Annotated in this window: 50 protein-coding genes (1 of these 50 running past the window's edge); 12 read left to right on the top strand and 38 right to left on the bottom strand. The window is 66.5% G+C overall.

All coding sequences use genetic code 11. The features are described 5' to 3' along the window. The 6 genes from selB to fdnG form a co-directional block, all read right to left on the bottom strand. Positions 1-554: the beginning of a selenocysteine-specific translation elongation factor gene (gene selB, locus BBJ41_RS18395; RefSeq protein ID WP_069747799.1), read on the bottom strand. It extends 1,372 nt beyond the left edge of the window; the window shows 554 of its 1,926 coding nt (coding positions 1-554); the start codon lies at positions 552-554; its stop codon lies beyond the left edge, outside the window. Beyond that, positions 551-1,990 carry an L-seryl-tRNA(Sec) selenium transferase gene (selA, locus tag BBJ41_RS18390; RefSeq protein ID WP_069747798.1) on the bottom strand — a complete coding sequence of 480 codons (1,440 nt, stop codon included), beginning with the start codon at positions 1,988-1,990 and terminating at the stop codon, positions 551-553. The genes selB and selA overlap by 4 nt, the downstream gene beginning before the upstream one ends. A 74-nt stretch (positions 1,991-2,064) precedes the next feature. Continuing rightward, entirely contained in the window at positions 2,065-3,000 is a 936-nt protein-coding gene (fdhE, locus tag BBJ41_RS18385; RefSeq protein WP_175972589.1) for a formate dehydrogenase accessory protein FdhE, read from the bottom strand. A 108-nt stretch (positions 3,001-3,108) separates the two neighbouring features. Further along, on the bottom strand, positions 3,109-3,735 hold the full coding sequence (locus BBJ41_RS18380; RefSeq protein WP_069747796.1) for a formate dehydrogenase subunit gamma: 627 nt from the start codon (positions 3,733-3,735) through the stop codon (positions 3,109-3,111). After that, positions 3,732-4,646, bottom strand: a complete 915-nt coding sequence (fdxH, locus tag BBJ41_RS18375) for a formate dehydrogenase subunit beta (RefSeq protein WP_069747795.1) — start codon at positions 4,644-4,646, stop codon at positions 3,732-3,734. Before fdxH ends, BBJ41_RS18380 begins: the two co-directional genes overlap by 4 nt. Before the next feature lie 10 nt (positions 4,647-4,656). After that, a complete protein-coding gene (fdnG, locus tag BBJ41_RS18370; protein WP_156814821.1) occupies positions 4,657-7,728 on the bottom strand; it encodes a formate dehydrogenase-N subunit alpha in 3,072 nt (1,023 codons plus the stop codon). A 142-nt stretch (positions 7,729-7,870) separates the two neighbouring features. On the opposite strand from fdnG, the gene BBJ41_RS18360 reads away from it, so the two are divergent. From BBJ41_RS18360 to BBJ41_RS18350, 3 genes are all read left to right on the top strand, one after another. After that, positions 7,871-8,785, top strand: coding sequence for a YihY/virulence factor BrkB family protein (locus BBJ41_RS18360; protein WP_069750251.1), 915 nt, complete (start codon positions 7,871-7,873; stop codon positions 8,783-8,785). A 437-nt stretch (positions 8,786-9,222) separates the two neighbouring features. Beyond that, a complete protein-coding gene (locus tag BBJ41_RS18355) occupies positions 9,223-10,380 on the top strand; it encodes a porin (protein WP_069747792.1) in 1,158 nt (385 codons plus the stop codon). 388 nt (positions 10,381-10,768) lie between these two features. Beyond that, entirely contained in the window at positions 10,769-11,242 is a 474-nt protein-coding gene (locus BBJ41_RS18350) for a VOC family protein (RefSeq protein ID WP_069747791.1), read from the top strand. Between the two features lie 157 nt (positions 11,243-11,399). Here the strand turns inward: BBJ41_RS18350 and BBJ41_RS18345 are convergent, their stop codons facing one another. Continuing rightward, positions 11,400-12,191: an AadA family aminoglycoside 3''-O-nucleotidyltransferase gene (locus BBJ41_RS18345; protein ID WP_069747790.1), complete on the bottom strand. Its 792-nt coding sequence runs from the start codon at positions 12,189-12,191 to the stop codon at positions 11,400-11,402. A gap of 271 nt (positions 12,192-12,462) precedes the next feature. After that, positions 12,463-12,912 carry an HU family DNA-binding protein gene (locus BBJ41_RS18340; RefSeq protein WP_069747789.1) on the bottom strand — a complete coding sequence of 150 codons (450 nt, stop codon included), beginning with the start codon at positions 12,910-12,912 and terminating at the stop codon, positions 12,463-12,465. Positions 12,913-13,173: 261 nt separating this feature from the next. On the opposite strand from BBJ41_RS18340, the gene BBJ41_RS18335 reads away from it, so the two are divergent. Then, positions 13,174-14,292: an acyltransferase family protein gene (locus BBJ41_RS18335; protein WP_069747788.1), complete on the top strand. Its 1,119-nt coding sequence runs from the start codon at positions 13,174-13,176 to the stop codon at positions 14,290-14,292. A gap of 375 nt (positions 14,293-14,667) precedes the next feature. Here the strand turns inward: BBJ41_RS18335 and galU are convergent, their stop codons facing one another. Together galU and BBJ41_RS40485 are read right to left on the bottom strand one after the other, a co-directional pair. Continuing rightward, on the bottom strand, positions 14,668-15,555 hold the full coding sequence (galU, locus tag BBJ41_RS18330; protein WP_069747787.1) for a UTP--glucose-1-phosphate uridylyltransferase GalU: 888 nt from the start codon (positions 15,553-15,555) through the stop codon (positions 14,668-14,670). 230 nt (positions 15,556-15,785) lie between these two features. Next, positions 15,786-16,037 (bottom strand): hypothetical protein, encoded by a 252-nt coding sequence (locus BBJ41_RS40485; protein WP_156814820.1) that lies wholly within the window; start codon positions 16,035-16,037, stop codon positions 15,786-15,788. A 124-nt stretch (positions 16,038-16,161) separates the two neighbouring features. Here BBJ41_RS40485 and BBJ41_RS18325 point away from each other — a divergent pair, with 124 nt between their 5' ends. Next, entirely contained in the window at positions 16,162-17,337 is a 1,176-nt protein-coding gene (locus BBJ41_RS18325; RefSeq protein ID WP_069747786.1) for an acyltransferase family protein, read from the top strand. Between the two features lie 254 nt (positions 17,338-17,591). Then, entirely contained in the window at positions 17,592-17,792 is a 201-nt protein-coding gene (locus BBJ41_RS41455) for a hypothetical protein (protein ID WP_156814819.1), read from the top strand. 39 nt (positions 17,793-17,831) lie between these two features. Here BBJ41_RS41455 and BBJ41_RS18320 read toward each other — a convergent pair whose 3' ends face one another. The 3 genes from BBJ41_RS18320 to BBJ41_RS18310 are packed head-to-tail and all read right to left on the bottom strand — an operon-like array spanning position 17,832 to position 23,996. Further along, on the bottom strand, positions 17,832-20,297 hold the full coding sequence (locus BBJ41_RS18320) for a glycosyltransferase family 4 protein (RefSeq protein WP_069747785.1): 2,466 nt from the start codon (positions 20,295-20,297) through the stop codon (positions 17,832-17,834). Then, a complete protein-coding gene (locus tag BBJ41_RS18315; RefSeq protein WP_069747784.1) occupies positions 20,294-21,760 on the bottom strand; it encodes a flippase in 1,467 nt (488 codons plus the stop codon). Before BBJ41_RS18315 ends, BBJ41_RS18320 begins: the two co-directional genes overlap by 4 nt. 43 nt (positions 21,761-21,803) lie before the next feature. Beyond that, on the bottom strand, positions 21,804-23,996 hold the full coding sequence (locus BBJ41_RS18310) for an NHL repeat-containing protein (protein ID WP_069747783.1): 2,193 nt from the start codon (positions 23,994-23,996) through the stop codon (positions 21,804-21,806). Between the two features lie 469 nt (positions 23,997-24,465). Between BBJ41_RS18310 and BBJ41_RS18305 the strand changes: the two genes are divergently transcribed. Genes BBJ41_RS18305 through BBJ41_RS18295 form a run of 3 tightly spaced genes read left to right on the top strand, consistent with a single transcriptional unit; the run spans position 24,466 to position 27,561 of the window. Continuing rightward, positions 24,466-25,530, top strand: coding sequence for an acyltransferase family protein (locus BBJ41_RS18305; protein ID WP_069747782.1), 1,065 nt, complete (start codon positions 24,466-24,468; stop codon positions 25,528-25,530). A gap of 35 nt (positions 25,531-25,565) precedes the next feature. After that, the gene (gene gmd, locus BBJ41_RS18300) at positions 25,566-26,612 is read left to right on the top strand and encodes a GDP-mannose 4,6-dehydratase (RefSeq protein WP_069747781.1); all 1,047 of its coding nucleotides are present in this window, start codon (positions 25,566-25,568) and stop codon (positions 26,610-26,612) included. Beyond that, the gene (locus BBJ41_RS18295; protein WP_069747780.1) at positions 26,599-27,561 is read left to right on the top strand and encodes an NAD-dependent epimerase/dehydratase family protein; all 963 of its coding nucleotides are present in this window, start codon (positions 26,599-26,601) and stop codon (positions 27,559-27,561) included. Before gmd ends, BBJ41_RS18295 begins: the two co-directional genes overlap by 14 nt. A gap of 129 nt (positions 27,562-27,690) precedes the next feature. Here BBJ41_RS18295 and BBJ41_RS18290 read toward each other — a convergent pair whose 3' ends face one another. The 12 genes from BBJ41_RS18290 to BBJ41_RS18235 all read right to left on the bottom strand — a co-directional run bounded on the left by BBJ41_RS18290 (position 27,691) and on the right by BBJ41_RS18235 (position 41,015). After that, entirely contained in the window at positions 27,691-28,881 is a 1,191-nt protein-coding gene (locus BBJ41_RS18290) for an O-succinylhomoserine sulfhydrylase (RefSeq protein ID WP_069747779.1), read from the bottom strand. A gap of 246 nt (positions 28,882-29,127) precedes the next feature. Then, a complete protein-coding gene (gene purF, locus BBJ41_RS18285; protein WP_069747778.1) occupies positions 29,128-30,660 on the bottom strand; it encodes an amidophosphoribosyltransferase in 1,533 nt (510 codons plus the stop codon). Positions 30,661-30,711: 51 nt separating this feature from the next. Further along, positions 30,712-31,206 (bottom strand): CvpA family protein, encoded by a 495-nt coding sequence (locus BBJ41_RS18280; RefSeq protein ID WP_069747777.1) that lies wholly within the window; start codon positions 31,204-31,206, stop codon positions 30,712-30,714. 6 nt (positions 31,207-31,212) lie between these two features. Then, positions 31,213-32,034, bottom strand: coding sequence for an SPOR domain-containing protein (locus BBJ41_RS18275; RefSeq protein WP_069747776.1), 822 nt, complete (start codon positions 32,032-32,034; stop codon positions 31,213-31,215). A 29-nt stretch (positions 32,035-32,063) separates the two neighbouring features. Then, on the bottom strand, positions 32,064-33,374 hold the full coding sequence (folC, locus tag BBJ41_RS18270) for a bifunctional tetrahydrofolate synthase/dihydrofolate synthase (RefSeq protein ID WP_069747775.1): 1,311 nt from the start codon (positions 33,372-33,374) through the stop codon (positions 32,064-32,066). A gap of 101 nt (positions 33,375-33,475) precedes the next feature. Further along, positions 33,476-34,348: an acetyl-CoA carboxylase, carboxyltransferase subunit beta gene (accD, locus tag BBJ41_RS18265; RefSeq protein WP_069747774.1), complete on the bottom strand. Its 873-nt coding sequence runs from the start codon at positions 34,346-34,348 to the stop codon at positions 33,476-33,478. Positions 34,349-34,410: 62 nt separating this feature from the next. Continuing rightward, positions 34,411-35,226 (bottom strand): tryptophan synthase subunit alpha, encoded by an 816-nt coding sequence (trpA, locus tag BBJ41_RS18260; protein ID WP_069747773.1) that lies wholly within the window; start codon positions 35,224-35,226, stop codon positions 34,411-34,413. 90 nt (positions 35,227-35,316) lie between these two features. Continuing rightward, complete coding sequence (locus BBJ41_RS18255; RefSeq protein WP_069747772.1) at positions 35,317-36,168, bottom strand: DNA-methyltransferase; 852 nt, start codon at positions 36,166-36,168, stop codon at positions 35,317-35,319. A gap of 9 nt (positions 36,169-36,177) precedes the next feature. Continuing rightward, complete coding sequence (trpB, locus tag BBJ41_RS18250; protein WP_069747771.1) at positions 36,178-37,371, bottom strand: tryptophan synthase subunit beta; 1,194 nt, start codon at positions 37,369-37,371, stop codon at positions 36,178-36,180. 55 nt (positions 37,372-37,426) lie between these two features. Continuing rightward, entirely contained in the window at positions 37,427-38,128 is a 702-nt protein-coding gene (locus BBJ41_RS18245; RefSeq protein ID WP_069747770.1) for a phosphoribosylanthranilate isomerase, read from the bottom strand. Further along, a complete protein-coding gene (gene truA / locus BBJ41_RS18240; RefSeq protein WP_069747769.1) occupies positions 38,125-38,937 on the bottom strand; it encodes a tRNA pseudouridine(38-40) synthase TruA in 813 nt (270 codons plus the stop codon). The genes BBJ41_RS18245 and truA overlap by 4 nt, the downstream gene beginning before the upstream one ends. Beyond that, the gene (locus BBJ41_RS18235) at positions 38,937-41,015 is read right to left on the bottom strand and encodes a FimV/HubP family polar landmark protein (RefSeq protein WP_069747768.1); all 2,079 of its coding nucleotides are present in this window, start codon (positions 41,013-41,015) and stop codon (positions 38,937-38,939) included. Before BBJ41_RS18235 ends, truA begins: the two co-directional genes overlap by 1 nt. A gap of 846 nt (positions 41,016-41,861) precedes the next feature. On the opposite strand from BBJ41_RS18235, the gene flgE reads away from it, so the two are divergent. Beyond that, positions 41,862-43,106: a flagellar hook protein FlgE gene (flgE, locus tag BBJ41_RS18230; protein ID WP_069747767.1), complete on the top strand. Its 1,245-nt coding sequence runs from the start codon at positions 41,862-41,864 to the stop codon at positions 43,104-43,106. Positions 43,107-43,210: 104 nt separating this feature from the next. Here flgE and asd read toward each other — a convergent pair whose 3' ends face one another. From asd to BBJ41_RS18190, 8 genes are all read right to left on the bottom strand, one after another. Then, positions 43,211-44,332 (bottom strand): aspartate-semialdehyde dehydrogenase, encoded by a 1,122-nt coding sequence (gene asd, locus BBJ41_RS18225; protein WP_069747766.1) that lies wholly within the window; start codon positions 44,330-44,332, stop codon positions 43,211-43,213. Between the two features lie 81 nt (positions 44,333-44,413). Beyond that, entirely contained in the window at positions 44,414-44,533 is a 120-nt protein-coding gene (locus BBJ41_RS41590; RefSeq protein ID WP_021158720.1) for a hypothetical protein, read from the bottom strand. A gap of 96 nt (positions 44,534-44,629) precedes the next feature. Further along, positions 44,630-45,697 (bottom strand): 3-isopropylmalate dehydrogenase, encoded by a 1,068-nt coding sequence (leuB, locus tag BBJ41_RS18215; protein ID WP_069747765.1) that lies wholly within the window; start codon positions 45,695-45,697, stop codon positions 44,630-44,632. Positions 45,698-45,773: 76 nt separating this feature from the next. After that, entirely contained in the window at positions 45,774-46,424 is a 651-nt protein-coding gene (gene leuD / locus BBJ41_RS18210) for a 3-isopropylmalate dehydratase small subunit (protein WP_069747764.1), read from the bottom strand. Between the two features lie 68 nt (positions 46,425-46,492). Next, positions 46,493-46,639, bottom strand: a complete 147-nt coding sequence (locus BBJ41_RS18205) for an entericidin A/B family lipoprotein (protein ID WP_021158717.1) — start codon at positions 46,637-46,639, stop codon at positions 46,493-46,495. Positions 46,640-46,642: 3 nt separating this feature from the next. Beyond that, positions 46,643-48,052 (bottom strand): 3-isopropylmalate dehydratase large subunit, encoded by a 1,410-nt coding sequence (gene leuC / locus BBJ41_RS18200; RefSeq protein WP_069747763.1) that lies wholly within the window; start codon positions 48,050-48,052, stop codon positions 46,643-46,645. Positions 48,053-48,283: 231 nt separating this feature from the next. Continuing rightward, positions 48,284-49,042 (bottom strand): Tat pathway signal protein, encoded by a 759-nt coding sequence (locus BBJ41_RS18195; RefSeq protein ID WP_069750250.1) that lies wholly within the window; start codon positions 49,040-49,042, stop codon positions 48,284-48,286. Positions 49,043-49,075: 33 nt separating this feature from the next. After that, positions 49,076-49,897, bottom strand: coding sequence for a hypothetical protein (locus BBJ41_RS18190; RefSeq protein WP_069747762.1), 822 nt, complete (start codon positions 49,895-49,897; stop codon positions 49,076-49,078). 375 nt (positions 49,898-50,272) lie between these two features. On the opposite strand from BBJ41_RS18190, the gene BBJ41_RS18185 reads away from it, so the two are divergent. Both BBJ41_RS18185 and BBJ41_RS18180 read left to right on the top strand, forming a co-directional pair. Further along, entirely contained in the window at positions 50,273-50,605 is a 333-nt protein-coding gene (locus tag BBJ41_RS18185; RefSeq protein WP_069747761.1) for a cupin domain-containing protein, read from the top strand. A gap of 119 nt (positions 50,606-50,724) precedes the next feature. Beyond that, the gene (locus BBJ41_RS18180) at positions 50,725-51,450 is read left to right on the top strand and encodes a glutathione S-transferase (RefSeq protein WP_069747760.1); all 726 of its coding nucleotides are present in this window, start codon (positions 50,725-50,727) and stop codon (positions 51,448-51,450) included. Positions 51,451-51,457: 7 nt separating this feature from the next. Here BBJ41_RS18180 and BBJ41_RS18175 read toward each other — a convergent pair whose 3' ends face one another. From BBJ41_RS18175 to BBJ41_RS18155, 5 genes are all read right to left on the bottom strand, one after another. Further along, positions 51,458-53,161 (bottom strand): flavin monoamine oxidase family protein, encoded by a 1,704-nt coding sequence (locus BBJ41_RS18175; RefSeq protein WP_069747759.1) that lies wholly within the window; start codon positions 53,159-53,161, stop codon positions 51,458-51,460. An 18-nt stretch (positions 53,162-53,179) separates the two neighbouring features. Continuing rightward, positions 53,180-53,662 carry an aromatic-ring-hydroxylating dioxygenase subunit beta gene (locus BBJ41_RS18170; protein ID WP_069747758.1) on the bottom strand — a complete coding sequence of 161 codons (483 nt, stop codon included), beginning with the start codon at positions 53,660-53,662 and terminating at the stop codon, positions 53,180-53,182. After that, on the bottom strand, positions 53,643-54,986 hold the full coding sequence (locus BBJ41_RS18165; protein ID WP_069747757.1) for an aromatic ring-hydroxylating dioxygenase subunit alpha: 1,344 nt from the start codon (positions 54,984-54,986) through the stop codon (positions 53,643-53,645). Before BBJ41_RS18165 ends, BBJ41_RS18170 begins: the two co-directional genes overlap by 20 nt. Positions 54,987-55,143: 157 nt before the next feature. Beyond that, positions 55,144-55,542: a DUF4440 domain-containing protein gene (locus BBJ41_RS18160; RefSeq protein ID WP_069747756.1), complete on the bottom strand. Its 399-nt coding sequence runs from the start codon at positions 55,540-55,542 to the stop codon at positions 55,144-55,146. Between the two features lie 8 nt (positions 55,543-55,550). Further along, positions 55,551-56,933, bottom strand: a complete 1,383-nt coding sequence (locus BBJ41_RS18155; protein WP_069747755.1) for an MFS transporter — start codon at positions 56,931-56,933, stop codon at positions 55,551-55,553. Positions 56,934-57,071: the final 138 nt, after the last annotated feature.

Raw genomic sequence — 57,071 nt, 5'->3', positions numbered from 1 at the left:
CGATCGACCGCAAGCCGGAACAGGCCGTCGTCGCGGCGTGCGCGCCATGCGATCGCCGCGTCGGCCAGATGACGTTTCAACGCAGCGACGCCCGGATCGTCCACGGCCGTCGCACGGGTTTCGAAGACCCGCACGCCGGCCAGCGTCGAGTCGTGCAGCCATGCGGCGATCTCGTCGCGCACCTGGGCGACGCGCGCTGTGTCGACGCGATCGCACTTCGTCAGCGCGACCGCGCCGTGCGTCACCCCGAGCAGTTGCAGGATCGCGAGATGCTCGCGCGTCTGCGGCATCACGCCGTCGTCGGCGGCGATCACGAGCAGCGCGAAGTCGATCCCGCACGCGCCGGCCGCCATCGTATGAATCAGCTTCTCGTGGCCCGGCACGTCGATCAGGCCGAGCACGTCGCCGTTGTCGAGCGGCGTATACGCGTAACCGAGTTCGATCGAAATGCCGCGCGCCTTCTCTTCCTTCAGCCGGTCGGTGTCGACCCCCGTCAGCGCGCGCACCAGCGTCGTCTTGCCGTGGTCGATGTGCCCTGCCGTACCGACGATCATTCAGCGGGCCCTGCGACGTGTGCGCATTGCGCGACGAGGGCCGCTTCGTCCGACGCCTCGAGGCAGCGCAGGTCGAGCCGCAACGCGTTGTCGGCGATGCGCCCGATGACCGGGCGCGGCCATTCGCGCAGCCGCTTCTCGAGCTGCGCGAGCGCGCGGCCGCCGCGCTTGCCGTCCGGCGTGCGAACGACGAGCCCTGCGCTCGGCAACTGGTCCACCGGCAGCGCGCCGCTGCCGATCTGGCTGAACATCGGCTCGACCGTCACGTCGTAGCCGTTGCCGAGCGCAGCCTGCAGCGCCGGACGCACGCGCTCGGCGGCTTCAGCGATCTCGCGCTGCGGGCGCGTCAGCAGGCGCAGCGTCGTGAGCCGGTCGCGCAGGAATTCGGGCGCCTGGTACAGGCGCAGCACCGGCTCGAGCGCCGCGAGCGTCAGCTTGCCGACGCGCAACGCGCGCTTGAGCGGATGCTTCTTGATTTTCGCGATCAGCGCGCGGTCGCCGACGATCAGGCCGGCCTGCGGGCCGCCGAGCAGCTTGTCGCCGCTGAACGTGACAACGTTTGCGCCGGCCGCAACGGTTTCCTGCACGGTGGTCTCGTGCGGCAGCCCCCATTGCGTCAGGTCGGCGAGCGTACCGCTACCGAGATCGACGGCGACCGGCAGCCCGTGCTCGCGCGCGAGCGGCGCGAGTTCGGCGAGCGACGCCTCCTTCGTGAAGCCGCTGATCGCGTAGTTGCTGCAGTGCACCTTCATCAGCAGCCCGGTGCGCGGGCCGATCGCGTCCGCGTAGTCGCGCAGGTGGGTGCGGTTGGTCGTGCCGACCTCGCGCAGCTTGGCGCCGGCACGACTCATGATGTCGGGGATGCGGAAGGCGCCGCCGATCTCGACCAGCTCGCCGCGCGACACGACGACTTCCTTTTTCGTTGCGAGCGCCGACAGGGTCAGCAGCACGGCCGCCGCATTGTTGTTGACGACGGTCGCCGCTTCAGCGCCCGTCAGTTCGCAGAGCAGACCGTCGATGAGATCGTCGCGATCGCCGCGGCGACCGGTTGCAAGGTCGAATTCGAGGTTGACCGGTTGCGTGAGCGCGTCGACCACCGCGCGCACCGCTTCGTCGGGCAACAGCGCACGCCCGAGGTTCGTGTGCAGCACGGTGCCGGTCAGGTTGAACACCGCGCGCACGGCGCTCGTGCTCTGCGCGGCCAGCGTGCGCGCGACGGCTGCGGCGATGTGCGGTTCGTCGAGCGGTTCGGCCGCCGCCGGATCGTGCTGGGCGGCGGTGCGCCAGCGGTCGAGCTCGGCGCGCACGGCGTTCAGCACGCGCGTGCGGCCGTAGTCGGCCAGCAGCGGTTGCAGCGGTGCCGACGACAGCACGCGCTCGACCGACGGCACGCGCGCCAGCACGGCATTCAATTCATTCAAACCCGGTTCGGTCACGTCGTGGTGGCTCCCGTCTCATGCTTCGCAGTCGGCCGAAGCCGGCGCTTGCGCACCGCCCCGGCTCCGTGCCGTCAATCCGCTTCCCGCGAGACGTCCGGCCACAGCAGCGGGTTCGGCGAACTGCGCTGGTATCCGGCCTCGTTCATCAGCAGGTCGAGCGTGAGGCTCGCGAGATCGTCCGCCAGCGGCTCGAACTCGTAGTCCTTCTCCTGATAGCCGATCTTGCGATAGGTCTTGCACTCGTCGCACGATTCGGCCTTGACAGCTTCGCTGCCGCCCTCGATGCCGTGATACGCGATGCCCTTCGTCGAGTCGCAGTGCGAACACTTCGTGCGCACCATGTGCCACTCGGTCGTGCACAGCCCGCACTGCAGGAAACGGTAGCCCTGGAACTGGCCACCGACCCGCACGACGCTCGCGACCGGATGCGTGCCGCACACGGGGCACAGCCCCGGCTGGTCGAGATAAGGGACGTCGGACGGCGCCACGCGGCTCGCGAGATCGGTCCACACGACCTGCAGCGCGGCCATCAGGAACGGCGCGGTGGCCGGGTCGACTTCGGCGAAGCGCAGCGCGAGGATTGCGTCGGCCTGCGCGTCGAGTTCGGCGGGCGCCATCAGGCGCAGCCGGTCGAGCAGCTTCGCGAGCGACGGATTGACGAGCCCGGCGCCTTCGACGCGGTCGAGCAGCTCGTACAGTACGGCGCGCCAGCGCGGGTCGCGCTCGCCGTCGAGCGCCGGCACGAGCGGCATCGAATGCTGCTGCGCGCGCGCGATCGCTTCCTGGGACGGCAGCGGCAGCTCCAGCGTTTGCAGCGCCGCATGCTGCGCATCGGCGACCGTGGCCATCAGCCGCAGGTAACCGCTGATCGGGTTCAGGTCGGCCAGCTTGCGCAGCCGCGCGGCGCGCGCCGAGAACGCGGTAGCGCGCTCCGGCAGGCAGAAGCGCGGAATGGCCGAATGATCGAGTGCCGAGATCTCGGTCGGTTCAAGAATGCGTTGTGTCACAAAAATGTCTTCCAAAAAAACAAGCGCCGACAGGTCGGCGCTTTTCAGGCGGTTCCGACGGCTGACGAGGCAACCCGCCGCGATCGGCGAGCGCCCCGCTCCGGTGCGTTATTTCACGCTTTCACGGAACCACTTCGGGTGATGCTTGCGTGCCCAGCCCAGCGTGACGGTGCCGCGCACCATCGCGCCAATCGAGCCCTTCACCCACAACGCCGCGTAAATGTGCACGATGATGCTCGCGATCAGCACGAAGGCCGCCACGGCATGCACGACGGCCGCCGCGCGGATCACCCCGATCGGGAAGTAGAACGAGAAGTAGCGCCGCCAGATCACGATTCCCGACAGCAGGAGCAACAGCAGGCACGCCACCAGCGTAAAGAATAGCAGCTTCTGCCCGGCGTTATAGCGGCCGACGGGCGGCAGCTTGTCCTCCTGGTTGGTCAGCACGTCGCCGATCTGCTTCAGCCACTGCCGGTCGTCCGCGTCGAGCGCGTTGTGATGCCAGAAGCGCACGACCAGGATCGAGAACGACACGAACATCACGAGGCCGACGAACGGATGCAGGATCCGCGTCCACTGGCCGCCGCCGAACAGCGCGGTCAGCCAGAACATCGACGGATGGAACAGCGCGAGCCCGGACAGCGCGAGCAGCACGAACGTGATCGCGGTGATCCAGTGGTTCGTGCGCTCGTTCGCCGAGTAGCGGACGATCAGGTTGGGGTCGTCGTGCTTCATTTCGCGTCCTCCTTGATGCGTCGCGCTTCGTCGCGCGCGGCCGATTCTTCCTCTTCGCTCACCTCGTTCGGGCCGACCCGGACGTAGTGGAAGAACCCGGCGAGCGCCGTCAGCGCGATGCCGGCGACCGCCAGCGGCTTCGCGATGCCCTTCCACAGCTTCACCATCGGGCTGATCGACGGATTGTCGGGCAGCCCGTGGTACAGCGACGGCTTGTCGGCGTGGTGCAGCACGTACATCACGTGCGTGCCGCCGACGCCCTGCGGGTCGTACAGCCCCGCATGCTCGAAGCCGCGCTCCTTCAGGTCCTCGATCCGCTCGGCCGCGTGCTGCTTCATGTCCTCCTTGGTGCCGAACACGATCGCGCCTGTCGGGCAGGTCTTCACGCAGGCCGGTTCCTGGCCGACCGCGACGCGGTCGGAACAGAGCGTGCACTTGTACGCGCGATGATCCTTCTTCGAGATCCGCGGAACGTTGAACGGGCAGCCGGTCACGCAATAACCGCAACCGATGCAGTTCTCCTCGTGGAAATCGACGATCCCGTTGTTGTACTGCACGATCGCGCCCGGCGACGGACACGCCTTCAGGCAGCCCGGATCCTCGCAGTGCATGCAGCCGTCCTTGCGGATCAGCCATTCGAGGTCGCCGGCCGGGTTCTCGTATTCGGAGAACCGCATCACCGTCCACGAGTGCTCGGTCAGGTCGGCCGGGTTGTCGTACACGCCGACGTTGGTGCCGACCTCGTCGCGCAGGTCGTTCCACTCCATGCACGCCGTCTGGCATGCCTTGCAGCCGATGCACTTCGATACGTCGATCAGCTTCGCGACGCTCCCGGTCACCGGTTCGCGCACCGTGGGCGGTGGCGTCGTGGTGGCCGAGACGCGCTTGATATCCAGCGATTGCAATGCCATCTCTTTCCCCTTACGCCTTTTCGACCTTCACCAGGAACGACTTGAATTCCGGTGTGTACGAGTTGCCGTCACCCACGGACGGAGTCAGGGTATTGGCGAGATAGCCGGGCTTCGTCAGACCCTTGAAGCCCCAGTGCAACGGGACGCCGACCGTCTGGACCTTCTTGCCGTCGACCGTCAGCGGCTTGATCCGCTTCGTGACCAGCGCGACCGCGATGATGTAGCCGCGCTTGGACGACACCTTCACGCGTTCGCCATGCGCGACGCCGACTTCCTTCGCGAGGTCTTCGCCAATCTCGACGAATTGCTCGGGCTGGATGATCGAATTCAGCCGCGCATGCTTGGTCCAGTAGTGGAAATGCTCGGTCAGCCGGTACGTGGTCGCCGCGTGCGGGAACTCCGGTGCCTGACCGAACGACGCGCGGTCGTCCGGGAACACGCGGGCAGCCGGGTTGTTCAGTGCCAGCGGGTTGTTCGGGTGCAGCGGGTTCGTGCCGATCGGCGTCTCGAACGGCTCGTAGTGCTCGGGGAACGGGCCTTCGTTCATCCCTGCACGTGCGAAGAAACGCGCGACGCCCTCCGGATTCATGATGAACGGCCCCATCCCGTTCTCGGGCGGTTCGTCCGCCTTGAAGTCGGGGATGTCGGCGCCCTTCCACGCGCTGCCGTTCCAGCCGATCAGCTTGCGGGTCGGGTCGAACGGCTTGCCGCTCACGTCGCACGACGCGCGGTTGTACAGGATCCGCCGGTTCGCCGGCCACGCCCACGCCCAGTTCAGCGTCTGGCCGATGCCGGTCGGGTCCGAGTTGTCGCGCCGCCCCATCTGGTTGCCGGCCTGTGTCCACGCACCGCAGAAGATCCAGCAGCCGCTCGACGTCGTGCCGTCGTCCTTCAGTTGCGCGAACGCGGCCAGTTGCTCGCCCTTCTTCACGAGCGTCTTGGCCGGATCCTTCGGGTCGGGCAGATCGGCGAGCGCGCGCCCGTTGAACTCCATCGCGAGTTCTTCGGGTGTCGGGCTTTCCGGGTTCGCGTACGGCCACGTCAGGTTCACGATCGGGTCCGGATACTTGCCGCCGTCCGTCTGGTACATCTTGCGCATGCGCAGGAACAGCCCCGACATGATCTCGAGATCGCTCTTCGCCTCGCCCGGCGGCTCCGCGCCCTTCCAGTGCCACTGCAGCACGCGGCTCGAACTCACGAGCGAGCCGTTTTCCTCCGCAAAGCACGTGGTCGGCAGACGGAACACCTCAGTCTGGATCTTCGACGAATCGACGTCGTTGTAGTCGCCGTGATGCTTCCAGAACTCGGACGTCTCGGTCGCGAGCGGATCCATGATCACGAGCCACTTCAGCTTCGCGAGCCCCGCGGCCGTCTTCACCTTCGACGGCGCCGCCGCGAGCGGGTTGAAGCCCTGGCAGATGTAGCCGTTCATCTTGCCGGCACTCATCAGCTCGATCGTCTGCAGCAGGTCGTACTGCTTGTCCAGCTTCGGCAGGTAGTCGTAGCCCCAGTTGTTCTCGGCGGTCGCCGCATCGCCCCACCACGACTTCATGAAGCTGACGTGGAAGGCCTTGTAGTTCTTCCAGTAGCTCAGCTGGTTCGGCCGCAGCGGCGGCTGCACGCGCTTCTTGATGTAGCCGTCGAAATCCTGCTCGGACTGCATCGGCAGCGTCATGTAGCCCGGCAGCAGGTTCGACATCAGCCCGAGGTCGGTCAACCCCTGGATGTTCGAGTGGCCGCGCAGCGCGTTCATCCCGCCGCCGGCGATGCCGATGTTGCCGAGCAGCAACTGCACCATCGCGCCGGTGCGGATGATCTGCGCGCCGATCGAGTGGTGCGTCCAGCCGAGCGCGTACAGCACCGTGCCGGCGCGGCCGGGAACGGCGGTCGTCGCGAGCATCTCGCAGACCTTCAGGAATTTCTCCTTCGGCGTGCCGCAGACCTGCTGGACCATGTCCGGCGTATAGCGCGCGTAGTGCTGCTTCAGCAGGTTGTACACGCAGCGCGGATGCTGCAACGTCGGGTCGACCTTGGCGAAACCGTCGTCGCCGCGCTCGTAGTCCCAGCTCGATTTGTCCGGGTACGCGTGCTTCTCCGCGTCGTAGCCGGAATAGATGCCGTCGTTGAACGCGAAATCCTCGCGCACGATGAACGTGAAGTCCGTGTAGTTCTTCACATACTCATGCTGGATCTTGTCGTTCGTCAGCAGATAGTTGATGACGCCGCCCAGGAAGACGATGTCCGAGCCGGTGCGAATCGGCGCGTAGTAATCGGCCACCGAGGCCGTACGCGTAAAGCGCGGGTCGACGACGATCAGCCGCGCCTTGCGGTGCGCCTTCGCCTCCGTTACCCACTTGAAACCGCACGGATGGGCCTCGGCTGCATTGCCGCCCATCACGAGAATCACGTCCGCGTTCTTGATGTCGACCCAATGGTTCGTCATCGCTCCACGGCCAAACGTCGGGGCAAGACCTGCCACCGTCGGGCCATGTCAGACACGCGCCTGATTGTCGAATGCGAGCATCCCGAGACTGCGGACAGTCTTGTGCGTCAGGTAACCGACCTCGTTGCTGCCCGCCGACGCGGCCAGCATGCCGGTCGTGAGCCAGCGGTTGACCTTCGAGCCGTCTTCCGCCGTCTCGACGAAGTTCGCGTCGCGGTCGGCCTTCATCAGCTTGGCGATGCGGTCGAGCGCGTCGGTCCACGAGATGGGCTCCCACTTGTCCGAGCCGGGCGCGCGGTATTCCGGATGCGTCAGGCGGTTCGGGCTGTGGATGAAGTCGATCAGGCTCGCGCCCTTCGGGCACAGCGTGCCGCGATTGACGGGATGGTCGGGATCGCCCTCGATGTGGATGATGCTCGGCTGCGCGTTCTTCGCGCCGTCTCCGAGGCTGTACATCAGGATGCCGCAACCCACTGAACAGTAAGGACAGGTGTTGCGCGTTTCGACTGTGCGCGCCAGCTTGTACTGTCGGACTTCGGCAAGCGCTTCGGACGGAGAAAAGCCCATCAGGGCAAGACTCGATCCGGCAAGCGACGTGGCCGTCACCTTCAGGAACTGGCGCCGGGACATTTGTAGCATGGCGGTCTCGGCGTTATTGTGGGGGTGGGGAAACTGAAAGGAATTATAGACAGTCCGCGCAACTATGTTCGATTCTTCGGATCAATTCTGAATTGTCCGATTACCGATGGTGACCGCCGCGCGGCATCTCGACCGATACCTCATGAAACGACCGATCACCTCCGAGGCGACCCGCCTCGCCCAACAGCAGGCCAACTGGGCCCTTACCGCATTCAAGCGCTTCTCGTCCGACCGCTGCTCCGCGATGGCCGCGGGCATCGCGTTCTTCTCCGCGTTCTCGCTCGCGCCGATGCTGGTGATGGTGATCGCGGTGGCCGGCTGGTTCTACGGCGACGACGCCGCGCGCGGCCAGGTGTTCGAACAGGCGCACCAGCTGATCGGCAACGACGCCGCCGCCAGCATCCAGACGATCGTGCAGAACGCGCACCGCGCGGGCGAACGCGGCGGCCTCGCGACGCTGATCTCGTTCGCCGCGCTCGCGATCGGCGCGTCGGCCACCTTCGCGTCGCTCAGCGCCGCGCTGAGCGTGATCTGGCCGGCCACCGAAAACCGCTGGTCGAGCATGCTCGGGCTCGTGCGCGTGCGGCTGATCTCGTTCGGGCTCGTGCTCGGCGTCGCGTTCCTGCTGATCGTGTCGCTCGTGCTCGATACCGCGATCACGTTCGTCGGCACCTGGCTGCTCGGCAATTCGCCGTATGTCGTCGTCACGAACCTCGTGCAGTTTTTCGTCGGCATCGCGGTGCTGGCGGCCGCGTTCGCGTCATTGATGAAGTTCCTGCCCGATGCGCGCGTCGCGTGGCGCGACGCCGCGATCGGCGGCGTCGTGTCCGCGATCCTGTTCTCCGGCGGCAAGAAGCTGTTCGCGCTGTACCTCGCGCATGCGGGCACGGCCAGTGCGTTCGGCGCGGCCGGATCGTTCGCGGTCCTGCTGATGTGGCTGTACTTCTCCGCGATCGTGCTGCTGCTCGGCGCGGAATTCGCGGCGGCCCGCGGCAACGCGCATCAGGCCGCCGGCACCGCACCGACCGCATCGGCCCAGGCCAATCGCGGCGACTGATTCGCACGCGCGCGCACGCCGCAATATGGCCGCTCGCGAGGCATCGCATACGCCGGCGCATCCCCCGGCACCCCGCCCGCCGCCTCATCACCATGTGAACCGCCGCGCATTCGCGCGGCGTTGACACGTTCTCTGCATGCCAACGCGATCGGCGCTGCAATCGCAAACGTTTGCAGCCCCTCGTTTTCGTGTCGCAATGGGCAAAAACAGGGGCTCCGCTGCAATGCGCATCAACAATTGAAACAATCGCATCGCAGCAATTGTCAACTATTTCAAAAACAGGAACAGTCGTTAATGTGCTTGATATATATAGACTTTTTAACGCTGTTACCTTTTCGAGACACTTTATTTTTTAAGCTTTCTTGCGTCTATGGCACTGAGCTATTCTCCAATCCGCAACAAATAACGATGAATCACTTGCGTGGAGAATCTCAACGATGAAGAAACTTGCTCTCTCGACCCTCTCGCTCGCCCTGCTGGGCGCCGCTGGTGCTGCACAAGCTCAGTCGAGCGTGACGCTGTACGGCGTGATCGATACGTCGATCACCTATGTTCACGGTAACGACGGTCAAGGCAACAATTCGTGGTCGATGGGTAGCGGCAACCTGCAGGGCAGCCGCTTCGGCCTGAAGGGTTCCGAGGACCTCGGTGGCGGCCTGAAGGCGATCTTCCAGTTGGAAAACGGCTTCAACTCGGCATCGGGCGCGCTGGGCCAGGGTGGCCGCATGTTCGGTCGCCAGGCATTCGTCGGCCTGCAAAGCAACCAGTACGGTACGCTGACGCTGGGTCGTCAGTATGACCCGCTCGTCGACCTGGTTCAGGCTGTCACGGCCGACAACTATTTCGGCAGCGTCTTCGCAACGCCGGGCGACGTCGACAACAACGACAACAGCCTGCGCGTCAGCAACGCAATCAAGTACACGTCGCCGGTCTGGGCAGGCCTCCAGGTCGAAGCCATGTACGCACTCGGCGGCGTCGCCGGCGCAACCGGCAAGGGTCAGACGTGGGCGGCAGCTGCGGCCTACAACAACGGCCCGCTCGGCCTGGCTGCTGGCTACTTCCACGCCAACAACTCGGCTCCGCTGAACGCCGCTGGCCTGCGTCAAGGCTGGGCCGGCACGTCCGACGCGATCTTCGACGGCTCGGGCAGCTTCATCAACAACGCGTACACGTCGGCATCGTCGATCGGCATCGCGCAAGTGGCCGGCCAGTACGCATTCGGCCCGGTGACGTTCGGCCTCGGCTACAGCAACTCGCAGTACAAGGCTGATGCGAACTCGGGCTTCGGCACGAACCAGAAGTACAACACCGGTCGCGCATTCGTGACGTACCAGGCATCGGCACCGCTGCTGCTGGGCCTCGGCTACATCTACACGAAGGGCAGCGGCGACACCGACGCCAAGTACCATCAAGTTTCGCTCGGCGCCGACTACTCGCTGTCGAAGCGCACGGACGTCTACCTGGTTGGTGCATACCAGCACGCAAGCGGCAAGAACGCGGACGGCAGCGATGCACAAGCATCGGTCGGCTCGTACGGCATCGCCGGCAAGAGCTCGCAGGAAATCGTCGCACTCGGCCTGCGCCACAAGTTCTAAAAACGATGTATCCGGCGTGCATGGCGTCTCCGACGCCTTGCCGCCGAACTGGAAAGCCAGCCCCGGTTTCGGCCGCGGCTGGCTTTTTTTTCGTCCGTCGCCAGCGCACCGGCATCGCCCGCACGACCGGCGACCGCAGCCCGGGGGCCAAGCCATGCCGACGGACAGGCAGCGGCGCCTGGAGGCTGCAACGCGCCGCAAACGCCGTTTCCGAACGCCCGGGCCACTCGCCGTCCGTGCGCCGGGCGACTACCATCCGCACTGCCGGCACCGCTCATCCGGCGCGGCGGCCAAACGCGCCGGCGTGTCGATTTCGGCTACCGTCGTCCGTCGTATCGATGGCGGCACACGGTTTGCTCGCCGGTCCATACAGACAAGGAGATTCGCCATGACGATTCAGAAGATCACGCCTTTTCTCTGGTATTCGACGGAAGCCGAAGAAGCAGCGGCCTTCTATACAGGCATCTTTCCGGATTCGCGCGTCGTGCGCGTCACGGCGGTGCCCGGCACCGACGGCACCAGGATGGTCGAGTTCGAGCTGTTCGGGCAGCCGTTCTTCGCGATGAGCCACCCGCGCACCGACTCCTTCAACCATTCGATCTCGCTGCTGGTCAGTTGCGCCGACCAGGCGGAACTCGATCGCTACTGGAGCGCGCTGCTCGACAACGGCGGCACGGCCGACGCCTGCGGCTGGCTGAGAGACCACTACGGCGTGTCGTGGCAGATCGTGCCTGAAGCGCTGATCCCGATGATGGTCGATCGCGACACGGTCAAGGCCGCGCGCGTGGCCGCCGCGATGATGCAGATGATCAAGCTCGACGATGCCGCGCTGAAGGCCGCCTATGCAGGCACGGCGGGTTGACGAAGCGCGTTGCGCCATGGTTGCGTGAAGGCACGCCGCGACGCGCCGACGGCTGTCCGGCTCGACCGCTCGAGTGAGCGGCCGCCGCGACGGCACACGTGATCCGCGGCGGGTCGGCCCGCCGGCCGATCGCGTACGCCGCGGCATCCATCCGCCGCTACACCGACAGCAGCGATTCAACGGTCCGCCGCGCATAGCCGATGAACGCATCGAGAGGCTCACCCGACAGGATCGCCGCCCCCGCTTCGCCACCGAGATAGGCGGCGCGCGCGGCCGCCAAAACCGACCGGTGCGCGTCGGGCAGCCGCTCCAGCACCCATGCCGCGGCGACGTCCTTGGGCGCGATTCCGCCGGTCACCGCGCTGTACCAGATGCGCGCGAGCGCGAGCACCACGTTGCACTCGTCACCGCGCCAGTCCGGTTCGGCATCCCACTGCGCGACGGTCGCGAGCAGCGCGGCGGCAAAGTCGCGCGCGGGCACCGGTTCGAATCGCGTGGCCGCCGCCGGCCCGACCAGCGCGACACTGTGCAGTCGCGCCTTCGTCAGCAGGATCGCGAGATCGTGATCGGCAAGCGCCGGCTCGACGATGCCCGCTTCCAGATCGCGGCGCAGCCACTCCCCGAACTGCAGCTCGCGTCGCGCCGGATGGCGCCACGGCACCACGTCGCCGAGCACGACGACGGTGACCTCGAGCGCGCGCATGCCGCCTGCACAACCGGGCGGCGCCGATGCGGCGAGCAGGTCGAACATCAGCGCGCGCCGCGCCGATTCGTCGGGCCGCAAAGTCACGGTCACCAGCAGGTCGATGTCGCTGCGCGGTTTCAGGCCGCCGTCGAGCACCGATCCGAACAGGTGAATCGCCTCCAGCGTCGCACCGAAATGCCGCTCGATCGTGGCGCGCGCGGCGTCCACCTGTCCGGCGATTTCGGCCGGGATGCATTCCGTCACGACGCGCGGCCCTCACGATGCGCACGCAACGCGCGGGGCAAACGACGATAGAAAAACGGCAAGCGTGAATGACGCGTGTCGTTCGGCATGACGCATGCGCCAGTTGCCATTCGGCACACGTCACGCATCGAACCGCGCATCGCCGCTGCTTCGCCGCTTCGCGGTCGCACGATTTGCGCAGCGCAATAAAAATCCCCGCACGCTTTCGCGTACGGGGATCGTCGGACTTCGCAACGGCTGCCGACATGCATTCGGCAGCCGTTGCGCGGCATTACGCTGCCGCGTCCTTCAGCTTCTTCAGCGCACGTGCCTTCACGCGCACGCTGGCCGGCTTCGCCGGGAACCAACGCTCTTCGCCCGTGAACGGATCCTTGCCGAAGCGCTTCTTCTTCGCCGGCACGACTTGTGCCGTGATCTTCAGCAGACCCGGCAGCGTGAACTCGCCTGCGCCCTTCTTGTGGACCGAGCCCAGCACGACGTTCTCGAGTGCGGCGAGCACTGCCTTGACCGCCTTCACTTCCACGGCTGCGCGCTCAGCGATGTGCGTTGCGAGCGATGCCTTCGTGAACTTGTCCTTCAGCGGCGTCGGAGCAGCGGGCGCCTTCGCGACGGCGGCCTTCTTGGCCACTACTTTCTTCGCGGGCGCTACTTTCTTAGCAGCCACTTTCTTGGCCGGTGCGGCGGCAGCCTTCTTGGCCACCTTTTTTGCGGAAGTCGCCATGTTTCTCCTACCAGGTGTGGTCGTTCGTTGGATACACGAAGCGTGCAATGCGCGCGCTTCAACGCCGGATTCTACAAGCGCCTTGACGCTTCGTGCAGTACTTTTATGCGTTTTCGCGGGGTTTCCCGCAGTTTTTGTTGCACGCGACCGACTTCATCGACGCTCGAACGTCGAAAAACCTCGTTACGTATGCGTCGGAACGTGAATTACGTTCGATATTTGCGCACCTATACTGGCCTCGCTCAATGCCCGGATGCCTTCATGCGCGAAGCCAGATACGTCAAAGGACTCGACGGCCTGCGAGCCATCGCCGTCATCCTCGTTTTCCTGTCCCACAAGGGCCACGTCCTTGCCGTCGACGTCGGCAAGCTTGGCGTGTGGACGTTTTTCCTCATCAGCGGATTCCTGATCGTCGGCGAGCTGCATCGCAACCGCCAGGCCGTCGAGTGCGGCACCATGACGCGCCGCCACGCGCTCGCGCTGTTCCTCGCGAAGCGCGCGCTGCGGATCTTCCCCGTGTACTACCTGCTGCTCGCCGCGCTCGCGATCGCGCACGCGCTGTTCTACCAGCGCGGCGTCAATCTCGGGCTCGCGTGGCACGCGGCGTTCCTGTCGAATTACTGGATCGGTGTCGTCAAGGACGGCTGGCCCGGCTCCACGTCGCACTTCTGGAGCCTCGCGGTTGAACAGCAGTTCTATCTGATCGCGCCGCTCGCCCTGCTCGCGGTACCCGCCGCGCGACACGTCGCGCTCGGCGTCGCGGCCGTCACGCTGTGCGCGCTCGCCCATCTCGCGCTCTATCTGTCGGACGCGTCGCCGGTGCTGATCTACGCGTTTTCCCCGTGGAATTTCGCGCTGATCGCGCTCGGCGGCGTCGGCGCGATGGCGCTCGCCGATCGCGGGCCGGCCGCCGTGCGCCGCGTGCCGCCCGGCTGGCTCGGCGCGGCAGGCGTCGTGTTCTTCCTCGTGCTGCCCGCGTGCACGACGTTGCCCGACGCGGTCGCGGGGCTCGCCGATCTCGGTCTGTCAGTGTCGCTCGCCGCGCTGATGCTGTGGATCATCAGCGAACCCGGGCACCCCGTCGTGTCGCTGCTCGACCGGGCGCCGCTCGCCTATCTCGGCACGATCAGCTACGGCTTCTACCTGTTCCACAACCTGATTCCGGCACGCTTCGGCGTGATCCCCGCGCGCTTCGCGCACGCGCCGATCCCGGAAATCGTCCGGGACGTGCTGCCCGAGATGCTGCAATTCGCGCTTGCGGTGCTACTTGCGCACCTGTCCTGGCGCTACCTCGAAAAGAGGTTGCTCGACTTCAAGAAGCCGATCGCCGCGATGCTGGCCCGGCATTTCGTCGCGCGACCGAGCACGTCGGCGCGCTGAACGCCGGGCAACTGCTGAAAGCACCGAACAGAAATTACCGCGGGAAAGCCGCGATGCGAACGGCGTCGAAGCACCGACGCGTCGCCGCATTGCGTCATTGCCCGACACCGGTGCCGACATCGATGCGCACCCCGCAACGCCAACACCGATCCGGCCGCCCGGACGAACGCTTCGGCACCGGTTTCAAGCGTGACGCCGAACCATGCCGGAGCGCCCCACACCTCACACGGCACCGCGCTCCACGCGCCCCCGGCAATACGACACGCCGGAGCCTGCACCATAATCGCGCACCGTCAAAAGCAAAAAAGCCCCGGCGCATAAGCGGCCGGGGCCAACGGAACAACCACCACCTGAAACGACGGAGCGCGCGGCAGCTTAGGCGACAGCAGCCAGCGCGGGCAAACAGGTACGCAGGTACGCCTCGAATTCGCGGCTCACTTCCGGATGCTGGAGCGCGAGCTCGACGGTTGCCTTCAGATAGCCGAGCTTGCTGCCGCAGTCGAAGCGCGTGCCGAAGTAGCGATACGCGAGCACCTGCTCGTTCGCGAGCAGCGACTGGACGGCGTCGGTGAGCTGCAGTTCGCCGCCCGCACCCGGCTTGAGCCGGCGCAGGTGATCGAAGATCGTCGGCATGAACACGTAGCGGCCGACCACGCCGAGGTTCGACGGCGCATCTTCCGGCGCGGGCTTCTCGATGATGCCCGACAGCTTGATGACGTCCTCTTCCCACTCGCGGCCTTCGACGACGCCGTACGAGCGGCTGTCCTCGCGGGCGATCGTCTCGACCCCGATCACCGAGCTGTGATAGTGGTCGAACACGTCGACGAGCTGCTTGAGCACCGGCTGCTCGCCGTGCAGCAAGTCGTCGGCGAGGATCACCGCGAACGGCTCGCCGTGCACGAGCTTTTCCGCGCACAACACCGCGTGGCCCAGGCCGAGCGCTTCCGGCTGGCGCACGTAGAAGCAGTTGACGTTGCTCGGCTTGATGCCGCGCACGAGTTCGAGCAGCTTTTCCTTGCCGCGCGCCTCGAGTTCCGCCTCGATCTCGTACGACTTGTCGAAGTGATCCTCGATCGCGCGCTTGCTGCGCCCGGTGACGAAGATCATCTCGGTGATACCGGCGTTGATCGCTTCCTCGACCGCGTACTGAATCAGCGGCTTGTCGACGACGGGCAACATTTCCTTCGGGCTCGCCTTCGTTGCCGGGAGGAACCGCGTGCCGAGACCGGCAACGGGGAACACGGCCTTGGTGACTTTCAACATGTTCGCATCCTGATTGCGTTGACTGCGCCGCGTCGACCTGCGACCCGGCGCGATTGTTTTCCGAACGGCATATCGAGAATCGACGGCACTGCCAATTCCACTCCGCTCATTTTCGACATGGACTGATTGCCCTATGATTCCGAAAAAAATATAATCCCTTCAACCCGGTCGATATTGCCGAACCAGTTGCCGAAGCAGAAACAAATTACCGATTTTCCGGATACAAATTCTTACGATTCGAATTCCTCGATATAGGGCACGCCGCCCCGATCGAGGCCCGGGCGAATCGGCTCGTTCTTCAGCGCCTCACGGTACGCCGACAGCACGGCCATGACCAGCAGTACTGCCGCGCTCGCGATCCAATGCATGTCCATCTTGCCGCTCCTTGCATCAATCAACTGGAGCTTCAAACTATCAGAAAAAAATCGGCAAATAATTGAAGCGCCCGCGAAACCGCTTTCAGAATCCGATAAACCCATCATGTGGAATTCCGTTATTTCCGGGCGAGATTTTTTTATTCATTGATCGAATTCTTGCGCATTACGATTGGACCAGACTTCCCGTTCGTCCGTCTTCCTCTTCACCCGTCGCAAGGAATCGAATCGCATGCAAGCTTTCAGCGGATCGTCTCTGACCGCGCCGCCCGTCGCCGATCACAAGGAGCACGTGATCGACGCGATGCGCGGCTTCGCGGCGCTGCTCGTCGCCTATTTCCACTGCCGCCAGGTCGTCTGGGTCGGCATGCAGAGCTTCCATCACGCTTACGGCCATGCGCTCGCCCCGGGCGTGATCGCCGGCTACCTGACCTTCCCGTTCGCGTGGGGCTCCGCCGGCGTGCCGATCTTCTTCGTGATCAGCGGCTACTGCATCCACCGCAACGCGGCGCTCAAGCTCGCGGCCGATCCCGCCTACCGGCTCGACGCGCCGAACTTCTGGGCGCGCCGGTTCGCGCGCATCTACCCGGTGCTGCTCGCCGCGCTGCTGTTCACGCTCGCGCTCGACGCGGTCAGCCTGCAGATCGAGCCCGTCAGCCACAAGATCCGCGACATCGGCGTCACGGCGTTCCTCGTGAACCTGTTCTCGCTGCAGGGCGTCGCGGGCTATACGTACGGGTCGAACGGCGCGCTGTGGACGCTGTCGCTCGAAGTGCAGTTCTACGCGATCTACCCGCTGCTGTTCGCGGTGCGCCGGCGCATCGGCATGCCGGCAGTCGTGGCCGCGGTCGCGCTCGTCAACGTCGCGTCGGCGTGGCTGCTCGAACGGCACGACCTGCAGTTCTTCACGTCGTACTGGCTGTCGTGGACGATCGGCGCGTGGATCGCCGACGTGCGCGCGCAACCGGCGCGCGGTGCGGCCGCCGTGCCGTCGCGCGCGTGGTACATCGCGGCCGCCGTGCTGCTGGCCGCAGGCTGCGGCGCATTCCATTTCGGCCAGTACGGCGCGTTCCAACTGTGGTCGGCCGGCTTCGCGTGCTTCCTGTACCGCGCGCTCGCCCGCCCGCCGCGGCCGACGCCGCCGCTGCGCGTGCTCGGCTGGTTCGGCGACTTCAGCTACTCGCTGTACCTGATCCACCTGCCGCTGTTCGTCTGCCTCGGCTCGGTGCTGTTTCACTCCGAACTGCAGCTGTCGATCTGGCCGTCGTTCGCGTTCATGGCCGCTGCGATTCCGGTCGCTTACCTGTTCTACCGGCTGTTCGAGCGGCCCGCGATGATGTGGTCGGCCAGCTTCAAGCCGACACGCACCACGCGCGTCGTCGCGCCGGCGCCTGAGCGGACGGCCTGACGCGGCCGCGGCCTCGCCTCATTCCGGAGCCCCCGTGCGGCGTTGCGCTGCACGGGGGCTTTTTCATGGCCGTGGCGCGGTTGGACGACCGGTTGAGCGGGACGGGGCAACCCTCCGCTGCCCGACCGCGCTACGGCCCGCATCGGCCGTTCCATGTCGACTTCTACCGCTCAACAACCTCTGCATCTTCTTGCCGCTGGGCGATCTGGGCGATCTGGGCGATCTGGGCGATCTGGGTGATCTAGGTGATCTAGGTGATCTGGGTGATCTGGGTGATCTGGGTGATCTGGGTGATCTGGGTGATCTGGGTGATCTGGGCGATCCGGGCAATCCGGGCGATCCCGGTCGAAACGACGACCAGCGAATCTCGCACCCGACACGGCGCGCAACCCCCTGCCCGCAACAACGCATCCACCCCAAAAAGCAAAACCCCCACGCAGCGCAACGCCGCATGAGGGCCCACTTGCCACCCGTTTCCGGCCGGCTCGCGCCAATTATTGCTTCTTAGCCTTCGCGGCCTTCGCCGTATCCGAGAGAATCTTCTCGACCCGCTGCACGTAGGTCTCGGTCCCGAACCGCCGCACCGCCGTCGCGCGCCCGCTCGCGACGAGCCGCTCGCGCAGCGCGCCGTCGCGCTTCAGCGTGTCCAGCGCGTCGGCCAGCGCGGTCGCGTCGCCCGGCTCGCAGAGCAGCCCGTTGTCGCCGTCCTCGATGATCTCGACGACGCCGCCCGCACGGGCCGCGACGACCGGCCGGCGCGCGAGCATCCCCTCGACGATCACGCGCCCGAACGGCTCGGGCGTGATCGACGTGTGCGCGACGACGTCGACCGCCGTCATGCACGCGGCCACGTCGCGCTGGAACCCGAGGAAATGCACGCGCTCGTCCATCCCGTGCCGCGCGACGGTTTCGTGCAGCTGCGCCGCGTATTCGTCCTCGCCGAACAGCGGCGCGCCGACCAGCACCACGTGCATGTCGGGATGCCGCGCGGCGGCCTCCAGCAGCACGTGTTGCCCCTTCCAGCGGGCGAGACGGCTGAACGAGCCGACGAGCCACGCATCCTTCGGCAACCCGAGGCGCGCGCGCAGCGCGGCCTGGCTGACGCCGTCCAGCGCATCGAACGGCTCGGCCGAAATGCCGTTGAACACGACGTCGACGTGCTGCGGCGTGAAGCCCGTCAGCGCGCGGAACGCCTGCGCGGACGCGTCGGAGTTCGCGATCACGCGCGTGACGCCGAGCCGCGCGCAGTACTTGATCGCCAGCAACTGCTTGCTGCCGAAATGGTCGGTGCTGACGATGTCGCGCAGGTGCCAGACCACCGGCTTGCGCGCGAGCCGCCCGGCAAGCGCGGCGACCACCATCGCGCGCTGCGTGTTCGCGTAGATGACCTCGGCGCGGCGCGCACGCCGCGCGACGTCGCGCACGAGCCGCACGAGCTGTTTCAACGCACCGGCCGACACGCCGCCCTGCTTGCGCACGCCGGCGAGCGCACCCTGGTCGACCACGTCGACGCGCGCGCCGATCTCGTCGAGCGCCGCGCGGAACGGGCCGTCGTCGAACAGCAGCACGTCGGCGTTCGCGCGCATGTGTTTCATGATCTCGAGCAGCGACAGTTCCGCGCCGCCAAGCACGCCGCTCTGATCGAGCACGAGCGTCGCCGGGCCGCGCGCGGCCGGCATCGGCGCGACGGCCGTGCCGCGTTGCGCGGTCGAGCCGGGCAGCGCGGCCTCCACATAGTCGAGAAAACGCCGCCGGAACGTATCGGCGGAAAACCGCTGCGCGTTCGTCCGGCAGGCGTTCGGCGTGAAGCGCTGCGGCGCGCGCTCGAAATCGTCGACGGCCGCGACGATCGCCTGCGGCGTCTGCTCGTCGAAGAACAGCCCGGTCGGGTTCGCATCCGAGCGCGGGTCGAGCACGGTTTCGAGCGCGCCGCCCTTGCCGTACGCGATCACCGGCGTGCCGCAGGCCTGCGCCTCGACGACGGAAATCCCGAAATCCTCCTCGGCCGCGAACACGAACGCCTTCGCGCGCCGCATCCGGTCGTGCAGCACCGCGAACGGCTGGTAGCCCATGATCTCGACGTTCGGGCCGGCCTTCGCGCGAATCTTCTGCATCTCCGGGCCGTCGCCGATCACGATGAGCTTGCGCTCGGGCATGCGCGAGAACGCGTCGACGATCAGGTCGATCTTCTTGTACGGCACCATCCGCGACGCGGTCAGGTAGAAATCCTCCTTCGCCGCATTCAGCGAAAACGCATCGACGTCGACCGGCGGGAAGATCACCGCCGCATCGCGGTGATAGACCTTCCTGATCCGCCGCGCGATGAACGCGGAGTTCGCGACGAAGCCGTCCACCGCGTTCGCGGTGCGCGTGTCCCAGTTGCGGATGTAGTGCAGGATCATCCGCGCGAGCAGCGATTTCGGCCCGTGCGTGAGGTTCGACTGTTCGAGGTACTGGTGCTGCAGGTCCCACGCATAGCGGATCGGCGAATGCACGTAGCTGATGTGCACCTGGTCCGGCCCCGTCAGCACGCCCTTCGCGACCGCGTGGCTGCTGGAGATCACGAGGTCGTACTCCGACACGTCGAGCTGCTCGATCGCGAGCGGCATCAGCGGCAGGTAGCTGCGGTACTTGGTGCGCGCGAACGGCAGCTTCTGGATGAACGACGTCGTCACCGGCTTGCCGCGCACGAACGCGCGATCGTCGAGGAAATCGACGAGGCTGAACAGGTCGGCATCGGGAAAGCACGCGACGATCTGTTCGAGCACGCGCTCGGCGCCGGCGTAGGTGACGAGCCAGTCGTGGACGATCGCCACGCGCAGCGTGCGCGACGCATGGCGCGCGCCCGCCTGCCCGGCCGGCGCCGGACGGTGCAACACGGCGGCATCGCCGGCTTCGGCCACGGCGGCGTCCGCCGTGGCAAGGTTCAAAACGGCGTGTTCCGCCAGATCGCGATTCATGCAGTTTTCCTCGCATTGAGACGGACAAACAGGTCGCGCACGAGCGCGCGCAGCCCCGGCGTCATCGTGAGTGACCACGCGACGTTCAACACCACCACGATCGCGCACATGCCGATCGACTGGACGAGCCCCGGCCATGCCTGCGCGAGAAACAGGCTCGCGAGCAGGAAGGCCAGGTGCGCCAGCATGTCGAGTACGATCGCGCGCATCCGGATCGCCGACAGGTACAGCAGCACGCCGTAGTCGACGAACGCACGCGCCGCGACGACCACCGCCGCGCCGATCAGCCCGAAGTGATGAATGCCGAACCACAGGCCGCCGACGAAGAACGGCATCTGGACGAGCCCGGCGAATGCCGCGCGGGACGGATTGACCTGCGACTGGATCAGGATCCGCGTCACGCTCGCCTGGCCGACGAGCCACACGCTGATCACCAGCACGCGGCCGACCGGCGCCGAGTGCGCGGCCAGATCGGCGCCCACCCACAGCGTGAGGAACGGCGCGAGCGCGAAGATCGCGACGATGCCGACCGGCGTGAACACGCCGTTCAGGAATTCGAGCGACTGGCGCGCGAGCGTGTCCGCGTGGTCGCGGCCCACCGCCGACAGGCGCGGGAACAGCGTGCGCACGAGCGCGTTCGGCAGCATGTTCAGGCGCGTGACGAGGTTCTGCGGCACCGTGTAGTAGGTGACGAACTTCGCGCCCATGCCGGCGCCGAGCATCACGCGGTCGAGCGTGTCCGCGATCATGCTGGTCGTGCTCGCGATCAGCATCCAGCCGCCGAAGTTGAACAGCCCTTTCGCGGTGCCCCACTGCGGCGGATCGATGCGCCGGATGCCGAGCACCTTGATGCTCGCGTGGCCGAGCATCACCGCCGCGATCAGGCGCGCGACGACGGCCGCGGCGAGCACCGTCTGCAGGTTCGGCGCGATCCACCACGCGGCGCCGAGCGGCAGCAACTGGAACAGGAACGTGCCGATCGTCTGGTTCGTGTTGAACACGCCGAACCGTTCGGCGCCGTTGATCGCACCGGCGAACACCCACGACACGTTCGCGAGCGGAATCGCGAGCGCGAGCCACGGCAGCGCGAGATACACCTCGTGCTGCATCGCGGCCGATACCTTCGTGAAATACGCGGTGTAGACGAATGCGCCGAAATAGATCAGCAGCCCGCCGACGATGCCGGTGCCGAGATTCAGCCAGAACGCGCTCCAGAACACGCGCGCGCTTTCGTCGTCGTTGCCGCTCGCGAGCGCCTTCGAGATGTGGTTCTGCGCGGCCATGCTCATCCCGAGATCGAGGATCCCGAAATAGCCGATCAGCGTCCACACGAGGCTGACGACGCCGTAGCGTTCGACGCCGAGCGCGTGAATATAGGCGGGCACCGTCACCAGCGACACGAAGGTCGGCAGGATCAGCCCGATGAAGTTGATCGAAACGTTCTTGAGTATGCCTTTGTCCATGCTTGAGCCTTGTGTGACGGGGACGACGACGGCGCGCCGCCCGTCACGGTTTCCAGCGATACATCAGCACCTTGCCGCGCGCGTCTTCCTCGACGAACACGAGGTACTCGCCGTTCTCGCGCCGGAACGCGCTGATGCCGAACGGCACGTCGACCCAGCCCGACGCCTTGCCGACCTCGGCGCCCGGGCTCATCACGCCCACTTCCTTGCCGGTGTCCTTGTCGTACACGTGGATCTTGCCGACCGGCTCCACGGTGAAGATGTAGCGGCCCTCGACCGTGATCCCGATCAGGTCGAAGATCGGCTTCGCGTCGAGCTTCCACGGCAGCGTCACCTGGTAGCGCACGACCGGCGAGCCGGTCGACCACTTGTCGTAGCGCACCAGCACGCGGCCGACTTCCTTGTTGATGCCCGGCTGCGGCGGCGCGTCGGCCGTGTAGCCCGTCACGTACAGCGTGTCGGTCTGTGCGTCGTAGATCGAGCGGCGCAACTGCGTGAACGGCTGCGGCATCGGGTAGGTCGTGACCTTGTCGTACGAGTAGATCGGGTTGCCGGCCTTGTCGACGCCGCCGTACTGGAACCGGTGGATACCGCGCACGTCGCTCGTGCGCCAGATGTCGCCCTTCGTGTCGACCCACCAGCCCCAGCCGCCCGCTTTTGCCTTGCCCGTCGTGTTGATCTCGAACTCGTCCGCGTCGAGGCGGCCGTTGCCGTTCGCGTCGCGCCACAGCCAGTCGCCGCCGGGCGGCTTGTTCGGCACCTTGTCGACCGGCCGCGCGCGGCCCGCGATCAGGCCCGACGGAATCGCGACCTCGCCGTCGCGCTTCGCGTCGAAGCGGTAGATCTTCAGGTGATCGGCGTACATGTCGGTCAGGTACAGGAACGTGCGGCCGTCGACGCGGCGCGCGATCGGCATGCCCGGCCACTGGTCCGTATGGAACACGGGGTCGTCCGGATACTTGAAGCGGTTCGACAGGAAGCCGGCGTATTTCCAGTCCTGGCCCGGCGGCTTCGACAGGTCGAGCTCGAAGCGCTTGTTGCCCGTGTACACGCTGTTCGGCCGCGCGGGGTCGAGCCACGCGCCGTCGACGAACAGCAGCCCCTGCACCTGCCAGCGCAGCTTGCCGTCCGGCGTATAGCTTTCGAGCACCGCGCCGAGCCCCGCGCCGATCGTGTCGTGGCGCGGCCCGATGCCGTTCATCGATACATACACGTTGCCCGCGCGATCGACGCCGACACCCGTCAGCCCGTTGAAGCGCTGTGGCCCCGGCCGCCCCGGCACGGGGCCCGCGAAAATCCCGCCGCGCTCGCCGAGCGTGCCGGACTGCGCATAACCCTTGCCGCCCTTCGAGAAGATCAGGATCTGCTGGCGCGGCCCGTTGTCCGCGACGAGCACGCGCCCTTTCGCGTCGACCGCCACATCCACCGCATCGGTGCCGTCGGACAGCGCGGGCGCGTCGTCGAGCTTGCGGCCGTCCGCACGCACATGCACGAGGTGCGCGGGCCCGCCCAGCGTATCCGTGAGCAGCCACAGCGTGCCGTCGCCCGCGAGCGCGATGCGTCCCGGCTCGTGCGCGCTCCACGTGCCCTTCGGCTGCATCGTCTCGGCGTCGTACACATCCACCGCGTCGCGCGACGGATTGGTCGCGAACAGTATCTTGTCGTCGGCCGCGAGGCCGCCCACTTCCGCCTTCACCTCGCCCACTTCCGAGCGCGCGGGGGCCGGCACCTCGTTGATCATCATGAAGCTCGCGGCCATGCGCGCGCGGCCGGTATCGGCGCGGCCGCCCGGCGCGGCCTGCGGCACCGCGCGAAACGGTGCAGGCTGCTTCATGTCGCCGATCGTGCGCCGCGAGATGCCGAACCACTGCTTGCCCTTGTCCGGCCAGATGCCGGGCGACTGCAGATGGCCGCGCTCGTTGCCGACGCCGATCGCGACGTACGCATACTTGCTGTTCACGGCGATCGCGTTGCCGCCGAGGTTGCCCCAGCCGTGCGTACCGCCGGCGAAGCCGAGCATCTTCCCGTCCTGGTAGACGCTCGCCTCGGCCCCGCTCTCGTCCCACGGCGAATTCGTATACACCTTGCCTTCAGGCGTGACCGCAATCGCGCGGATATCGATCTGCGTCCAGCTGCCGTCGCCATAGCCGAACGTGTTGCCGATCCACGACGTCGTCGCGGGCAACACCGTTTCGGCCGGCGCGGCGCTCGCCAGCAGCGTCGCGCATACCGTCATGCCAACCAGAATCAGACGTTGCAATGCGCTTCTCCAGACTTGATGCAGAAGTGACCCGCGCCGCCGCGGACTGCCGCCGGCGCAACCTGTCACTAAATGGGTTTCAAACGTCGCGATGCAGGTTACAAGCAAAAATAATCACAAGAAATTTGGAAATATTTGGGGATGTTTCTGCCTGAAATATCGAACCGGAACGAACGAAAAAAATCCGCCCGATGCGGAAATAACGACCGCATTTCCGGCCCTTGATCCGTAGAAAATGCCGCTCCGGCACGCCAGCAGCGGCGCTCAGCCTGCAAACCTTTCATCCCGCGATTGAAACCGGCGTCATTCGAATGCTTTCAGCCGAATAAATGACGTGCGTTTTTTTGCCGATTTCTTTTCCCTAGAATCGATTGCGATTCAATATTTCATTTAAAGGCATGCAATACGTACACGCACCGGATGCACGTGTCGAAGGAGCCGCGCAATGACGGGCCTCTCGCGACCCGCCGACCTCGCCCCGCCGCAACACGGCCGCATCGTGCAGCTCGACGGACTGCGCGCGATCGCAGTGGGCGCGGTATTTCTGCAGCACGCGCTGAAGGCGCCGCTCTGGATGGGTGTCGACCTGTTCTTCGTGCTGAGCGGCCTGCTGATCACCGGCATCCTGCTGGAGCGCAAGGCGCGCGGGCAGTCGTACTTCAGCCATTTCTATGCGCGCCGCGTGCGCCGCATCCTGCCGCCGTACGTGTTGCTGCTCGCGGTCTCGACGCTCCTGTTCGGCGCAAGCTGGCTGCCGCACTGGCCGTGGTTCGCGTTCTTCTCGACCAACATCGGGCTGTCGCTCGGCAGCATCGGCCATGACAGCCTGAACGTGCTGTGGTCGCTCGCGGTCGAGGAGCAGTTTTATATCTTCTGGCCGTTCGTCGTGCTGTGGTGCTCGGAGCGTGCGCTGTTGTGGGTCGCCGCCGCGCTGATCGTCGCCGCGCCCGTGCTGCGCGCGATCGCGACTCCGTGGTTCGATTCGTTCTGGCCGATCTACTACCTGACGCCGTTCCGGATGGACCTGCTCGCGGCCGGCGCGTTGCTCGCCATCGTGCTGCGCCGCGACCGGCGCGCACTGGAACCGTTCTACCCGCTCGCGATCGTCGGCGCGCTCGTGTCGCTCGCGATCCTCGGCTGGCTGCACCTGTCGTTCCCGCGCTTTCGGGCCGCGAACACGCCGCTGTCGAATGCGGCGCTCTACAGCATCTCGCTGTTGCTGTGCACGTCGATCGTCGTGATCGCGCTGCGCGGTCGCGGCATAGTGCAGCGCGTGCTGACGAACCCGATGCTCGTCTACGTGGGCACCGTCAGCTACACCGTGTACCTGATCCACCTGAGCGTGCTGTACGCGCTGTGGCCGCTGCACCTGAACCGCTTCGTCACGGCCGCGCTCGCGCTCGCGATCACCCTCGCTTACGCGACCCTGAGCTGGTACGGCTTCGAACGGCGCCTGACGCGCGGCCCCGCGCGCCGCGCGTTGCCCGCCGCCGCCGGCACGACCGCCTGACTTTCATTCTCCATCGATTCAACTAGGACAACGCCATGAGCCAAACACGCAAGAAGGCCATCATCACGGGGATCTCGGGGCAGGACGGCGCTTACCTGACCAAGCTGCTGCTCGACAAGGGCTATGAGGTCACGGGCACGTACCGCCGCACCAGCTCGGTGAACTTCTGGCGTATCGCCGAGCTCGGCGTCGACACGCACCCGAACCTCACGCTCGTCGAACACGACCTGACGGACGCCGGCTCGAGCCTGCGGCTGCTCGAACGCACGCAGCCCGACGAGCTGTACAACCTGGCCGCTCAGAGCTTCGTCGGCGTGTCGTTCGACCAGCCGGCGACGACCGCCGAAGTCACGGGCCTGGGTCCCTTGAACCTGCTCGAAGCGATCCGCGTCGTGAGCCCGAAGACGCGCTTCTACCAGGCATCGACGTCCGAGATGTTTGGCAAGGTGCAGTCGATTCCGCAGACGGAAGCCACCTCGTTCTATCCGCGCAGCCCGTACGGCGTCGCGAAGCTGTACGCGCACTGGATGACCGTGAACTACCGCGAGTCGTACGGCCTGTTCGGCAGCAGCGGCATCCTGTTCAACCACGAATCGCCGCTGCGCGGCCGCGAGTTCGTCACGCGCAAGATCACCGACACCGTCGCGAAGATCAAGCTCGGCAAGGCGACGCGCCTCGAGCTCGGCAACCTCGATGCAAAGCGCGACTGGGGCTTCGCGCTCGAATACGTCGAAGGGATGTGGCGGATGCTGCAGGCCGACGAGCCCGACACCTATGTGCTGGCCACCAACCGCACCGAGACCGTGCGCGACTTCGTGCGGATGGCGTTCGCGGCGGCCGGCTATCAGATCGAGTGGACCGGCAAGGGCGAGCAGGAACGCGGCCTCGATGCATCGAACGGCAACGTGCTCGTCGAAGTGAACCCGAAGTTCTACCGCCCTGCCGAGGTCGACCTGCTGATCGGCTGCTCGGACAAGGCCAGAAGCAAGCTCGGCTGGGTGCCGGAAACGACGCTCGAACAACTTTGCCAGATGATGGTTGAAGCCGATTTGACGCGGAATCGCCACCATGACACGTTCTGAAGCCGGACGCCCGTCGCGCCGTGCGTTCGTCACGGGCCTGACGGGATTCACCGGCCGCTACATGGCGGAACGCCTCGAAGCGGCCGGCTACGAAGTCTGGGGGACGGTCGCGCCCGGCGCGCCGCAGCCCGACGATCCGGCATTTGCGCGCTGTACGCTGCTGCCCGTCGACCTGCTCGATGCCGGGGCAATGCGCGCGGCGGCCGCCGACGCGCGGCCTGACGCCGTCGTGCATCTTGCCGCACGCGCGCACGTCGCGCAGGACGAGCCGTCGCAGGCCTACGCAGTCAACATCGTCGGCACGCGCAACCTGCTGGCCGCACTCGCCGGCCTGGATCGCCGCCCGTCGGCCGTACTGCTCGCGAGCAGCGCGAACATCTACGGCAACTCGACGGCCGGCGTGCTCGACGAAACCGTGCCGCCCGCTCCCGCGAACGATTACGCGGTCAGCAAGCTTGCGATGGAATACGCGGCGAAGCTGTGGGCCGACCGCTTGCCGATCGTGATCGCGCGGCCGTTCAACTACACGGGTGTCGGTCAGGGCGAAGCGTATCTGCTGCCGAAGCTCGCCGCGCACTACGCGCGCAACGAACCGCGGATCTCGCTCGGCAATCTCGACGTGAGCCGCGATTTCTCGGACGTGCGCGACGTGACGACCGCGTACCTGAAGCTGCTCGAAACCGCTCCGGCCGGCGAGACGTTCAACGTATGCTCGGAACGCGCGTATTCGCTGAAGGAAGTATTGGCGATGCTGTCGCGCATCGTCGGGTACGTGATCGACGTGACGGTCGATCCGCGTTTCGTGCGGGACAACGAGGTGAAAAGCCTGAGCGGTTCGCGCGACAAGCTGCGGCGCGCGGTGGGCGAACTGCCCGTCACGCCGCTCGACGAAACGCTGCGGTGGATGGTGGACGCGATGCGCGCCGCCCCGCACGGGCACACCGGCTGAATCGCACGGCGCATGCGCGAACGCGGTGCGCCGGACGGAATGGCTTCATGCAGAAAAAACAACGGGCCGCCTGCTTTGCAGGCGGCCCGTTGCCGTTGATGCTTCGATGCGGCGAAAGCGCCGCGGCGCTCAGCCTTCCAGGCCGCGCGCGAGATCGTTACGCAGGTCGCCCGCGTTCTCGAGGCCGACCGACAGGCGAATCAGCCCTTCGGTGATCCCCGCCGCCGCGCGCGCTTCCGGCGTGATGCGGCCGTGCGTCGTCGTCGCCGGATGCGTGATCGTCGTGCGTGTATCGCCGAGGTTGCCGGTGATCGAGATCAGCTTCGTGTTGTCAATCACGCGCCATGCGTTCGCACGCTGCTGCTCGGGCGTGTCGCCCTTCAGCTCGAACGACAGGATCGCACCGCCCGCCTTCTGCTGACGCTTCGCGAGTTCGTGCTGCGGGTGAGACTCGAGGCCCGGATGAAACACGCGCGCGACGGCCGGATGCGAATCGAGCCAGCGCGCGATCTCCAGCGCATTCGCCGACTGCTTCTCGACGCGCAGCGACAGCGTCTCCATCCCCTTCAGCAGCACCCACGCGTTGAATGCCGACAGCGTCGGGCCCGCGCTGCGCACGAACGGGAACACCTTGCCCATGATGAATTCCTTCGAGCCGACCAGCGCGCCGCCGAGCACGCGGCCCTGCCCGTCGAGGAATTTCGTCGCCGAGTGCATCACGACGTCCGCGCCGAGCTTCAACGGCTGTTGCAGCACCGGGCTGCAGAAACAGTTGTCGACGACGAACAGCGCGTTCGCGGCCTTCGCGATCTTGCCGATCGCTTCGATATCGGCGAGTTCGGTCAGCGGGTTCGACGGCGTCTCGAGGAAGAACATCTTCGTTTCGGGGCGCACGGCTTCCTGCCACGCGTTCAGGTCGGTCGGGTCGACGAAGGTCGTCGTGATCCCGAACTTGCTGAAGATCTGCGAGAACATCCCGAGCGTCGAGCCGAACAGGCTGCGCGAGCTGACGAGGTGGTCACCCGCCTGCAGCGCGGACATCACGACCGACATGATCGCGGCCATCCCCGATGCGGTGGCAATGCACGCCTCGCCGCCCTCGAGCGCCGCGAGACGCTCCTGGAACATGGTGACGGTCGGGTTCGTGAAGCGCGAATAGGTGAAGTAGTCTTCCGAATTCGCGAAGCGCTCGGCCGCGTCGGCCGCGCTCTGGAAGCAAAAGCTCGACGTGAGGAACAGCGCTTCCGAGTGTTCGTTGAAGTCGCTGCGCAGCGTGCCCGCGCGCACGGCAAGCGTGTCGAAGTTGAGGGAGTCGTCCATGTTCCGTTTTCCGTATTCGATGGCCGCGCGTGTCGCGCAAGCCCAACCAAAAACCAGGCCAAAACAAAAAGCCCGCTATGCGTCGGCATCAGCGGGCTTCGGTGCGGTACGACAGCGATCGACTCGGGCCGACTGCCGCCGGCCTTCGCTTTAGCTGTTTTGGGAAGTTGCCCCGCGTCCGCAAGCTGATATCAAATCGACGCAAGGCCACATCCTATCACGCCTCCGCAAAAGCGTGCGCCGGTGTCACTCGACCGACAGTTGCAGGTTCATCTGCGAACGCTCGGTGTCACCAGCCGTATCGCGATCGGCCTGCGACGCCGGCGTGAGGCGCGCACGCTCGATCGCATCCAGATACTCGGGCGTCACGTCGCCGGTGATGTAGTTGCCGTCGAAGCACGACGCCTCGAAGCGTTCGAGCTTCGGGTTGATGTCGCGCACCGCGCGGCGCAGATCGTCGACGTCCTGGTAGATCAGGTGATCGGCGCCGATGATCTTCGCGACGTCTTCGTCGGTGCGGCCGTGTGCGACGAGTTCGCCGCGCGTCGGCATGTCGATGCCGTACACGTTCGGGAACTTCACCGGCGGCGCCGCCGACGCGAAGATCACCGACTTCGCGCCCGCATCGCGCGCCATCTGCACGATTTCATGCGAGGTCGTGCCGCGCACGATCGAGTCGTCGACGATCAGCACGTTCTTGTCCTTGAACTCGATGCTCATCGCGTTGAGCTTCTGGCGCACCGACTTCTTGCGCACGGCCTGCCCCGGCATGATGAACGTGCGGCCGACGTAGCGGTTCTTGAAGAAGCCTTCGCGGTACTCGACGCCGAGCTTCGCAGCGACCTGCATCGCAGCCGGGCGCGACGAGTCGGGAATCGGCATCACGACGTCGATCGGCACGTTCGGCAGCTCGCGCTTGATCTTCTCGGCGAGATAGTCGCCCATGCGCAGGCGCACGTTGTAGACGGGCACGCCATCGAGGCACGAATCCGGACGCGCGAGATACACGTACTCGAACATGCACGGGTTCAGCGTCGGCTGCTCCGCGCACTGCTGGCTGTGGAAGTTGCCGGCCGGGTCGATGAAGATCGCCTCACCCGGCTGCACGTCACGCACGAATTCGAAACCGATGCCTTCGACCGCCACCGACTCCGATGCGACCATCCACTCGGTGCCGTGCTCGGTTTCGAGCTTGCCGAGGCACAGCGGGCGGATGCCGAACGGATCGCGGAACGCGAGCAGGCCGTAGCCGGCGATCAGCGACACGATCGCATACGAGCCCTGCAGGCGGCGATGCACGCCGGAGACAGCCTTGAACACCGAGGCCGGATCGAGCTCGAGGCCCGTGGTCGACAGTTGCAGCTCGTGCGCGAACACGTTGAGCAGCACTTCGCTGTCGGAATTGGTGTTGATGTGCCGGCGGTCGATCCGGAACATCTCGTCCTTCAGTTGCTGCCAGTTCGTCAGGTTGCCGTTGTGCGCGAGGATGATCCCGAACGGCGCGTTCACGTAGAACGGTTGCGCCTCGGCTTCGCTCGACGCCGAACCGGCCGTCGGGTAGCGCACCTGGCCGATGCCGTAGGTGCCGGGCAGGCTGCGCATGTTGCGCGTGCGGAACACGTCGCGCACCATGCCGTTCGCCTTGTACATGTGGAAATTGCTGCCGTCCGCCGTCGCGATGCCCGCCGCGTCCTGACCGCGATGCTGCAGGAGCAGCAGGCTGTCATAGATCAGCTGATTGACCGGGGATTGGGAGATAACGCCTACGATGCCGCACATGGCATGTCCTTCAGAATGACAAAATCGGTTACGTCCTGCCCGGCCGCGTCGTCACACGCGTACGTACTGGGCCATGCCGTCGGGCAGGAGCTGCTTCAGCTCGTGCACGCCCTGTTCGGCAAAAGGACGCAATAGCGCATTGCGCCAGAAATCCTGTTTGGGCAGTTCGGTCAGCCCGGCCGCCGCGACCAGCAGCACGACCAGCACGCAGCCGCGGACGAGCCCGAACATCATGCCCAGCGAGCGGTCGACGCCGCCGAGGCCGCTCGCCTGCGCGATCCGCGACAGCAGCGCGTTCGCGACGCCGGCGACCAGCACGACGCCGATCACGAGCAACGCGAATGCGATCACCCACTGCGTCAGCGCACCGCCCGGCCAGTTCGCCGGGATGTACGGCACGACCATGCCGACGTAGCGGCTCGCGATCACGATCGCCGCGATCCAGCCGATCAGCCCGAAAATCTCCGACACGAAGCCGCGCCACGCACCGCGCAGCGCCGACAACACGATCACCGCCAATACAGCGTAGTCGAAAGCCGTCAGCATCGTGCGTTACTGCGTCAGGCCGGCTTCGCGCACCTTCGCGATCGCGGCGGAGGCCGCCGCGCGATCCGCGAACGGGCCGGCACGCAACAGTGTAGCCGTGCTGCCATCCGCCTGCTTGCGATGCTCGACATATGCGGGCACACCCGCCGATTTCAATTTGGTGGCCCACGAACGGGCCGTCGCGTCGTCCTTGAACGACCCGAGCTGCACCGCGAAGCGCGCACCGGCCGGCGACGCCGGCGACGATGCGTCGCCGTCCGGGCTCGCGGCGTCGGTGTTCGCGACGGCCGCCGGCGCCGGCTTCGGCGCAGCCGGTTTCGCCGCAGGGGCGGCCGGCTTCGGCGGCGCCACGTTCGCGGTGGTCGTCGTATCGGGTTTGGCGGCCGGCTTCGCGCTTTCCTTCGGCGCAGGCGCCGGTGCTGCCGCAACGGCGGCATCGGACGCCGGCGGCTCGTCGTGCGCGACGCCCGCCTGCACGTCGGACGCATCGTCGTCACGCGGGGCGACCGCCTGATGCGCAGGCCGGTTCGGGATGTCGATCGCGATGTCGTCGGTCACCGGCTTCGGGTGCGAATCGAGCACCATCGGCAACACGATCACGGCAGCCACGACGAGCGCGATCGCGCCGACGAGGCGACGGCGCGCGCGTTGCTTTTCTGGAAGGGTCGGATCGAGGAGCAGTGCGTCCGATTCCGGACGCTCGGTGCGGCGCGAGCGTCGCTCGACGCGTTCAGTGCGCTCCGTGCGCACGTTCCGGGAGGTCCCGGTACGACCGGCGCGCCGCGGGGGCGCATCGTCGTCTTTCTTGCCGAACGAGAAAATTCCCATGAATGGCTGAGTCCGAAACTGCCCGTCAGTCAGTGTTGCTGCGATTTACGGTAGGCCAGCACGCCGGCAACCGTATGGAAACTGCCGAAAACCACGATTCTATCATTCTCGGATGCTCTTTTTAGTGCATCGCGAAACGCTTCGGCAGGCGACGTGTAACGCGTCACGCTCGAATCGGGCCCCTCCTCCACGCCGGCCTTGCGCAGCGCGGCTTCGAGCTGCTCCGCGGACGCCGCGCGCGGCAATGGCAGGTCGGTCACGCACCAGTGGTCGATCTCGCCCTTCAGGTGCTGCAACACGCCGTCGATGTCCTTGTCGTGCATCGCGCCGAACACTGCGTACGTGTACGGGAAGAAGCCCATGTTGCCGAGATTCTGCTCAAGCACGGCCGCCGCGTGCGGATTGTGCGCGACGTCGAGCACGATCGCCGGCTTGCCCGGCAGCACCTGGAAGCGCCCCGGCAGTTCGACGTTCGCGAGCCCGAGCCGGATGTCCTGCGCGGATACCGGCAGCACCGGGCGCAACGCCTCGAGCGCGGCGAGCGCGGCCGATGCATTGATCAGCTGATTCGCGCCGCGCAGCGCCGGATACGCGAGCGCCGGATAACGCTTTTCGCGACCGAGGTAGCTCCACTGCTGACGCTCCGCACCGGCCTGCGCCTCGTAGCGGAAATCGCGGCCGACGAGCCACAGGTCGGCGCCGATCGCTTCGGCGTGGTCGATCAACGTTTGCGGCGCGGCCGGATCGCCGCAGATCGCCGGCTTGCCCGCACGGAAGATGCCGGCCTTCTCGAACGCGATCTTCTCGCGCGTGTCGCCGAGGTATTCGGTGTGGTCGATGTCGATGCTCGTGACGATCGCGCAATCGGTATCGATGATGTTGACCGCATCGAGCCGGCCGCCGAGGCCGACTTCGAGGATCACCGCGTCGAGCCCGCGCGAGGCGAACAGGTGCAGGATCGCGAGCGTCGTGAATTCGAAGTACGTGAGCGACACGGGCTCGGGCAGCGACGTGCGCGCGGCTTCGACGGCCTCGAAGTGCGGCAGCAGTTCGTCATCGGTGACGTTCTGCCCGTTCACGCGCGCGCGCTCGTTGAATTCGAGCAGGTGCGGCGACGTGTGGCAGCCAACCTTGTAGCCCGCGCGCACGAGGATCGTCTCGAGGAACGCGCAGGTCGAGCCCTTGCCGTTGGTGCCGCCGACCGTTATGACGGGGCATGCGAATTCCAGCTGCAGCGCCGCCTTGACCTGCCCGATGCGGGTCAGGCCCATGTCGATGCCGACCGGGTGCGCGCGTTCGAGATGCGAAAGCCACGCGTCGAGAGTGGGAAAAGTGCTCATCGGATCAAATCTGGATCGGTACCGCCACTACGCCAAAAAACGAAGCGCGCCGCCTGACGCTGAAGCCAGGCGACGCGCAGAGTTCACAACCTCGCGCCGGGTCAGGCCAGCGCGTCGGCCGGCTGGCGCTGCAGCAGCGCCAGCAGTTGCGCGATCTCGTCGCGCATCTTGCGGCGGTCGACGATCATGTCGATCGCGCCCGTCGTCAGCAGGAATTCGGCGCGCTGGAAGCCTTCCGGCAGTTTCTCGCGGACCGTCTGCTCGATCACGCGCGGGCCGGCGAAGCCGATCAGCGCCTTCGGTTCAGCGATCACGACGTCGCCGAGGAACGCGAAGCTCGCCGACACGCCGCCCATCGTCGGATCGGTCAGCACCGAGATGAACGGCAGCTTCGCCTCGGCGAGCTTGGTCAGCATCGCGGTCGTTTTCGCCATCTGCAGCAGCGACAGCAGGCTTTCCTGCATCCGCGCGCCGCCCGATGCGGTGAAGCAGATGAACGGCACGTGCTGTTCCAGCGCATTCTGTGCGCCGCGCGCGAAGCGCTCGCCGACGACCGAACCCATCGAGCCGCCCATGAACGAGAACTCGAAGCAGGCCGCGACGACCGGCAGCGTGTGAATCGCACCGCCCATCACGACCATCGCGTCGGTCTCGCCCGTCTCGTCCATCGCTTCCTTCAGACGATCGGGGTACTTGCGGCTGTCCTTGAACTTCAGCGTGTCGACCGGCACGATTTCCTGGCCGATTTCATAGCGGCCTTCCGGATCGAGCAGCCCGTCGAGACGCTCGCGTGCGCCGATGCGCATGTGGTGATCGCACTTCGGGCATACGTGCAGGTTCGCGTCCACGTCGTTGCGGTACAGCACGGCCTCGCAGGACGGGCACTTGACCCACAGGCCTTCCGGAATGCCCTTGCGGCTTTTCGGGTCGGTCTGCTTGATCTTCGGCGGCAACAGTTTGTCGAGCCAGCTCATCGTATGGTTTCCTGTTCCGTGGCGGGCCGGGCCGCATGGCCCGCCCGCTCCCTGTGTTGTGTTTATCGCGCCGTCTTGCCCGCGCCGTCCAGGGCGGCGCGCAGCTCGGCGATGAATGACTTCAGCGCGGCGGCCGCGCCTTCCGGCGCAGCGCTTTCGAGCAGTTGCACGAGGCGGCTGCCGATCACGACGGCGTCCGACACTTCGGCCACCGCGCGCGCCGTTTCGGCGTCGCGGATGCCGAAGCCGACGCCCACCGGAACCGGCACGCGCGACTTGATGGCCGGGATTTTACCCGCAATGCTCGAAACATCCAGATTTCCCGCGCCGGTCACGCCCTTGAGCGACACGTAATACACGTAGCCGCTCGCGATCTTGCCGACGTCGGCAATGCGTTCGTCGGTCGACGTGGGCGCGAGCAGGAAGATCGGATCGATCTGCGCGGCGCGCATCTTTTCGGCGAACACGCCCGCCTCTTCCGGCGGATAGTCGACGACGAGCACGCCGTCGACGCCGGCCGCATGCGCTTCGGCCGCGAACGCGTCGACACCCATCCGCTCGATCGGATTCGCGTAACCCATCAGCACGACGGGGGTTTTAGGGTCGGTTTCGCGGAAACGCTTCACGTCGGCGAGCACGCTCTTGAGCGTGACGCCGCGCGCGAGCGCGCGTTCCGACGAGCGCTGGATCACGGGGCCGTCGGCCATCGGGTCCGAGAACGGCACACCGAGCTCGATCACGTCCGCGCCGCCTTCGGCGAGCGCATGCATGAATTCGACGGTTTTCGCGGGATCGGGGTCGCCGGCCGTGATGAACGGGATCAGGCCCTTTCGGCCTTGTTCGGCGAGCGCGGCAAAGGTTTGCTGGATACGGGACATGGCAATTTTCCTATGTCGATCCGAAGTGGGCGCTTCAGCGCTTGCTCCGGTCCGATACAAAGTAAGAGTTCGGCGACGCGGCGGCGCGATTCACGCGCACGCCGGCGCAGCAAGCGCGTTCACGCGCTCGTGCGCGATCGCACAATAACTTTCGTTGATCTCGTAGCCGACGAAGTCGCGCCCCTGCCGTGCGCAGGCCACCGCGGTCGTGCCGCTGCCCATGAACGGATCGAGCACGCGGCCGCCCGGCGGGCAGCTTGCGAGCACCATCCGCTCGATGATTTCCAGCGGCTTCTGGGTCGGATGATCGACGCGCTCCGCGTGCTGCCGGTGCAGGCGCGAGACCGACCAGACGTCCTTCGGGTTGTAGCCCATCTCCAGCCACTTGCTGCCTTCGAACAGCTTGCGCGAGCGGGCCTTCTTCGTGTCGGCGTCGTACGGGATGCGGACCGGATCGAGATCGAAGTAATACGCCTTGGAAACCGCGAAAAAGCCGATGTTGTCGTGCACCGACGTGAAACGGCGCGTCGTGCCGCCCATGCTCGGCACGCGGCGGTCCCAGATGATCTCGTTGACCATCGTGAGCTTCGTCTTCAGGAAACTGAAGATTTCCGGCGCGTACTGCCATGTGCAGAAGATGTACATCGACCCGCTCGGCTTGAGCTTCGGAATCGCGAGCTCGAGCCACTCGCGCGTCCACGCGAGGAAATCGTCGCCCGAACGCTTGTCCGAGTCGTTGCCGTAGTCCTTGCCGAGCCCGTACGGCGGATCGGCGACGATCAGGTCGATCGACGCATCCGGCAGGTGCGCGGCATCGGTCAGGAAATCGCGGTTATGCAGTTCGATCCCGGACGGCAGCGCGCGCGGCACGGCGACGGCGGACTGTACCGCCTCCGCGTCGCTCGCGGCACCGCCGCCCGGTTCTTCGATCAGGTCACGCATCGGTCGGGGTCAGAGCTCGATGCCCGATCGCTCGGCGACCGTGTGCATGTCCTTGTCGCCGCGGCCCGACAGGTTGACGAGGAGGATCTTGTCCTTCGGCAACGTCGGCGCGAGCTTCACGCCATACGCGATCGCATGGCTCGACTCGAGCGCGGGAATGATCCCCTCGATCCGGCAGCAGTCGTGGAACGCCTTCAGCGCTTCCTCGTCGGTGATCGGCACGTACTGCGCGCGGCCACTGTCCTTCAGCCATGCGTGCTCGGGGCCGACGCCCGGATAGTCGAGGCCCGCCGACACCGAATGCGTCTCGATGATCTGGCCGTTGTCGTCCTGCAGCAGGTACGTGCGGTTGCCATGCAGCACGCCCGGGCTGCCGGCGATCAGCGACGCCGCGTGATGGCCCGTGTCGAGACCGTCGCCAGCCGCTTCGACGCCGATCAGCTGCACCGACGTATCGTCGATGTACGGGTAGAAGATGCCCATCGCGTTCGAACCGCCGCCGACGCAGGCGATCACCGCATCCGGCTGCCGGCCGGCGAGCTCGGGCATCTGCACCTTGCACTCGTCGCCGATCACGCGCTGGAAGTCGCGCACCATCATCGGGTACGGGTGCGGGCCCGCGACCGTGCCGATGATGTAGAACGTGCTCTCGATGTTCGTGACCCAGTCGCGCATCGCTTCGTTCAGCGCGTCCTTCAGCGTGCGCGAACCCGATTCGACCGGCACGACCGTCGCGCCGAGCAGCTTCATCCGGTAGACGTTCGCGGCTTGCCGGCGCACGTCCTCGGAGCCCATGTAGACGATGCACTCCATGCCGAAGCGCGCGCAGATCGTCGCGGTCGCGACGCCATGCTGGCCGGCGCCCGTCTCGGCGATCACGCGCTTCTTGCCCATGCGCTTCGCGAGCAGCGCCTGGCCGATCACGTTGTTGATCTTGTGCGCGCCCGTGTGGTTCAGGTCCTCGCGCTTCAGGTAGATCTGCGCGCCGCCGAGCGTCTCGCTCCAGCGCTGCGCGTGGTAGATCGGCGACGGACGGCCGACGAAATGCTTCAGCTCGCGCTCGAATTCGGCGACGAAGTCGGGGTCGCTCTGGAATTTTGCATACGCCGCGCGCAGTTCGTCCAGCGCGTGAATCAGCGTCTCGGCGACGAACACGCCGCCATACGGGCCGAAATGGCCGCGATCATCAGGAAGGTTGTACATGGTGTCTCTCTCGATCGGTCGATGCGCCCCGCTTTCGGAGCCGCACCGGCTTGCATCACCCGGCGTCCGCTTCGCGCACCGCGCGTACGAACGCCGCCATCCGGGCGTGATCCTTCACGCCCTTCGCGCCCTCCACTTCGATGCCACTCGAGACATCGACAGCAAACGGGCGCAGCTGGCGGATCGCATCACCGACGTTTTGCGCGCTCAAGCCACCACTCAAAACGGCCCGATGCGCGAGCTCTGCGGGAATAAGAGACCAATCGAAGACCTTGCCGCTACCGCCGTAGTCCGGCACAAGGGTGTCGAACAGGAGGCCGCGCGCTTTCGAATAATGAAGAGCCGATTCTACCAAATCGGACGGCTGCGTCGAGGGGCCGACGCGCACTGCGCGCAGCCAGGGCAAACGTGCCGCGCGACCGAGCGCTTCGCACTGTTCGGGCGTCTCGTCGCCATGGAACTGCAGCACCGTGAGCGGCACGTCGCGCACGACGGCCTCGATCTCGGCTTCGGTCGCATTCACGAACAACCCGACGACCGATACGAACGGCGGCGCGAGGCGCGCAAGTTCGGCCGCCTGTGCGACCGTCACCGCGCGCGGGCTCTTCGGGTAGAACACGAGGCCGATCGCATCGGCGCCGAGCGCCGCCGCGTGCAGCACGTCCTCCGGACGCGACAGCCCGCACAGCTTGATGCGCGTGCGCGGCGGCAGGCCGGTCGCAGCGGAAGTCGAAGGAGAAACGGCGTGATCCGTCATGATTGAAGGTCCAGATCGGCCCAGACGCTGCTCCACGGCACGCTGCCGAGCTGCGCGGGCGGGACGGCGAATTCCGCCGGGTAGCCGACGTGGGCGAGGTAAAGCCCGTCGGCCATGAAGGTGGGCGCCGCGAGGTTGCGGTCGCGCCCGGCCAGCACGTCGGCGACCCAGTCGGCCGGATAACGGCCGCGCCCGACCGCGACGAGGCAGCCCATCAGGTTGCGCACCATGTGGTGCAGGAACGCGTTGGCGCGGAAGCGGAAATGAATGAAATGGCCCGCGCGCCGCACGTCGATCTGATACAGGTGTTTGACCGGCGTCTTCGACTGGCATTCCGACGAGCGGAACGACGAAAAATCGTGTTCGCCGATCAGATGCGCGGCGGCGGCGCGCATCGCGTCGTCGTCGAGCGGCGTATGGATCCAGCCCGCGCGCCCGGCCAGCATCGGCGAACGCACGGGGTGCACGTACAGCGCGTAGTAATAGGTGCGCTCGAACGCGGAAAAGCGCGCGTGGAACGTGTCCGGCATCGGCTTCGCCCATTGCACCGAAACGGTCGACGGCAGGAACGCGTTGGTGCCGCGCACCCACGAGAACACTTCTCGATCAAGGTCGGTGTCGAAGTGCACGACCTGCCCAAGCCCGTGCACGCCCGTGTCGGTCCGACCGGCCACCGTCGTGTGCAACGGTACCCGCGCGAACTCGGCCAGTGCATGCTCGAGCGCATCCTGCACGGTCTTGCCGTGCGGCTGCGCCTGCCAGCCGCAGAACGCCGCGCCGTCGTACTGAATGCCCAGCGCGATCCGCATCACGCCTCGTCCGCCAGTTTTGCGAGCAGCGCACGCGCATCGTCGCGCGTCGCAGTGTCGTTCGCGTCGACCACTTCCTGCAGCAGCGTCCGCGCGCCGGACAGGTCGCCCAGTTCGACGTACTCGGACGCGAGGTCGAGCTTGTTGCGCGCGATGCGCGCGAGCTCGTCCGGCGTCAGCGCAGGCAGCGTGGCGCCCGGCGCGGACGGCAGGTCGAGATCGAAATCGAGTTTCAGCGCGCCGAACTGCGCGCCGCCGAGCGGCGGCAGCGACGACGTCGCCGACGAGCCTCCAGCGTGGCCGGCGGGCGTCGCCGCGTCCGGGTCCCATTCGAACTCGTCGTCCTGGTCGGCCTGATATTCAGGGGCCGGATTGATCGCGCCAATCGGCTGACGGGGCGTGGCCAGACCGTTAGTTGCGATTTGATCGGTATCGAATTGCCCTGCCCGAGCGGCCGGTTCGTCTGCCGTCGGCGACAGCTCGTCCGGTGCGCGCGGCGGCAGCGGCATGTCGAGGCTGTTGAGCGCGCTGATCGCGTTCTGCATCAGCGCCGCGTGCTGGGCGTCGGTCGGTGCAGGTGCGGCAGGCTGCTCGGACGGCGTGTCGGCGGCGGCCTGCTCTACCGGTTCTGCGTCGTGCGAGGTCGAAACCGCATCGTGCGCCGGTGCTACGGCAACATGGGCCGGCAATTCGGGCTGGTCGTCATGCGGCGGCGTCGCTTCGTGCGCCGGCGATGCGTCCGTTTCATGCGGCTCGACCGTCTCCGCCGCTGCGGCAGTCGCCGCGGCGAGATTCACGTCGGCTGCCGCGTCGCGGGCGACGGGCATCTCGGGCCGGATCGGCAGTTCGCGATCGACGGACGGCGCTTCGTCCGCTTCGTCAGCCGGGGCACCGCCGGCTGCAGCCGGCGTGCCCGCATCGTCCGTGCTCCGGCCCTTCCGGCGCTTACGCCACACAAAACCGGCCGCGAGAACGATCACGGCCGCACCGGCCACTGCGGCCGGGCGCCAGTCCATCTGCTCGGTGCTGCGTGCAGGTGCCGTCACGGGCGCGGCGGGTTGCGCGGGCGCCAATACGGGCGACGCCACGCCGGCGACAACGCCGGATGCCGTTTCAACGGCTGACGATGCCGCGGCCGGCGCGCTCGCATCGTTCGCGGCCGGACGCGGCGCGACGGGCGACGGAGCAGGCGCAGGCGCGACGCCGTTCGTCGTGGCCGGCTTGCCGATACCGTGCTTTTGCAGCTCCATCAGCACGCGGTTCTTCAGCGCCAGCAGTTGCTGCAGGCTCGACGGCCGCGGCTGTGACGCACCCGTGGCGGGTGCCGCGCCGGCTGGTCCGCTCATGCCCGAAACCTGGCTGCCCGCCGCAGGCGCGGCAGCCGTTTCGCTCACGGGCGACGGTGCCGACTGGATCGCACCGCTCCACACATGCGGACCACTAGCACCGGCAACGGGCGCCGCCGGCTGCAGGCTCTCGACAGCCGATGCGCCGTGTGCAGCCGAAGCACCGACCGAAGCCGACGCCCCCGCCACCATCGCCGCCGCGACACTCGCGCCGCTCACCGGCGCCGCATGCACGGCCGGCGCCACCGGCGCAGACTGCACCGCCGACCCCGGATGCGGCGCGGACGCGCCATGCTGCGCGACCGCCACACCGCCCGATGCGGCGACGGGTGCGGAGGCTGCCACCGCACCGGATGCACCGGATGCACCGACCGGCACGAGTGCCGCGCCCGTTGCATCGAGCGCGGGCACGGTCAGCGTCGCGCCGACTTTCAGGCGGCTCGCGTCGTGCTTCATGAACGCCTGCGGATTGGCGTCGAACAGCGCGCGACCAGCGCGTGCGAGCACGCCCGGATCACGCGATTGCGTGGCCGCTTTCGCGATGTCGTTCAGCGACTGGCCCGGCTGGACCGTCACGGTAAGCGGCGCAGCGCCGCCGGCAGCGGACGCCGGCAATTCGCCGGCGCCGGCCGCCCAGGCCGACGCGGCTACGCCGAGCGCCAGGATCGCCAGCGCGCCACGCACGGCGCGCGACAGACGGGACTGACGCGGAAACAAGGAAATTCGGGACATCGTTGGCTCTATCGCCGCGCGCGGGCGCGGCTCGGATTCGCAGTTGGAAGCGTCAATAAAGTTGCCGCAGAAATGCAAAAGCGTCGCGCGGAACGCGACGCTTTCGGCGGGTCTGTGCGTCGTAACCGCGTAGTTTACTTCACACGATCGGGTTCGGGCCGAATTCGTCGCCGGTTGACGCGGCCGGTCGCACTCGCCCATCGACACGCGCGGCGATCGGGCCGGGCCGCGGCATGCGTCGACACGCTGCATCCTGCGCATCGGATTTTTCAAAAGGGCGTGCCAGTGGATGAAAACCGCCCGCGACAATGCCGCATCCGCGACGAAGACCACGGCTCTTGCATTCTCGTCGCGCGACCCGCCCGCCCGGGCCCGGCGCGGAAACGCGACCGGAAAATCGGGCCCGCCGCTCAACAATTCGCACCGCCTGCCGTTAATGGATTGGCAACCGCCAAATCAGAAAAAATCCCGCCGGCCACCAATCCCATTCGAATTAATTTCAATTGGCCGATAAGAAGGCAATTCCCCTCTCTTATCGGAGAATTGAACAATTACGCCTTGAAAGACCCGCCCCACAAGGCTCCCCGCCCTTCCACCCCTCTCTTTGCTCATACAAAAGCAATCGTTTCACCGTCAATTCAATTACATTACACAAAATTACACAGATCAAATAATTGCCGTCGCTACGATCGTTTTCAAACAAGAATCGGCGCAATTCGACCGTCGCGTTCGCACATGCCGGAAAGGCGGGAGCGCGATCGGCCGGGCTGACGCCGTGAGGTGCCAGAGGGTCATCGCGCAGTCGCAGGACTGCATTCACTCACCAGCTCGTTACGGGGATCGAACATGGGCTATCAGCAGGGTTTGAGCGGGTTGGCCGGCGCGTCGAACAATCTCGACGTGATCGGCAACAACATCGCGAACGCAAACACGACCGGCTTCAAGCAGGGTCGCGCGAACTTCTCCGACATGTATGCGAATTCGGTCGCGACGTCGGTCAACACGCAGATCGGCATCGGCACGAAGCTCGAGTCGGTGCGGCAGCAGTTTGGCCAGGGGACGATCAATTCGACCAAGTCGTCGCTCGACGTCGCGATCAACGGCAACGGTTTCTTCCAGATGTCGAACAACGGTGTGACGACGTACTCGCGCGACGGCACGTTCCACCGCGACAAGACCGGCGCCATCGTCGACGCGCAAGGCCGCAACCTGATGGGTTATGCGGCAGGCGCGGGCGGCACGATCAACACCTCGGCGACCGTGCCGCTGCAGGCACCGACCACCAACATCGCGCCGCAGGCGACGACCAAGATCACCGGCCAGTTCAACCTGAACTCGCAGGACAAGGTGCCGGCCAAGACGCCGTTCAACGCGAGCGACAACACGACCTACAACTACAATTCGTCGATCCAGGTCTACGACACGCTCGGCGGCTCGCAACAGGTCACGATGTATTTCGCGAAAAGCGCGGCCGGCACCTGGCAGGCCTACGCCGGCGTGCAGGGCCAGACGCCGACGAATCTCGGCACCGTCACGTTCGATGCGTCGGGCCGGATCAGTTCGACGACCTCGGCCGCCACCGGCCAGCCGACACCCAGCCTCGGCCAGTTCGCGTTCTCGATCCCCAACACGACGGGCGGCGCCAACCCGCAGAACCTGACGCTCGACCTGAGCGGCACGACGCAGTACGGCGGGAAGAACGGCGTGAACAACCTCGCGCAGGACGGCTTCGCGAGCGGCACGCTGACGACGTTCTCGATCGGCACCGACGGCAAGCTGACCGGCAATTACTCGAACGGCCAGAGCGCGGTACTCGGCCTGATCGCGCTCGCGAACTTCAGCAACCCGAACGGGCTCGTGAACATCGGCGGCAACCAGTATGCGGAGAGCGCCGCGTCGGGCGTGCCGCAGATTTCCGCGCCCGGCAGCACGAACCACGGCACGCTGCAGGGCAGCGCGCTGGAAAACTCGAACGTCGACCTGACGACCGAGCTCGTGAACCTGATCACCGCGCAGCGCAATTACCAGGCCAATGCGCAGACGATCAAGACCCAGCAGACGGTCGACCAGACGCTGCTGAACATGCGCTGATCCGCGCATGAAAAACGCGCCGCGCCAGCCTTGATATCGTCAAGGCCGACGCGGCGCGTCATCTTGTGCGGCCCGGCCCGCAGGGCCGGCTCACGCAACCGGATTTACTTGTCGAGCAGGATGCGCAGCATGCGGCGCAGCGGCTCGGCCGCGCCCCACAGCAGCTGATCGCCGACGGTGAACGCCGACAGGTATTCGCCGCCCATCGCGAGCTTGCGCAGGCGGCCGACCGGCACCGTCAGCGTGCCCGTGACGTTCGCCGGCGACAGGTCGCGCATCGATGCTTCACGCTCGTTCGGCACGACCTTCACCCAGTCGTTCGCCGATGCGAGGATGCCGTTGATCTCGTCGAGCGGCACGTCCTTGTTCAGCTTGATCGTCAGCGCCTGCGAGTGGCAGCGCATCGCGCCGATCCGCACGCACAGGCCATCGACGGGGATCGAGCCCGGCTCGCCCATCGCCGGCTTGCCGAGGATCTTGTTGGTTTCCGCGCCGCCCTTCCATTCTTCCTTCGACATCCCGTTGCCGAGATCCTTGTCGATCCACGGGATCAGCGAGCCGGCGAGCGGCACGCCGAAGTTGCTGGTCGGCATTGCATCGCTGTTCATCGCGGCCAGCACGCGGCGGTCGATGTCGAGAATCGCGGAAGCCGGATCGGCGAGCTGCTCCTTCACCGCACCGTTCAGCGTGCCCATCTGCGACAGCAGTTCGCGCATGTTCTGCGCGCCCGCGCCCGATGCGGCCTGGTAGGTCATCGCCGTCATCCAGTCGACGAGGTTCTCGCGGAACAGGCCGCCCAGCGCCATCAGCATCAGGCTGACCGTGCAGTTGCCGCCGACGAAGTTCTTCGTGCCCTTGACGAGCGCGTCCTTGATCACGTCGAGGTTGACCGGATCGAGGATGATGACCGCGTCGTCCTTCATCCGCAGCGACGATGCCGCGTCGATCCAGTAGCCGTTCCAGCCGGCCGCGCGCAGCTTCGGGAACACGTCGTTCGTGTAGTCGCCGCCCTGGCACGTGATGATCACGTCGCACTTCTTCAGCTCGTCGACGTTGGTCGCGTCCTTGAGCGTAGTCTCGTTTTTCGCGAACGACGGCGCTTTGCCGCCCGTGTTGCTGGTGCTGAAAAACACCGGTTCGATCAGGTCGAAATCGCCTTCTTCCTGCATGCGCTGCATCAGGACGCTGCCGACCATGCCGCGCCAACCTACGAGACCTACGTTCATGACTAACCCTTTGATGGAGCTTCCCCGCCATTTCCGTCCCCGCTGTGACCGCGCGGGGAAAAAGGCGGGCACGACGGACGATCAGCGTTTAATGATCGTTTTCGTGGTAATGGTTTTCGTGATGACGATGGCGCGCGCACCCGCACGGGCAATGTTGCCGTGGAGTTTCAAGACCGGGGAGATCAGGGAAATTTGCGCCATCGTTCGAGTCTACACAAACCTATTCGGCCGCACAACGGCCAACCCGGCGCGAACGCGCGGTTTTTACCGGCCGCGTTCGCACCCTTTACTACCTGCTTACAGCGCCGCGATCACCGCGTCGCCCATCGCCACCGTGCCGACCTGCTTGCAGCCCGGCGTCGCGATGTCGCCCGTACGGTAACCCTGTTCGAGCACCGTTTTCACCGCACGCTCGATGCGATCGGCCTGCTCCGCGCGATTCAGCGAGTAGCGCAGCAGCATCGCGGCCGACAGGATCGTTGCGAGCGGGTTCGCGATGCCCTTGCCCGCGATGTCCGGCGCCGAACCGTGCGACGGCTCGTACAGGCCCTTGTTGTTCTTGTCGAGCGACGCCGACGGCAGCATGCCGATCGAGCCCGTCAGCATCGACGCTTCATCCGACAGGATGTCGCCGAACATGTTGCCGGTGACGATCACGTCGAACTGCTTCGGCGCCTTCGCGAGCTGCATCGCCGCGTTGTCGACGTACATGTGCGACAGCTCGACGTCCGCGTATTCCTTCGACACGTCGATCATGATGTCGCGCCAGAACTGCGACGTTTCGAGCACGTTCGACTTGTCGACCGACAGCAGCTTCTTCGCGCGCTTGCGTGCCGCCTGGAACGCGACGTGCGCGATGCGGCGCACTTCCGGCTCCGAATAACGCATCGTGTCGAAGCCTTCACGCTCGCCGGCGAACGGGCCGTCCGGCGCGGCGCGCACGCCGCGCGGCTGGCCGAAGTAGATGTCGCCGTTCAGTTCGCGCACGATCAGGATGTCGAGGCCCGCGACGAGTTCCGGCTTCAGCGGCGAAGCGTCGACGAGCTGCGGATAGCAGATCGCCGGGCGGAAGTTCGCGAACAGCTCGAGATGCTTGCGCAGCCCGAGGATCGCCTGCTCGGGGCGCAGCGCGCGCTCGAGCGAGTCGTACTTCCAGTCGCCGACCGCGCCGAACAGGATCGCGTCGGCTTCCTTCGCGAGCGCAAGCGTCGCGTCGGGCAGCGGATGGCCGCTTGCCTCGTAGCCCGCGCCGCCAACCGGCGCCTGTTCGAGTTCAAACTTCTCGTCGAGTGCGTTCAGCACCTTCACCGCTTCGGTGACGATTTCCGGACCGATGCCGTCGCCGGGCAACACTGCAATTTTCATGCGTCATTCCTGACTGGGTAGGTTAGGGAGGCAAGCCGGCGAGCGCGCGGAGCGCGCGCCCGCCTCGAGGGCGCTATCAGCCGACCAGCTTGGTGTTGAGCCACGGCTGCTTCACGAGCCGCTCGGCTTCGAACTGGCGGATCTTGTCCGCGTGGCGCAGCGTCAGGCCGATGTCGTCGAAGCCGTTCAGCAGGCAGTACTTGCGGAACGCGGTGATCTCGAACGGATACTCGCGGCCGTCGCCCGTGCGCACGACCTGCGCATCGAGATCGATCGTCAGCTGATAGCCGTTGAACGCGTACGTGTCGTTGAACAGGTGATCGACCTGCTGCTCGGTCAGCACGATCGGCAGCAGGCCGTTCTTGTAGCAGTTGTTGAAGAAGATGTCCGCGAAGCTCGGCGCGATGATCGCGCGGAAGCCGTACTGCTGCAGCGCCCACGGCGCGTGCTCGCGCGAGCTGCCGCAGCCGAAGTTCTTGCGTGCGATCAGCACCGATGCGCCCTGGTAGCGCGGCTGGTTCAGCACGAAGTCCGGGTTCAGCGGACGCTTCGAGTTGTCCTGGCCCGGCTCGCCGTGATCGAGGTAACGCCACTCGTCGAACGCGTTCGGGCCGAAGCCAGTGCGCTTGATCGACTTCAGGAACTGCTTCGGGATGATCGCGTCGGTGTCGACGTTCTCGCGATCGAGCGGCGCCACGACGCCGGTATGCACATTGAATTTTTCCATGATCCGTCTATCCGGTTGGAGGGCCGGCCTTCAGCCGGCGCACATCGACAAATGCTCGGCGGGACTCGTCACTCCGCGGCGCGCTTCAGCGCGTTGCCGGCGGCGTTGACGTCCTGCCCGAAGCCCTGGACGGTATTGCAGCCCGCGAGGCCGAAGCCCAGCCCCGCCAGCGCCAGCGCGGCAACCAGCCGCGCAATGACCTTCGATGCCGTCACGCGTTACCCCAGCTTGCGAATGTCGACGAAGTGACCTTCGATCGCCGCCGCCGCCGCCATTGCGGGGCTCACGAGGTGCGTGCGACCGCCCGCGCCCTGCCGGCCTTCGAAGTTGCGGTTCGACGTCGACGCGCAGCGCTCGCCCGGATCGAGCCGGTCGGCGTTCATCGCGAGACACATCGAGCAGCCCGGTTCGCGCCATTCGAAGCCCGCATCCGTGAACACCTTATCGAGCCCTTCGCGCTCGGCCTGCGCCTTCACGAGGCCCGAGCCCGGCACGACCATCGCGAGCCGCACGTTCGACGCAATGCGGCGATTCAGCTTCTTCACGACATAGGCGGCCGCGCGGATATCTTCGATCCGCGCGTTCGTGCACGAGCCGATGAAGATCTTGTCGACCTTGATCGCTTCGATCGGCGTGTTCGGCTCGAGCGCCATGTAGGCCAGCGCGCGCTCCATCGCGTCGCGCTTGACCGGATCCTTCTCGCGCTCGGGATCGGGCACGCGACCGTCGATCGACGTGACCATTTCCGGCGACGTGCCCCACGTGACCTGCGGGACGATCTCGGCCGCGTTCAGCTCGACCACGCGGTCGAACTGCGCGCCGTCATCCGATTTGAACTGGCGCCAGTATTCAACGGCCTGATCCCATTCCGCGCCGGTCGGCACGAACGGACGGCCCTTCAGGTAATCGACCGTCGTGTCGTCCACCGCGACCATGCCCGCGCGCGCGCCGGCTTCGATCGCCATGTTGCAGACGGTCATGCGGCCTTCCATCGTCAGCGCGCGGATCGTCGAGCCGCCGAATTCGATCGCGTAGCCCGTGCCGCCTGCCGTGCCGATCTTGCCGATGATCGCGAGCACGATGTCCTTCGCGGTACAGCCGCGCGGCAGTGCGCCCTCGACCTTCACGAGCATGTTCTTGCTCTTTTTCTGCAGCAGCGTTTGCGTGGCGAGCACGTGCTCGACTTCCGACGTGCCGATGCCGTGCGCGAGCGCGCCGAACGCGCCGTGCGTCGACGTGTGCGAATCGCCGCACACGATCGTCATGCCCGGCAGCGTCGCGCCCTGCTCCGGCCCGATGATGTGGGCGATGCCCTGGCGCACGTCGTTCATCTTGAACTGCGTGATGCCGAACGCATCGCAGTTCGCGTCGAGCGTGTCGACCTGCAGCTTCGAGACGGGATCGGCGATGCCGTGGCTGCGGTCCGTCGTCGGCACGTTGTGGTCCGACACGGCCAGGTTCGCGCTGATGCGCCACACCGGACGCTGCGCGATCTTCAGCCCTTCGAACGCCTGCGGGCTCGTGACTTCATGCAGCAGCTGACGGTCGATGTACAGCAAAGTCGTGCCGTCATCTTCGGTGTGGACCACGTGGGTATTCCACAGTTTGTCGTAGAGAGTCTGTGCCATGGGTATGCGGGGTCGTTGTGACTACAAGCCTTACGGATGCGGTCGATTATGCCACGCAGAACGCGTCACGGCGCAGGCCGGACGCGAAAAAACCCATTAAAAACAGTGGTTTGGCTAGTAGTTCCAATACCTGTATCGGCATTACCCGGCAAACGGGGCACGCCGGTCCGGATCACCGCGACCGCGAATCGCGTCGCCCGGACCGGGCGTGATGCGCCGAAACCCCGCGACTCAGCCGTTCGGATATTCGCGGTTGATCAGGTCGAGCCGCAGCATCGCGAGCTGCATGCCGGCGTTGTTCATCAGGTAGAGATCGCGGCGGCGCATCGCCGGCTGCTGCGCAGACGTGTCGTAAAGCGACGGCAGCACGAGCCCGGCCGGCACCGCCGCCTGCATCCCCGCCGCATTCGACACGCGCACCGCGATCGATGCCTGATCCGCGTGCGTGACGATCGCGACCGTGCCGAGCGCCGCAGCCGAACCGGCCTGCCTGACGATCGCGGCAGCGACGCCGTCGGGCGTCGGGATCGGGCTGCCGGCAACCGCGGCAGGCGTCGCGATCGACGTCACGCCGCTCGTCAGACCGTATTTCGACGCGAGCACGCTCGCGACTTCCTGCTGCGCGTAGATCGGCGCCGCAATCGTCTGGCGAAGCCGGAACACGGCATCGGCGATCGCTTCGTTCGCCGGCCCCGGCACGGGCACGGTGCCGGATGCAGGCGCGCGGCTGCCGAAGCCGTACGCGACGATCGTGCGGACCCGGCCGGGATCGACGCTAGGCGGCGTCCAAGAGAAGAAGGTGTCGAACAGGTAGCCGGTCTCGTCGGCGGCCGTTGCGCGGTCGTTCAGTTCGTTCGTCAGCTTGCCGAGCATCTGGCGCTGCAGTTCGGCGTCGGACACCGGCGCGTCGTTCGCGAACACGGGTGCGGCGGCCGCACAGGATGCGGCAAGTACGGAAGTGGAAGCCAGGAAATGGCGGCGGGTCTTCATGGTCATCGGAATCAAGTTGGGAAGCGGGAGGCGTCAGCCCTTCGGGAACGCCTGCGTCGTCGCGGCAATCGCGCGTGCCAGCATCTGCGCATACATGTCGTGCACGAGATACAGGCTGCGATTGCGCGTCCACGGCTGGCCCGATTGCGGGTCGTAAAGCGTCGGGAGCGACACCTCGGCAACGGCCGCGGCCTTCATGCCTGCCTGCTGGGAAGTCTGGATGCAGCGCTTCGCATGATCGCGATGGCCGACCACCGCGACGGTGCCCATCGCGGCCGCGCCGCCGGCGCGCGACACGGCAACGCCCGCGACGCCGGCGGTGCTCAGGTACACGATCGTGCCGTCGCTCGCGGTCACCGGCTCGATCGACGACAGCACGTCGGCGCCCATGCCGTATTTCGACACGAGAAAGCGCGCGATTTCCCACTGCGCGTAGACCTTGACCGGCTTCAGCTGGCGGATGCGGTACACGGCATCGGCGAGCGCCTCGTTGACGGGCCCCGGATCGGGCAGCGCGGCCTGGTTGCCGCCGTTGCTCGACGTGTTGCCGCTCGCCGCGTTCGGGCGATTGCCGAAGCTGTACGCGACGATCGCGCCGATCTGTGCGGCCGGGACCGTCGGCAGGTCCCACGTGAAGCCGACGTCGGTCAGCGCCGGCACGATCGCGTTGACGGTGGCCGCATCGTCGAGTTGCGCATTCAGCTTCGCGGACATCTGGGCGGCAAGCGCCGCATCGGTGATCGGCGCCGACGTGACGTCGTCGCCGCCGCAGGCGCTCAGCAATGAAGTCGCCGCAACGGCCGGTGCGGCGGCCAGGAATTGTCTTCGGGAGGGCGTCGTGGGATTCTGGCTCATGAGGGAAAGACGAAATGACGCGAATGACGGCCGTGTCGATGGCTCGACGCCGGCATCGGCATGCGCAGGTTCTCGGGAAATGGCAACCGGGTGACAAGGCGAGACGCGGTCACGCAAACCGGCTCGCGACGAGGTGTCGAACGACGCAACGCGATCCTAGCGGGCGTCGGTTAAATTGCGGTGAAACCGCCGCCCGAATCCGGCCTGTCGCCACCCTGCTTCGCCGACAAACGCATTCGTTTCACCCGTGGCGAGCCGGCGCAAGTTCGTTTCGCTGGTGGCGCGCTCGCGGCACTCGCCGGGTATCGGAGTGCCGATACTTCGCGCTACGATGGCGCGACGCACGTTCCCACGATCCGCCCCGGAGCCCCCACGATGAAGCTCGGCCTGCAGGAATCGCTCGCGCGCCTCGACGAAGAAGGCACGCTGTTCACGACGCTGTTTCGGCACGGCTCGCTCGATGTCGAGCTGTACCGGCCACGCATCGAGGACCGGCAAAAACCGCATACGCGCGACGAGGTCTACGCGATCGCCACCGGCACGTCGCACTTCGTCGTCGACGGACGCGAATGCGATGTCGCGGCCGGCGACGTGCTGTTCGTCCCCGCGCACGCGGAGCATCGCTTCACCGGCTTCTCCGACGACTTCTCGACATGGGTGTTCTTCTACGGCCCCGAAGGCGGCGAACGCGGCGGCAGCGGCGCATGACGCACCGCGCGCGGCGCTTTTCGCGCGATCTCCTAGACTGTCTATTCGCCACCGGCGGCGCACGGCCGCCCGGTCATCACGATGCCGGCGGCAACCGGCTCGCCTGACAGGAGAACAGCATGCGATACGAACTCTATTACTGGCCCGAGATCCAGGGGCGCGGCGAATACGTGCGGCTCGCGCTCGAAGCGGCCGAGGCCGACTACGTCGACGTCGCGCGCGAGTCGGGGCGTGGCATGGGGGTGCCTGCGATGATGCGCATGATGGACAGCACGAAGGCGGAATGCGTGCCGTTCGCGCCGCCGTTCCTGAAGGTTGGCGAGATCGTCGTCGCGCAGACCGCGAACATCCTGCTGTTCCTCGGCGCCCGGCTCGGGCTCGCGCCCGACGACGAAGCCGGCCGGCTATGGGTACACCAGATCCAGCTGACCGTCGCCGATTTCGTCACCGAGATCCACGACACGCACCATCCGATCGGCAGCGGCCTGTACTACGAGGACCAGAAAGCGGAAGCCGCCGAGCGCGCAGCCGATTTCCTCGCGAATCGGCTGCCGAAATTCCTCGGCTACTTCGATCGCCTGCTCGAACAGAATCCGCACGGGAGCAGCCATATCGCGGGCAGCACGCTCAGTTACGCGGATTTGTCGATGTTCCAGCTGATCGAGGGCCTGCGCTACGCATTCCCGAAAGCGATGAAGCGCGCCGAGCGGAAGGTCGCGGCGCTCGTCGCGCTGCACGATCGCGTCGCACAGCATCCGCCCGTCGCACGCTATCTCGCGTCGGCGCGCCGCATCCCGTTCAACGACATGGGGATCTTCCGGCACTACCCGGAACTGGACCAGTAGCGGCGCGTCAATCGCCGTAGCAATAGCGGCTGCGCATCGCGTCGAGCGGGTTGCCGTCGGCGAGCGTGCCACCGAGGCTGCGGATCACCGCGCTCGCCGCGTTGATCGCGGTCTGCACCGCGCCTTCGATCCAGCCGCCCGTAAACGAGCAGCAGCAGCCGGCCAGGTAGATCCCGCGGTCCGTCGCCGGCTCGGCCGCCGTCTGGAACTGGTAGAACAGCGCCTGCGAGTGGACGTCCTCGCCCGGATAGTTCAGCTTGAATGCGCCCAGCGCGTAGCGGTCCGACAGCCAGTCGTGGCTCGTGACGTTGCGTGCGTAGTCGTCGTCGAGCGGGCGCAGGTGCGCGGCGAACGCCGGCGACACGACGCCGATCTCGGCGACGAGCCGTTTGAACCGCTCGATCTTGTCGGTGAGCGACAGGATCTTGTGCGAATCGTCTTCCCACGTGTAACTGATCAGCACGACGCCATGCGCATCGGGATCGTCGGGCGCATAGTCGAGGCAATAGATGCCGCGCGCGAGCGTGTCGGTCTGGATGTTGTGCGGCAGCCCGTGCTTGAGCCAGAACTTGTCGCGGGTCAGCACGAACAGCTTCGACGAGCTGACCATGTGCGTCTCGTTGATCGCGCGGACGACTTCCGGCGCAAACAGGTTCGCGATGCCCGTCATGCCCATGCCGACTTGCATCGCGCGTGTCGTCGTCGCGACGATCACGCGGTCGAACACGCGCGTCGACCCGTCGTCGAGCGCGAGCGCGAGCGCGAACGCGCCGTCCGGCTGCTTCGTCACACCGCGCACGGCCGCGTAGACGATGCAGTCGCGCACGCGCGCGGCCTCGCCGCCATCGTCCAGCAACCCCTGCGCGAGCGCGAAGATGCCGGCGGGGATCAGCCGCTGGTCGACCTCGAGCTCGTTGACGACGATCCGCAGGATCTCGAGGAACGACGCGCGATAGACCGGCTGGAAGCCGCCCGACCCGATCCCGAGCGTGCCGAACAGGCGCAGGTCCTCGCCCTTGCGCCAGCGCACGCCGCCGGGCGGCGTCGCGCCGGTGAAGATCTTCACGATCGCCGAATAGAACGACTCGTCGCCGAACCGGTCGATGTACTGCTGCCAGCCCTGCCGCGCCTCGTCGTAGCAATGCGCGCGCAGCAGCGCCGTCAACCCGGCCGGCGCAGGCAGTTGCGTGCCGTCGTCGAGGCGCACGCCGTCGCGGATGAACGCGCGCCAGCCGCGGTCGACGCGGTCGAACAGCGCGGGCGGCGCATCGCCGGCCGGCCAGCGGTACGCATGCCCCTGGTAGTGGATCTCGGTGTCGACGATGCCCGGATCGGGAAACGCCGAGGCGCTGTCGACGCCGAACCGGTCGAGGTAGTGATACAGCGCTGCCTGCGACGGCGGGAAACGCATCGCGCCCATTTCGGCGAGCAGATGCGGATGATCGGGATTGATCGACTGGGTCAGCAGGCGGCCGCCGACGCGCGCGCGGTTCGCCTCGAACACGACGACCTGCCGGGCGCCCGCGCGCAGCAATTCGCACGCCGCGACGAGGCCGCCGACGCCCGCGCCGACGATCGCGATCCGCGCGTCGCGCGCGCATTCGGCCTGCAGCGCGCCGAGACGGCCGCCGGTGCGGGACAGGAAAGCGCCATAGTCGTACAGCGTGTCGATGTACGGTAGCGTGTGCGGCAGGCGTTCAGGGGCGTTCATGGAGTCGGGGCCAAAGGCTCATACGGGCAGGTGGATGCTGCCGAGCGGTGCGTCGGCATTGACGAGGTCGACGCGCTTCACGCGAATGCGCAACGCGTCGTCGCGCACCGCAAGTTCATGCGTGTACCAGCCGGCGAACAGCGTCTGCTCGTCGCGTCGCGCTTCGATGTAATGAAACGGCGTGCGCAGCACGTACACGCCGTGCTCGTGATCGGCGCGCTCGACATGCGGCTGCTGGAGCAGATGATGGCCGCGGCTTGCCGGCTGCTGCGAAAACGTGCGGCGGCCGGCCAGACGTTCGATGCGGATGCGCAGCAGCAGCCGGTCCTCGTCCATCAGCGCGCCGTGCAGCCCCGTGTCGGGCTGGTCTGGCGACAGCGGCATCCAGTAGCGTGCGTCGTCCGCGTACAGCGCGAGCCAGTCGTCGTAGCGCCGCTCGTCGAGCAGGCGTGCCTCCTGGTAGACGAACGCGGCGAGCGCATCATGCGGCAAGGTGCGCATCGGCCGCCTCCGTCGTCGATGCGGGCGCGATGTAGCGCAGCCACGCGCGGAACTGGTTGCGGATCTGCTGCTCGCTGGTGCCGTTCGTTTCCGACGTCGGCCGTGCGAACTCCTGCGGATCGAACAGCCGCCCCACGTGCACCCAGTCGCGCGACTGCGTCGCGAGGCCGCGCTGCGCGCGTTCGTACATTTCGAGATCGTCGTGCGCGACGATCGACGTCGGCGCGTTGATCAGCCGGTTGTACGCCAGCGTGCGCTCGAACAGCGAATCGGGTGCGCCGACGAGACGGAACGACCACGACTCCACCAGCGTGCGGTCGGCCGCGAGCGGCTTGAACACGCGCAGGATCTGGATCGGCCCCTTCACCATCGCGTTCGGAAACAGCACCGTGTTGTGGCGAACCTCGCCGAGAATGTGCGCCGCGCGCGCTTCGCCGTAGGCCGCCACCATCTTCTCGTGATACCCGGGAATCGGCGTATAGCGCGCATGGATCGAATCGGCCGTGCCGGTGTGGCCGTGCCCGTTCGGCCATACGCGCAGCCCCATCTGCTCGAAGAACGCATGCGGCTGGATGAACGGCTCCAGCAGCTCGACCGCCATCGGCTTCGCCCCTTGCGCGCCGTCGCGCGCCCACACGCGCACGGCCGTGCCGGCCGACGATTCGTGCGCGACCATCGGATGGCAGGTGTCGGTCTGGTTCTCGACCAGCATCTTCCAGTTGCACGCATGCACGTACCGGAACACGCCGCCCGCGACTTCGACGCGCCCTTCCGGCGAGCGGTCGACCAGATTGTCGAGCGACGACAGCGCATCGCCGAAATACGCGTGGAAGCCGACGCCCGTCGCATTCAGTCGGCAGAACACGAAACCGCGATGGTCATGAGTCGCGCCGACCGCCTGCATGCCCTTGCTAGCCTCGCACGATTCGAAGCCCGTGTTCTCGTAGCCGCGCCGCAGCGGGATCGCATACAGGCTGCCGTCGGTCCGGTACGACCACGCGTGGTACGGGCAGCGGAAGAACGTGCCCGTGTTGCCGCACGCATCGGTCACGAGCTGCGTGCCCTTGTGCGAACAGCGGTTGTGGAGCACACGCACCGACCCGTCGACGTGGCGCACCATCACGACCGGCTCCGCGCCGATCGTCGTCGTCACGTAGTCGCCGGCTTCCGGAATCTGGCTGACATGGCCGACGTAGACCCACGTGTTCGCGAACAGGTGGCGCATCTCCAGCTCGAAGATTCGCGGCGACAGGTAGAGATCCTTGTGCACCTCGGTATCGCGCACGAGCGCCGTCACCGCATCGGTGAACGATTGCGCCGTCATGCCCGCCTCCGGCCGCGGACGCGCTGCCGCCGCGCGCTCTCGCGGCGCGCGGATTCGATTGCTTTTGTGGTCATCTCTCAGGTTTCTAGTCTTGGGTGCCGCTCGGACAACGTGCGCCTGCCGCCGGGCACCCAACGGCAGGCGTTGCGGATGACGGTCAGCCCGTCACCGGTGTTTCATGCAGGCGCAGCCAGCCGATGCGGCCGCTCGCGTCGCGCTCGAACACGACGCTCGAACGGCGGACGGTACGCCGCCCCGCTCCGTCGACTTGCGTCTCGCGATAGGCGATCGCCGCGCCGCCCTGCCACGCGCTCACTTCGTGCAGCTCGTCGATCGCGATCCGCAGGCCGGGGCGCGCGCCGAAGCCGCGCGAGAACAGGACGTCGACATCCGCGAAGTCCAGCGCATGCCCCTGCAGCGAAATCATCGAAAAATGCCGCGAAAAACGCGCGAGCAACGGCGCGAGCCTTTCACGCGCGGCGCGGCCGGACAGCCATTGCTCGATGTCGACGTGCGCGTCGACGACTTCCTGGAAAAACGGGTTTGGCACACTCATCTCGACCCTCACGAACGTTGGGAAACCGGCTGCCCGGCAGGTGCGCGGCGCCCCGCGAGGCGCGCGACGAACGGCAGCGGCAGCAGCGTCAGCAGCGCGGCCAGGCCGAAGCACTGCTGGTACGGCAGCCGCGCGTCGTCGCCGTGCATCGACAGCAGGAAATTCAGCGCACTGCCCAGCACCGCGACGCCGAGGCAGAAACTCAGTTGCCGGTTGATGTTCCACAGTGCGCTCGCGTCGCCCATCCGTGCGGCGGGCACGTCGAGGAACGCGGCGCTTTGCGACGTGCTGGTGCACATGCTGGCGCCGAGCCCCATCGCGACGAAGGCGAGCACGCGCCCGGCCTCGAAACCGGCGAGCGGCGTCGCGAGCAGCGCGATGCCGATCCCGTCGATCACGATCCCGCACATGAACAGTGGCCTCGCGCCCCACTTCGGGAAAACGCGGCGCGTCGTCGCGATCGCGACGAACGACGCAATCGCCCACGGCACCATCAGCGCACCCGTATGCGTCGCGCTGAGCCCGAGCGTGTTCTGCAAATACAGCGCCGCAACCAGGTTCACGCCGGTGAACACGCCCGGCACGCATAGATAGACGATCAGGCCGATCCGGAGCAGCGGCTGCGCGACCAGCCGCAGGTCGAGCAGCGGCGCGGCCACGCGTCGCGCATGCGCGACGTATGCGCCGCCGGCGACGAGCGCGATCGCGAGCGGCGCGATCGCCTCGCGGCCCGCTCCCGGTTGCCCCGCGAACGTCAGGCCGAGCAGCAGCGCGACGAGTGCAGCCGCACTCAGCACGAGGCCGCGCACATCGAGCGATGCCGGGCGTTCGCTTGCGTCGTCGGGCGGCAGCCACGCGAACGCAAGCACGCTGGTGGCGGCAGCCAGCGGCAGCATCGCGAAGAAGATTGCGCGCCACGACGCGCGATCGACGATCACGCCGCCGAGCGCCGGCGACAGCGCCGGCACGAGCAGCGCGACCATCATCACGATCGAAGTCAGGTGTGCGCGCGCATCGGGCGGATACGCGCGATAAGCCATCGTCTGCCCGACCGGAATCAGCAGCCCGCCGCCGAGCCCCTGGATCAGCCGCCACACCAGCAGCGCGCCGATCGACGCGGACAAGCCCACGCCGAGGCTGCCGAGCGCGAACAGCAGCAGCGACGCGATCAGCAGCCGGCGCTCGCCGAAACGCCGCGCGAGCCACGTGCCGAGCGGGATCACGACGGTCAGCCCGAGCACGTACATGTTGCCGATCCACGCCAGTTGGGCGACCGATGCGTGCAGCTCGCGCTGGATCGTCGGATACGCGGCGTTGATGACGAACATGTTGGCGAGGTCGATCGCGAACCCGAGCAGGTAGACGGCGGCAATTTTCGAGCGATCGGTCATGTCGGCGGAAGACGAACGAAACGCCGCAGTGTAAGGTTCGCCGCACGCGCCGATAAGACCGCCCGGCCGGCAAGACTGGTCGAAAAATTTTGACAATCAGGGCAACATGTCGGTTTTCCAGCAGAGCAGCCGACACGC

Source organism: Burkholderia stabilis (assembly GCF_001742165.1).
In the GTDB taxonomy this organism is placed as follows: domain Bacteria; phylum Pseudomonadota; class Gammaproteobacteria; order Burkholderiales; family Burkholderiaceae; genus Burkholderia; species Burkholderia stabilis.
This window is presented reverse-complemented; position numbering and strand designations above follow the sequence as displayed.

What these genes read in the sequence shown, in the direction of transcription:
- BBJ41_RS18380 (WP_069747796.1), bottom strand. Translation starts at nt 3,735, where the DNA reads ATGAAGCACGACGACCCCAACCTGATCGTCCGCTACTCGGCGAACGAG.
- fdxH (WP_069747795.1), bottom strand. Translation starts at nt 4,646, where the DNA reads ATGGCATTGCAATCGCTGGATATCAAGCGCGTCTCGGCCACCACGACG.
- BBJ41_RS18360 (WP_069750251.1), top strand. Translation starts at nt 7,871, where the DNA reads ATGAAACGACCGATCACCTCCGAGGCGACCCGCCTCGCCCAACAGCAG.
- BBJ41_RS18355 (WP_069747792.1), top strand. Translation starts at nt 9,223, where the DNA reads ATGAAGAAACTTGCTCTCTCGACCCTCTCGCTCGCCCTGCTGGGCGCC.
- BBJ41_RS18350 (WP_069747791.1), top strand. Translation starts at nt 10,769, where the DNA reads ATGACGATTCAGAAGATCACGCCTTTTCTCTGGTATTCGACGGAAGCC.
- BBJ41_RS18340 (WP_069747789.1), bottom strand. Translation starts at nt 12,912, where the DNA reads ATGGCGACTTCCGCAAAAAAGGTGGCCAAGAAGGCTGCCGCCGCACCG.
- BBJ41_RS18335 (WP_069747788.1), top strand. Translation starts at nt 13,174, where the DNA reads ATGCGCGAAGCCAGATACGTCAAAGGACTCGACGGCCTGCGAGCCATC.
- galU (WP_069747787.1), bottom strand. Translation starts at nt 15,555, where the DNA reads ATGTTGAAAGTCACCAAGGCCGTGTTCCCCGTTGCCGGTCTCGGCACG.
- BBJ41_RS40485 (WP_156814820.1), bottom strand. Translation starts at nt 16,037, where the DNA reads ATGATGGGTTTATCGGATTCTGAAAGCGGTTTCGCGGGCGCTTCAATT.
- BBJ41_RS18325 (WP_069747786.1), top strand. Translation starts at nt 16,162, where the DNA reads ATGCAAGCTTTCAGCGGATCGTCTCTGACCGCGCCGCCCGTCGCCGAT.
- BBJ41_RS18320 (WP_069747785.1), bottom strand. Translation starts at nt 20,297, where the DNA reads ATGAATCGCGATCTGGCGGAACACGCCGTTTTGAACCTTGCCACGGCG.
- BBJ41_RS18315 (WP_069747784.1), bottom strand. Translation starts at nt 21,760, where the DNA reads ATGGACAAAGGCATACTCAAGAACGTTTCGATCAACTTCATCGGGCTG.
- BBJ41_RS18310 (WP_069747783.1), bottom strand. Translation starts at nt 23,996, where the DNA reads ATGACGGTATGCGCGACGCTGCTGGCGAGCGCCGCGCCGGCCGAAACG.
- BBJ41_RS18305 (WP_069747782.1), top strand. Translation starts at nt 24,466, where the DNA reads ATGACGGGCCTCTCGCGACCCGCCGACCTCGCCCCGCCGCAACACGGC.
- gmd (WP_069747781.1), top strand. Translation starts at nt 25,566, where the DNA reads ATGAGCCAAACACGCAAGAAGGCCATCATCACGGGGATCTCGGGGCAG.
- BBJ41_RS18295 (WP_069747780.1), top strand. Translation starts at nt 26,599, where the DNA reads ATGACACGTTCTGAAGCCGGACGCCCGTCGCGCCGTGCGTTCGTCACG.
- BBJ41_RS18290 (WP_069747779.1), bottom strand. Translation starts at nt 28,881, where the DNA reads ATGGACGACTCCCTCAACTTCGACACGCTTGCCGTGCGCGCGGGCACG.
- purF (WP_069747778.1), bottom strand. Translation starts at nt 30,660, where the DNA reads ATGTGCGGCATCGTAGGCGTTATCTCCCAATCCCCGGTCAATCAGCTG.
- BBJ41_RS18280 (WP_069747777.1), bottom strand. Translation starts at nt 31,206, where the DNA reads ATGCTGACGGCTTTCGACTACGCTGTATTGGCGGTGATCGTGTTGTCG.
- BBJ41_RS18275 (WP_069747776.1), bottom strand. Translation starts at nt 32,034, where the DNA reads ATGGGAATTTTCTCGTTCGGCAAGAAAGACGACGATGCGCCCCCGCGG.
- folC (WP_069747775.1), bottom strand. Translation starts at nt 33,374, where the DNA reads ATGAGCACTTTTCCCACTCTCGACGCGTGGCTTTCGCATCTCGAACGC.
- accD (WP_069747774.1), bottom strand. Translation starts at nt 34,348, where the DNA reads ATGAGCTGGCTCGACAAACTGTTGCCGCCGAAGATCAAGCAGACCGAC.
- trpA (WP_069747773.1), bottom strand. Translation starts at nt 35,226, where the DNA reads ATGTCCCGTATCCAGCAAACCTTTGCCGCGCTCGCCGAACAAGGCCGA.
- BBJ41_RS18255 (WP_069747772.1), bottom strand. Translation starts at nt 36,168, where the DNA reads ATGCGTGACCTGATCGAAGAACCGGGCGGCGGTGCCGCGAGCGACGCG.
- trpB (WP_069747771.1), bottom strand. Translation starts at nt 37,371, where the DNA reads ATGTACAACCTTCCTGATGATCGCGGCCATTTCGGCCCGTATGGCGGC.
- BBJ41_RS18245 (WP_069747770.1), bottom strand. Translation starts at nt 38,128, where the DNA reads ATGACGGATCACGCCGTTTCTCCTTCGACTTCCGCTGCGACCGGCCTG.
- truA (WP_069747769.1), bottom strand. Translation starts at nt 38,937, where the DNA reads ATGCGGATCGCGCTGGGCATTCAGTACGACGGCGCGGCGTTCTGCGGC.
- BBJ41_RS18235 (WP_069747768.1), bottom strand. Translation starts at nt 41,015, where the DNA reads ATGTCCCGAATTTCCTTGTTTCCGCGTCAGTCCCGTCTGTCGCGCGCC.
- flgE (WP_069747767.1), top strand. Translation starts at nt 41,862, where the DNA reads ATGGGCTATCAGCAGGGTTTGAGCGGGTTGGCCGGCGCGTCGAACAAT.
- asd (WP_069747766.1), bottom strand. Translation starts at nt 44,332, where the DNA reads ATGAACGTAGGTCTCGTAGGTTGGCGCGGCATGGTCGGCAGCGTCCTG.
- BBJ41_RS41590 (WP_021158720.1), bottom strand. Translation starts at nt 44,533, where the DNA reads ATGGCGCAAATTTCCCTGATCTCCCCGGTCTTGAAACTCCACGGCAAC.
- leuB (WP_069747765.1), bottom strand. Translation starts at nt 45,697, where the DNA reads ATGAAAATTGCAGTGTTGCCCGGCGACGGCATCGGTCCGGAAATCGTC.
- leuD (WP_069747764.1), bottom strand. Translation starts at nt 46,424, where the DNA reads ATGGAAAAATTCAATGTGCATACCGGCGTCGTGGCGCCGCTCGATCGC.
- leuC (WP_069747763.1), bottom strand. Translation starts at nt 48,052, where the DNA reads ATGGCACAGACTCTCTACGACAAACTGTGGAATACCCACGTGGTCCAC.
- BBJ41_RS18195 (WP_069750250.1), bottom strand. Translation starts at nt 49,042, where the DNA reads ATGAAGACCCGCCGCCATTTCCTGGCTTCCACTTCCGTACTTGCCGCA.
- BBJ41_RS18190 (WP_069747762.1), bottom strand. Translation starts at nt 49,897, where the DNA reads ATGAGCCAGAATCCCACGACGCCCTCCCGAAGACAATTCCTGGCCGCC.
- BBJ41_RS18185 (WP_069747761.1), top strand. Translation starts at nt 50,273, where the DNA reads ATGAAGCTCGGCCTGCAGGAATCGCTCGCGCGCCTCGACGAAGAAGGC.
- BBJ41_RS18180 (WP_069747760.1), top strand. Translation starts at nt 50,725, where the DNA reads ATGCGATACGAACTCTATTACTGGCCCGAGATCCAGGGGCGCGGCGAA.
- BBJ41_RS18175 (WP_069747759.1), bottom strand. Translation starts at nt 53,161, where the DNA reads ATGAACGCCCCTGAACGCCTGCCGCACACGCTACCGTACATCGACACG.
- BBJ41_RS18170 (WP_069747758.1), bottom strand. Translation starts at nt 53,662, where the DNA reads ATGCGCACCTTGCCGCATGATGCGCTCGCCGCGTTCGTCTACCAGGAG.
- BBJ41_RS18165 (WP_069747757.1), bottom strand. Translation starts at nt 54,986, where the DNA reads ATGACGGCGCAATCGTTCACCGATGCGGTGACGGCGCTCGTGCGCGAT.
- BBJ41_RS18160 (WP_069747756.1), bottom strand. Translation starts at nt 55,542, where the DNA reads ATGAGTGTGCCAAACCCGTTTTTCCAGGAAGTCGTCGACGCGCACGTC.
- BBJ41_RS18155 (WP_069747755.1), bottom strand. Translation starts at nt 56,933, where the DNA reads ATGACCGATCGCTCGAAAATTGCCGCCGTCTACCTGCTCGGGTTCGCG.